Origin of the sequence: Huintestinicola butyrica (assembly GCF_025567215.1) — a bacterium.
GTDB lineage: Bacteria > Bacillota > Clostridia > Oscillospirales > Ruminococcaceae > Huintestinicola > Huintestinicola butyrica.
In genome coordinates this window covers 1-57671 of record NZ_JAOQKB010000015.1, presented here as the reverse complement: position 1 = coordinate 57671, position 57671 = coordinate 1, and the positions used below count along the sequence as shown (strand labels likewise).

General features: G+C 50.0%; 55 protein-coding genes, 1 tRNA gene and 2 pseudogenes (1 of these 58 running past the window's edge). 17 read left to right on the top strand and 41 right to left on the bottom strand.

Going from position 1 to position 57671, the window contains the following annotated elements:
- Positions 1 to 1127 carry the 5' portion of a sodium-dependent transporter gene (locus OCV68_RS13080; protein WP_262573295.1) on the bottom strand. Its footprint begins 223 nt before the window's first position, so only the first 1127 of its 1350 coding nucleotides appear in the window; its start codon is at positions 1125 to 1127; its stop codon lies off the left edge, out of view.
- A 232-nt stretch (positions 1128 to 1359) separates the two neighbouring features.
- On the opposite strand from OCV68_RS13080, the gene OCV68_RS13075 reads away from it, so the two are divergent.
- The 3 genes from OCV68_RS13075 (at position 1360) to OCV68_RS13065 (ending at position 5826) form a co-directional block, all read left to right on the top strand.
- Complete coding sequence (locus OCV68_RS13075; RefSeq protein WP_022474827.1) at positions 1360 to 3738, top strand: ATP-dependent helicase; 2379 nt, start codon at positions 1360 to 1362, stop codon at positions 3736 to 3738.
- 165 nt (positions 3739 to 3903) lie between these two features.
- Complete coding sequence (locus tag OCV68_RS13070; RefSeq protein ID WP_262573292.1) at positions 3904 to 5262, top strand: NCS2 family permease; 1359 nt, start codon at positions 3904 to 3906, stop codon at positions 5260 to 5262.
- A gap of 39 nt (positions 5263 to 5301) precedes the next feature.
- Positions 5302 to 5826, top strand: a complete 525-nt coding sequence (locus OCV68_RS13065) for an adenine phosphoribosyltransferase (RefSeq protein WP_262573289.1) — start codon at positions 5302 to 5304, stop codon at positions 5824 to 5826.
- Between the two features lie 337 nt (positions 5827 to 6163).
- Here the strand turns inward: OCV68_RS13065 and OCV68_RS13060 are convergent, their stop codons facing one another.
- Both OCV68_RS13060 and OCV68_RS13055 read right to left on the bottom strand, forming a co-directional pair.
- A complete protein-coding gene (locus tag OCV68_RS13060) occupies positions 6164 to 8668 on the bottom strand; it encodes a heavy metal translocating P-type ATPase (protein ID WP_262573287.1) in 2505 nt (834 codons plus the stop codon).
- 37 nt (positions 8669 to 8705) lie between these two features.
- On the bottom strand, positions 8706 to 9008 hold the full coding sequence (locus tag OCV68_RS13055) for a metal-sensing transcriptional repressor (RefSeq protein WP_147621868.1): 303 nt from the start codon (positions 9006 to 9008) through the stop codon (positions 8706 to 8708).
- A gap of 315 nt (positions 9009 to 9323) precedes the next feature.
- Between OCV68_RS13055 and OCV68_RS13050 the strand changes: the two genes are divergently transcribed.
- The 7 genes from OCV68_RS13050 (at position 9324) to OCV68_RS13020 (ending at position 15714) form a co-directional block, all read left to right on the top strand.
- Positions 9324 to 10976: a DAK2 domain-containing protein gene (locus tag OCV68_RS13050; protein WP_147621869.1), complete on the top strand. Its 1653-nt coding sequence runs from the start codon at positions 9324 to 9326 to the stop codon at positions 10974 to 10976.
- Positions 10976 to 11641: a hypothetical protein gene (locus OCV68_RS13045; protein WP_022473839.1), complete on the top strand. Its 666-nt coding sequence runs from the start codon at positions 10976 to 10978 to the stop codon at positions 11639 to 11641. The genes OCV68_RS13050 and OCV68_RS13045 overlap by 1 nt, the downstream gene beginning before the upstream one ends.
- A gap of 40 nt (positions 11642 to 11681) precedes the next feature.
- Entirely contained in the window at positions 11682 to 11888 is a 207-nt protein-coding gene (locus OCV68_RS13040) for a 4Fe-4S binding protein (RefSeq protein ID WP_022473840.1), read from the top strand.
- Between the two features lie 38 nt (positions 11889 to 11926).
- Complete coding sequence (locus OCV68_RS13035) at positions 11927 to 12979, top strand: 3-methyl-2-oxobutanoate dehydrogenase subunit VorB (protein WP_262573321.1); 1053 nt, start codon at positions 11927 to 11929, stop codon at positions 12977 to 12979.
- A complete protein-coding gene (locus tag OCV68_RS13030; RefSeq protein ID WP_022473842.1) occupies positions 12979 to 13725 on the top strand; it encodes a thiamine pyrophosphate-dependent enzyme in 747 nt (248 codons plus the stop codon). Before OCV68_RS13035 ends, OCV68_RS13030 begins: the two co-directional genes overlap by 1 nt.
- A gap of 16 nt (positions 13726 to 13741) precedes the next feature.
- On the top strand, positions 13742 to 14278 hold the full coding sequence (locus OCV68_RS13025) for a 2-oxoacid:acceptor oxidoreductase family protein (RefSeq protein ID WP_022473843.1): 537 nt from the start codon (positions 13742 to 13744) through the stop codon (positions 14276 to 14278).
- Between the two features lie 119 nt (positions 14279 to 14397).
- On the top strand, positions 14398 to 15714 hold the full coding sequence (locus OCV68_RS13020) for an MATE family efflux transporter (protein WP_262573283.1): 1317 nt from the start codon (positions 14398 to 14400) through the stop codon (positions 15712 to 15714).
- On the opposite strand, the gene OCV68_RS13015 is transcribed toward OCV68_RS13020, so the two are convergent.
- The 4 genes from OCV68_RS13015 to rimO are packed head-to-tail and all read right to left on the bottom strand — an operon-like array spanning position 15671 to position 19229.
- A complete protein-coding gene (locus tag OCV68_RS13015) occupies positions 15671 to 16351 on the bottom strand; it encodes a M48 family metallopeptidase (protein WP_022473845.1) in 681 nt (226 codons plus the stop codon). The genes OCV68_RS13020 and OCV68_RS13015 overlap by 44 nt on opposite strands.
- Positions 16348 to 17307 carry a DUF6709 family protein gene (locus OCV68_RS13010; protein ID WP_262573281.1) on the bottom strand — a complete coding sequence of 320 codons (960 nt, stop codon included), beginning with the start codon at positions 17305 to 17307 and terminating at the stop codon, positions 16348 to 16350. Before OCV68_RS13010 ends, OCV68_RS13015 begins: the two co-directional genes overlap by 4 nt.
- Positions 17308 to 17326: 19 nt before the next feature.
- Positions 17327 to 17902 (bottom strand): CDP-diacylglycerol--glycerol-3-phosphate 3-phosphatidyltransferase, encoded by a 576-nt coding sequence (pgsA, locus tag OCV68_RS13005; RefSeq protein WP_147621874.1) that lies wholly within the window; start codon positions 17900 to 17902, stop codon positions 17327 to 17329.
- Entirely contained in the window at positions 17886 to 19229 is a 1344-nt protein-coding gene (gene rimO / locus OCV68_RS13000) for a 30S ribosomal protein S12 methylthiotransferase RimO (RefSeq protein WP_147621875.1), read from the bottom strand. Before rimO ends, pgsA begins: the two co-directional genes overlap by 17 nt.
- A gap of 246 nt (positions 19230 to 19475) precedes the next feature.
- On the opposite strand from rimO, the gene OCV68_RS12995 reads away from it, so the two are divergent.
- Positions 19476 to 20294, top strand: a complete 819-nt coding sequence (locus OCV68_RS12995; RefSeq protein ID WP_262573278.1) for an Ig-like domain-containing protein — start codon at positions 19476 to 19478, stop codon at positions 20292 to 20294.
- Positions 20295 to 20426: 132 nt separating this feature from the next.
- Here OCV68_RS12995 and OCV68_RS12990 read toward each other — a convergent pair whose 3' ends face one another.
- The 3 genes from OCV68_RS12990 to OCV68_RS12980 form a co-directional block, all read right to left on the bottom strand.
- A complete protein-coding gene (locus tag OCV68_RS12990) occupies positions 20427 to 20876 on the bottom strand; it encodes a hypothetical protein (protein ID WP_262573276.1) in 450 nt (149 codons plus the stop codon).
- Between the two features lie 47 nt (positions 20877 to 20923).
- Entirely contained in the window at positions 20924 to 21292 is a 369-nt protein-coding gene (locus OCV68_RS12985) for a DUF4186 domain-containing protein (protein WP_262573274.1), read from the bottom strand.
- Between the two features lie 91 nt (positions 21293 to 21383).
- Complete coding sequence (locus OCV68_RS12980) at positions 21384 to 22457, bottom strand: branched-chain amino acid aminotransferase (protein ID WP_147621877.1); 1074 nt, start codon at positions 22455 to 22457, stop codon at positions 21384 to 21386.
- A gap of 305 nt (positions 22458 to 22762) precedes the next feature.
- Here OCV68_RS12980 and OCV68_RS12975 point away from each other — a divergent pair.
- Positions 22763 to 22839: transfer RNA gene (locus OCV68_RS12975), tRNA-Arg, on the top strand.
- Positions 22840 to 23026: 187 nt separating this feature from the next.
- Here the strand turns inward: OCV68_RS12975 and OCV68_RS12970 are convergent.
- The 9 genes from OCV68_RS12970 to OCV68_RS12930 form a co-directional block, all read right to left on the bottom strand.
- Positions 23027 to 24421 (bottom strand): site-specific integrase, encoded by a 1395-nt coding sequence (locus tag OCV68_RS12970; protein WP_262573272.1) that lies wholly within the window; start codon positions 24419 to 24421, stop codon positions 23027 to 23029.
- A gap of 20 nt (positions 24422 to 24441) precedes the next feature.
- Complete coding sequence (locus OCV68_RS12965; RefSeq protein WP_005541444.1) at positions 24442 to 24648, bottom strand: helix-turn-helix domain-containing protein; 207 nt, start codon at positions 24646 to 24648, stop codon at positions 24442 to 24444.
- A gap of 527 nt (positions 24649 to 25175) precedes the next feature.
- On the bottom strand, positions 25176 to 25412 hold the full coding sequence (locus OCV68_RS12960) for a helix-turn-helix domain-containing protein (RefSeq protein ID WP_248834924.1): 237 nt from the start codon (positions 25410 to 25412) through the stop codon (positions 25176 to 25178).
- A gap of 4 nt (positions 25413 to 25416) precedes the next feature.
- Positions 25417 to 25851 carry a sigma-70 family RNA polymerase sigma factor gene (locus tag OCV68_RS12955; protein WP_005541445.1) on the bottom strand — a complete coding sequence of 145 codons (435 nt, stop codon included), beginning with the start codon at positions 25849 to 25851 and terminating at the stop codon, positions 25417 to 25419.
- Positions 25852 to 26524: 673 nt separating this feature from the next.
- Positions 26525 to 29158, bottom strand: a complete 2634-nt coding sequence (locus tag OCV68_RS12950; protein WP_248834923.1) for an ABC transporter permease — start codon at positions 29156 to 29158, stop codon at positions 26525 to 26527.
- Between the two features lie 14 nt (positions 29159 to 29172).
- Positions 29173 to 29838, bottom strand: coding sequence for an ABC transporter ATP-binding protein (locus tag OCV68_RS12945; RefSeq protein WP_040342337.1), 666 nt, complete (start codon positions 29836 to 29838; stop codon positions 29173 to 29175).
- Between the two features lie 143 nt (positions 29839 to 29981).
- Positions 29982 to 31013: a sensor histidine kinase gene (locus OCV68_RS12940; RefSeq protein WP_113999341.1), complete on the bottom strand. Its 1032-nt coding sequence runs from the start codon at positions 31011 to 31013 to the stop codon at positions 29982 to 29984.
- Positions 31010 to 31696 carry a response regulator transcription factor gene (locus tag OCV68_RS12935; RefSeq protein ID WP_113999340.1) on the bottom strand — a complete coding sequence of 229 codons (687 nt, stop codon included), beginning with the start codon at positions 31694 to 31696 and terminating at the stop codon, positions 31010 to 31012. The genes OCV68_RS12940 and OCV68_RS12935 overlap by 4 nt, the downstream gene beginning before the upstream one ends.
- Before the next feature lie 50 nt (positions 31697 to 31746).
- A complete protein-coding gene (locus tag OCV68_RS12930; protein WP_005335797.1) occupies positions 31747 to 31926 on the bottom strand; it encodes a hypothetical protein in 180 nt (59 codons plus the stop codon).
- Positions 31927 to 32067: 141 nt separating this feature from the next.
- On the opposite strand from OCV68_RS12930, the gene OCV68_RS12925 reads away from it, so the two are divergent.
- The 4 genes from OCV68_RS12925 (at position 32068) to OCV68_RS12910 (ending at position 34668) form a co-directional block, all read left to right on the top strand.
- Positions 32068 to 32436, top strand: coding sequence for a helix-turn-helix transcriptional regulator (locus tag OCV68_RS12925; RefSeq protein ID WP_021738115.1), 369 nt, complete (start codon positions 32068 to 32070; stop codon positions 32434 to 32436).
- A gap of 194 nt (positions 32437 to 32630) precedes the next feature.
- Positions 32631 to 32960: a MobC family plasmid mobilization relaxosome protein gene (locus OCV68_RS12920; protein ID WP_113999339.1), complete on the top strand. Its 330-nt coding sequence runs from the start codon at positions 32631 to 32633 to the stop codon at positions 32958 to 32960.
- Positions 32921 to 34264 (top strand): relaxase/mobilization nuclease domain-containing protein, encoded by a 1344-nt coding sequence (locus tag OCV68_RS12915; protein WP_262573260.1) that lies wholly within the window; start codon positions 32921 to 32923, stop codon positions 34262 to 34264. The genes OCV68_RS12920 and OCV68_RS12915 overlap by 40 nt, the downstream gene beginning before the upstream one ends.
- A gap of 71 nt (positions 34265 to 34335) precedes the next feature.
- A complete protein-coding gene (locus OCV68_RS12910) occupies positions 34336 to 34668 on the top strand; it encodes a DUF6050 family protein (protein ID WP_113999337.1) in 333 nt (110 codons plus the stop codon).
- A 649-nt stretch (positions 34669 to 35317) separates the two neighbouring features.
- Here OCV68_RS12910 and OCV68_RS12905 read toward each other — a convergent pair.
- From OCV68_RS12905 to OCV68_RS12880, 6 genes and pseudogenes are all read right to left on the bottom strand, one after another.
- On the bottom strand, positions 35318 to 37144 hold the full coding sequence (locus OCV68_RS12905; RefSeq protein WP_262573257.1) for an antirestriction protein ArdA: 1827 nt from the start codon (positions 37142 to 37144) through the stop codon (positions 35318 to 35320).
- A 12-nt stretch (positions 37145 to 37156) separates the two neighbouring features.
- On the bottom strand, positions 37157 to 37636 hold the full coding sequence (locus OCV68_RS12900) for a hypothetical protein (protein WP_113999334.1): 480 nt from the start codon (positions 37634 to 37636) through the stop codon (positions 37157 to 37159).
- A pseudogene (locus tag OCV68_RS12895) lies at positions 37623 to 38312 on the bottom strand (DNA topoisomerase); the annotation flags it as partial. The gene OCV68_RS12900 and the pseudogene OCV68_RS12895, both read right to left, overlap by 14 nt.
- Before the next feature lie 20 nt (positions 38313 to 38332).
- Entirely contained in the window at positions 38333 to 38524 is a 192-nt protein-coding gene (locus tag OCV68_RS12890) for a transposon-encoded TnpW family protein (RefSeq protein WP_055059682.1), read from the bottom strand.
- Between the two features lie 211 nt (positions 38525 to 38735).
- Positions 38736 to 39212: an IS200/IS605 family transposase gene (tnpA, locus tag OCV68_RS12885; RefSeq protein WP_262573253.1), complete on the bottom strand. Its 477-nt coding sequence runs from the start codon at positions 39210 to 39212 to the stop codon at positions 38736 to 38738.
- 186 nt (positions 39213 to 39398) lie between these two features.
- Complete coding sequence (locus tag OCV68_RS12880) at positions 39399 to 41300, bottom strand: AAA family ATPase (RefSeq protein ID WP_262573251.1); 1902 nt, start codon at positions 41298 to 41300, stop codon at positions 39399 to 39401.
- An 89-nt stretch (positions 41301 to 41389) separates the two neighbouring features.
- Between OCV68_RS12880 and OCV68_RS12875 the strand changes: the two genes are divergently transcribed.
- Complete coding sequence (locus tag OCV68_RS12875; RefSeq protein ID WP_055059684.1) at positions 41390 to 41809, top strand: nuclear transport factor 2 family protein; 420 nt, start codon at positions 41390 to 41392, stop codon at positions 41807 to 41809.
- 76 nt (positions 41810 to 41885) lie between these two features.
- On the opposite strand, the gene mobQ is transcribed toward OCV68_RS12875, so the two are convergent.
- From mobQ to OCV68_RS12795, 16 genes and pseudogenes are all read right to left on the bottom strand, one after another.
- A complete protein-coding gene (gene mobQ, locus OCV68_RS12870; RefSeq protein WP_394803515.1) occupies positions 41886 to 43499 on the bottom strand; it encodes a MobQ family relaxase in 1614 nt (537 codons plus the stop codon).
- 131 nt (positions 43500 to 43630) lie between these two features.
- Entirely contained in the window at positions 43631 to 43927 is a 297-nt protein-coding gene (locus OCV68_RS12865; RefSeq protein WP_195309142.1) for a DUF3847 domain-containing protein, read from the bottom strand.
- A gap of 83 nt (positions 43928 to 44010) precedes the next feature.
- Positions 44011 to 44829 carry a hypothetical protein gene (locus OCV68_RS12860; RefSeq protein ID WP_097769768.1) on the bottom strand — a complete coding sequence of 273 codons (819 nt, stop codon included), beginning with the start codon at positions 44827 to 44829 and terminating at the stop codon, positions 44011 to 44013.
- Positions 44826 to 45386, bottom strand: coding sequence for an RNA polymerase sigma factor (locus tag OCV68_RS12855; protein WP_262573247.1), 561 nt, complete (start codon positions 45384 to 45386; stop codon positions 44826 to 44828). The genes OCV68_RS12860 and OCV68_RS12855 overlap by 4 nt, the downstream gene beginning before the upstream one ends.
- Positions 45387 to 45470: 84 nt before the next feature.
- Positions 45471 to 45785 (bottom strand): hypothetical protein, encoded by a 315-nt coding sequence (locus OCV68_RS12850; RefSeq protein ID WP_097769766.1) that lies wholly within the window; start codon positions 45783 to 45785, stop codon positions 45471 to 45473.
- 186 nt (positions 45786 to 45971) lie between these two features.
- Complete coding sequence (locus OCV68_RS12845; RefSeq protein ID WP_097769765.1) at positions 45972 to 47834, bottom strand: recombinase family protein; 1863 nt, start codon at positions 47832 to 47834, stop codon at positions 45972 to 45974.
- Between the two features lie 14 nt (positions 47835 to 47848).
- A complete protein-coding gene (locus OCV68_RS12840; protein ID WP_449555770.1) occupies positions 47849 to 49303 on the bottom strand; it encodes a DNA topoisomerase in 1455 nt (484 codons plus the stop codon).
- The gene (locus OCV68_RS12835; protein WP_262573242.1) at positions 49296 to 50372 is read right to left on the bottom strand and encodes a CD1107 family mobile element protein; all 1077 of its coding nucleotides are present in this window, start codon (positions 50370 to 50372) and stop codon (positions 49296 to 49298) included. The genes OCV68_RS12840 and OCV68_RS12835 overlap by 8 nt, the downstream gene beginning before the upstream one ends.
- Positions 50362 to 50634, bottom strand: a complete 273-nt coding sequence (locus OCV68_RS12830; RefSeq protein ID WP_113999331.1) for a DUF4315 family protein — start codon at positions 50632 to 50634, stop codon at positions 50362 to 50364. The genes OCV68_RS12835 and OCV68_RS12830 overlap by 11 nt, the downstream gene beginning before the upstream one ends.
- Positions 50635 to 50660: 26 nt before the next feature.
- Positions 50661 to 52640 carry a C40 family peptidase gene (locus OCV68_RS12825; protein ID WP_262573239.1) on the bottom strand — a complete coding sequence of 660 codons (1980 nt, stop codon included), beginning with the start codon at positions 52638 to 52640 and terminating at the stop codon, positions 50661 to 50663.
- A complete protein-coding gene (locus OCV68_RS12820) occupies positions 52637 to 53659 on the bottom strand; it encodes a DNA cytosine methyltransferase (protein WP_113999329.1) in 1023 nt (340 codons plus the stop codon). The genes OCV68_RS12825 and OCV68_RS12820 overlap by 4 nt, the downstream gene beginning before the upstream one ends.
- Positions 53652 to 53825, bottom strand: a complete 174-nt coding sequence (locus OCV68_RS12815; protein WP_199488081.1) for a hypothetical protein — start codon at positions 53823 to 53825, stop codon at positions 53652 to 53654. Before OCV68_RS12815 ends, OCV68_RS12820 begins: the two co-directional genes overlap by 8 nt.
- Positions 53818 to 56247: a VirB4-like conjugal transfer ATPase, CD1110 family gene (locus OCV68_RS12810; protein ID WP_394803514.1), complete on the bottom strand. Its 2430-nt coding sequence runs from the start codon at positions 56245 to 56247 to the stop codon at positions 53818 to 53820. The genes OCV68_RS12815 and OCV68_RS12810 overlap by 8 nt, the downstream gene beginning before the upstream one ends.
- Entirely contained in the window at positions 56165 to 56599 is a 435-nt protein-coding gene (locus OCV68_RS12805; protein WP_113999328.1) for a PrgI family protein, read from the bottom strand. The genes OCV68_RS12810 and OCV68_RS12805 overlap by 83 nt, the downstream gene beginning before the upstream one ends.
- Positions 56600 to 56613: 14 nt before the next feature.
- Positions 56614 to 57483 (bottom strand): VirB6/TrbL-like conjugal transfer protein, CD1112 family, encoded by an 870-nt coding sequence (locus OCV68_RS12800; RefSeq protein WP_113999327.1) that lies wholly within the window; start codon positions 57481 to 57483, stop codon positions 56614 to 56616.
- Positions 57484 to 57503: 20 nt separating this feature from the next.
- Positions 57504 to 57587: pseudogene (locus tag OCV68_RS12795) on the bottom strand (Maff2 family mobile element protein); the annotation flags it as partial.
- Positions 57588 to 57671: the final 84 nt, after the last annotated feature.

Here is a 57671-nt window from a genome sequence, read left to right as displayed (position 1 = left end):
ACCGTCAGCCCGAAGATCCTTACGTCAGACAGCACACCGTAGGAAAGGGAAGCAGGCACGCACAGCAGACCTATTATAATGACAGGTATAACCGTGGCTTTCAGCCGTGAAAGCCCATAACGCTCGGTGAGGAACGAAACTATAGTTTCCAGCAGAGAAATTGAAGAGGTTATCGCCGCAAAAAGCACAAGTGCAAAGAACACCGTTCCCGCAATACGCCCATAGCTCAGTCCACCGAACACCGCCGTCAGGGTGGAGAAGATAAGCCCCGCTCCCTCGTCAGGCTCCAGCCCCATGGCAAACACCGCAGGAAGCACGGTAAGTCCGCTTATCATGGCAATAGCTGTGTCAATGGTGACGATTATCCATGTGCTGCGGCTCAGGTCGTTGTCCTTTTCAAGATAGCTGCCGTAGGTTATAAGAGTGCCCATTCCCAGCGACAATGAGAAAAACACCTGTCCCATGGCTTTAACAACAATGTCAGCCACATCGCCGAAGCTGCTTATCTTTGAAAAGTCAGGCATAAGTAAGAACTTCACGCCCTCCGCCGCCCCGTTCAGGGTCAGGGAATATATCATCAGCCCCACAAGGAACACCAGCAGCAGCGGCAAAAGCACCGACGACACCTTTTCAATGCCCTTTGATACACCGAATACTACTATAATGCCGTTTATCAGCAGAAAAACCGTCTGCCATACAACAGGCTCCGCCGTCATAGTGCTGTATTCTGAGAAGTATGAGGGCAATGGGATATTCCCCGAAGCTGTGCTGAAAAGGTATTTCATCACCCAGCCGCCGACGGTGCAGTAATAGGCAAGCACCGCCGCAGAGCCTGCCACGCCGAAGCCTCCCGCAAAGCCCCAGCCCTTTTTTATCTTTTCGCAGGCATCTACCGCATTGCTTCCGCCGTGCCTGCCCACAGAAAGCTCCGTCAGCAGAATGGGATAGCCCAGCACCAGCACAAAGAAAATATACACAGCAAGGAACAATGCTCCTCCGCCTGTGCCGCAGACATAGGGGAACTTCCAGATATTTCCCAGTCCCACCGCCGAACCTGCGGCGCTCATTATGAAGCCAAAACCCGTTGACCATTTGTCTCTGCCGCTTCCGCTGACATTTTTGCTCATACGATCATTCCTTTGCTGTAACATTCAACAGCTATTTTTCCCCATACATAGCCGTTTATCCATTGTCGTCCGAAAACGTGGCAAAAATAATTATTATAAAAATGTTAAATCTGAATTTTACCTATTCCTATGAAAAACAAAATGTGGTATAATAGTCAAAGCAGCGCCGAAAGAGATAGTAACGGCGTATATCAAACCGCATTTATCATTTATATAGGAGAGCATGAATATAATGGATGATTTCATTAAGGCAAAGAAAGCCGCACTGGAAAAGTATTTTGAAAAAATGAACGATAAGCAGAGGGAAGCTGTTTTCGCCATCAAAGGCCCCGTACTTATCCTTGCAGGCGCAGGAAGCGGAAAGACTACCGTTCTTGTCAACCGTATCGCAAACATGGTCCTGTTCGGAAACGCTTATCAGGACGAGGAAGCATATGCGGCTCTTTCCGATGACGACATTGCGTTTTTGAATAATTATAACGGCGAAAGGGACGAGGCAACCGTTTCAAGACTTGCCGAGATAGTTGCTTCCGACCCCGTAAAGCCATGGAACATACTTGCAATCACCTTTACAAACAAGGCTGCGGGTGAGCTTAAAGAAAGACTTGCAAAGATGCTGGGCGAGGAACAGGGCGGTCAGGTAAACGCCTCCACATTCCACTCTGCCTGCGTGCGCATACTCAGAAGAGAGATCGACAAGCTGGGCTATGCTTCGGGCTTCACAATCTACGACAGCGATGACAGCCAGAGACTTATCAAGACCTGCATGGAAGCTCTTGACATTTCCGATAAGGCATTTCCTCCAAAGGCAGTGGCTGCGGCAATATCCTCCGCAAAGGATAAGCTCATCACTCCCGCCGCTTTTGAAGAAGAGTCCGCCGGAGACTACAGAAAGGTCACTCTCGCAAAGATATACAAGGAATATCAGACCCGTCTTAAAGAGGCAAATGCCCTTGATTTTGACGATATCATCATGCTGACCGTTCAGCTGTTCGAGTCTCAGCCAGATGTGCTGGATCATTACAGAAATCTGTACAAGTACATCATGGTCGATGAGTATCAGGACACCAACACCGCTCAGTACCGCCTTGTTTCCCTGCTTTCGGAGAAGAGCGGAAACCTCTGCGTTGTAGGTGATGATGACCAGTCCATCTACCGTTTCAGAGGCGCTACAATCGAAAATATCCTGTCATTTGAGCAGCAGTTCGAGGGCTGCCACGTTATCAGACTGGAGCAGAACTACCGTTCCACCCAGAATATACTTAACGCCGCAAACTCCGTTATCGCAAACAATATGAGCAGAAAGCCCAAGTCCCTGTGGACAGATCTGGGCGAGGGCGAAAAGATAACAGTTTACAAGGCTTCCGACGAGGCTGCCGAGTCCAAGTTCGTTGCAACTACTATAATGAACGGCGTAAAGGACGGCAGAAAATACAGCGACTTTGCGGTTCTCTACAGAATGAACGCACAGTCAAACTCACTTGAAAAAGCATTTTCCGCACAGTCTATCCCCTACCGTGTTATCGGCGGTATGAGGTTCTATGACCGCAAGGAAATAAAGGATATCGTTGCATATCTCTCCGTTATCAACAACCCCGATGATATGCTCCGCTTCAAGAGAATAGTAAACGAGCCGAAGAGAGGCATCGGCGACAGCACGCTTTCAATGATAGAGCAGATCTCCATTGACCTGAAGCTGTCACCCATTGATGTAATGAAGAACTCCGAGAGCTATGCTCCCCTGAGCAAAAAGTCCGCTTCCCTTGTAAAGGCTTCCGAGATATTCACCCACCTGAAAGAAGCTGCCGACAAGCTCCCTCTTGACAAGCTGTTTGACGCAGTTATCGAGAAAACAGGCTATGCTACCATGCTCAAAGGTCAGGGCGATGAGGGTCTCACCCGTCTCGAAAACATCGAGGAACTTAAATCCAACATTGCCACATATATGCAGGCAAAGTCCGAAGCAGGCGAAGAGGCTACACTTTCCGGATTCCTGGAGGAAATTTCCCTCTACACCGATATCGACAAGCTTTCCGCAGATGATGACGCAGTTTGCCTTATGACCATGCACTCCGCAAAGGGACTGGAGTTCCCCATAGTGTTCATCGTAGGCATGGAGGACGGCATATTCCCTCCTATCCGCACCATGGACAATCCCGAGGAGCTTGAAGAAGAGCGCAGACTGGCATACGTGGGCATCACCCGTGCAAAGGAAAAGCTGTACATCACCCACGCTCAGCAGAGAATGCTGTTCGGTTCCACCCAGCGCAACTTCCAGTCCAAGTTCATCAAGGAGATAGACAAGGACTGCATCGACAGAGTTGACGGAACCGTAAAGACCACAAAGAAAAAGGACGATGACATCATCACCGCTCCCGTTTACACATACACTCTCCAGAGCCAGCTGGCAAACAAGAAAATGGAGTCCGCCAAGAAGGCAGCCGCCGTTGACTACACCGCAGGCGAGAGAGTAAAGCACAACGTTTTCGGCGAGGGAACCGTTATCTCCTCCAAGCCCATGGGCAACGACCATATGCTTGAAATTGCATTTGATTCAGTCGGAACCAAGAAGATCATGGCAAACTTTGCTAAGATAGTAAAGATATCATAAGCGAATATAACAAAAGAGGGCTGCTGCGGTTTAACACTGCGGCAGCCCTCTTTTCGTTCTATACCGCAAATTCCTTGACTTTTAAGGCAAACCATGCTATGATAAAATCAGAATAATGCGGCAGATGTCATGGGGATCTGCCGCAAATATCAAGGAGTGAGGTCAATGTTTGAAAAGCTATTCAAACTAAAGCAAAACAACACCACAGTCAAGACAGAAATTGCGGCAGGCATTACGACTTTCGTTACAATGGCATATATACTTGCGGTCAATCCGAACATTCTCTCCGCAGCGGGCATGGACAGCACGGCGGTGCTTCTTGCCACCTGCCTGGCATCATTCTTCGGAACGCTCATTATGGCGTTTGCGGCAAATCTGCCGTTTGCGCTTTCGGCAGGAATGGGACTGAATGCGTACTTCGCTTACACCGTATGCGGCATTATGGGCTATTCCTGGCAGACCGCACTGCTGGCGGTATTTATAGAGGGAATAATTTTTATCGTTCTCTCGCTGACAAAGGTTCGTGAAAGCATCTTCAACTGTATCCCCTTGGAGCTGAAACGTGCCGTATCGGTGGGAATAGGTCTGTTTATCGCATTTATCGGACTTCAGAATGCAGGACTTGCAGTTGATTCGGCAACGCTTGTATCGCTGGTTGATTTCCGTGAGAACTTCCCGACCTCGGGCATCTGCGCACTGCTTGCAATCATCGGACTGATGATAACAGCTGTCCTTTATATCAAAAAGGTAAAGGGTTCAATACTCATCGGCGTGTTCGGCACATGGATACTGGGCATAATATGCCAGCTGACAGGTATATACGTTCCTGACGGCGAAAGCTATTTCTCGCTGTTCCCCACATTTGCAATGACCGATTTTTCCAAGCTGGGCGAGACCTTCGGTCAGTGCTTCAATGCCGACCTCGGTTCAGTGGGAATATTCAATTTCATTGCCGTTATTTTCTCGTTCCTTTTTGTTGACCTTTTCGATACTCTGGGCACAATCATCGGAGTAAGCACAAAGGCAAATATGCTTGATAAGGACGGCAGACTGCCTGCCATCAAGCCCGCACTTATGGCAGATGCAGTTGCAACATCGGCAGGTGCGGTACTGGGAACATCTACCACCACAACCTTTGTTGAATCCTCGGCAGGCGTTGCGGCAGGAGGAAGAACAGGCCTTACAGCTCTGACAACAGCGGTGCTGTTCCTGCTGTCAATGTTCCTGGCGCCCATCTTTATCGCCATTCCCTCATTTGCCACAGCTCCTGCGCTGATAATCGTAGGCTTCCTTATGTTCTCCACCATCGCCGAACTTAAAGTAGATGAGACAAACTACACCTCTGCTATCCCCGCATATCTTTGCATACTTGCAATGCCCCTTTTCTACAGCATTTCTGAGGGTATCGCCATCGGTATCATTTCCTACGTTGTAATAAACCTCGTATGCGGCAAGGCAAAGCAGATAAATCCGCTTATGTACGTGCTTGCGGTGATGTTCGTGCTGAAATATGTATTTCTTTGATAAAACACGGCACTATACTGATGTATGGGAGGGTCTTACTTGAAAGAGCTTAAAGATTATATAACAAATATTCCCGATTTTCCTCAAAAGGGCATAATTTTCCGTGATGTTACATCTCTGCTGCAGAGCGGCAAGGGCTTTTCGGCGGCAGTTGATGAAATGCTCGGTCAGCTTGATGACATTGAGTTTGATGCTGTGCTGGGACTTGAAGCCAGAGGCTTTCTGTTCGGTGCGCCCATAGCTTACGCACGTAAAAAGAGCTTTGTCCCCGTCCGCAAAAAGGGCAAACTCCCCAGAGCCACAGTCTCTGCGGAATATGACCTTGAGTACGGCAAGGCAGAGATCGAGATACACACCGATTCCCTGAAAAAGGGTGACAAGGTCGTGATAATAGACGACCTTATCGCCACAGGAGGAACTCTTGAAGCGGCAGCAAAGCTTGTTGAGCAGCTGGGCGGAGAGGTGGTAAGGATCGTGTGTCTTATTGAGCTTACCGACCTTAAAGGCAGGGAAAAGCTGAAAAATTACGATGTCCGCTCGATAGTTACCTACGAGGGAGAATGAGTTTATAAAAATCGGAGCTGTCACAGTATTATACTAATCTTTAATCGTTCTATAGACAAAGCCGACAGATGAAATAAGACCAGTCTAGGAAAGCGACTGCAGGCGGGCTTGTCGCCCGGCAAGGGAGCTTGACGAAGAATGGGCTTATTTCAGCCGAGGATTTGTCTATAGGTTGATTGAGGATTAGTATTAAGCTGTGGCAGCTCTTTTTGATGTAATACTAAGCACCAATTAAAAACTATACAAAAAATCGAGCATGATCTTGCATATATGGATTATGCGACGATTTTTTGTCTATAGTTTTATTGGTGATTAGTATTATTATCCCGCAAAAGAATTATTCAATGCCCTTTACAGTGTAATCCTTATCCTCGACTGCCTTTTTAAGAACATCATCGGGAACGTCCTTGCTGAGTGAAACAGCTGCAATGCCCTTTTCGTGGCTGACCTCGTTAACGGTAACGCCGTCAATAGCCTCCAGTGCCTTCTTAACAGCAGCCTCACAATGGCCGCACATCATGCCTTCGATCTTGATAGTCTTAGTCATAGTATTTTTCTCCTTTTTCTTTGATTGCTTGATTTTTTTATCCTTATCGGCATTGTGAATGTCGAAAAAGTTCAGTCTGAGAGCATTTGTTACAACGCAGAAGCTGGAAAGGCTCATTGCCGCAGCCGCAAACATGGGGTTCAGCTGCCAGTGGAACAAAGGTATCCACACACCTGCCGCAAGAGGTATGCCTATTGCATTGTAGAAGAACGCCCAGAACAGGTTCTGGTGAATGTTCCTCAGTGCCGCACGGCTGAGGCGAATCGCAGCGGGAACGTCGCTCAGGCGGCTCTTCATCAGCACCACATCTGCCGCATCTATGGCCACGTCCGTACCTGCGCCTATGGCAATGCCGATATCCGCACGGGTAAGAGCGGGAGCGTCGTTTATTCCGTCGCCAACCATAGCCACCTTGCCCTCGTTCATCAGCTTTCTGATAACGCTTTCCTTGCCGTCGGGAAGCACGCCTGCGATTACCTCGTCAACACCTGCCTGTCTGCCGATAGCGGCAGCGGTCTTTTCATTGTCGCCCGTGAGCATTACCACACGGACGCCCATATTTTTAAGCTCCCTTACCGCCTGAGGGCTGTCCTCCTTGATAACGTCCGCCACGGCTATAACGCCTGCAAAAGCACCGTCACAGGTGAACATAAGGGGAGTTTTGCCCTCCTCCGCAAGAGCTTCGGACTTTTTCTTCATTTCCTCGGAAATATCCGCCTGAGAGCTTATGAACTTCACGCTTCCACCCAGAAGCTTTTTTCCGCCCGATACTGCGGAAAGTCCGTTGCCTGCAAGGGCTGTGAAGTTCTCGGTGCTGTCGGGAATGATATTTCTCTCTGTGCCAAGGTCGATGACCGCCTTTGCCAGAGGGTGCTCGCTGTTCTTTTCAAGGGTGCAGGCAAGCTTTAAGAGAGATGATTCGTCATAGCCCTCGGCGGGGATAATATCCGTTACCTTAGGCTCGCCCATGGTGATAGTACCTGTTTTATCAAGGGCACAAACAGTTACCTTTCCTGTCTGCTCCAGAGAAGCGGCAGTCTTGAAAAGTATGCCGTTCTTTGCGCCCATTCCACTGCCCACCATGATAGCAACGGGAGTTGCCAGACCCAGCGCACAGGGGCAGCTGATCACCAGCACGGAAATACCCCTTGCCAGTGCAAAGCCTACTGTCTGACCCGCCAGCAGCCAGACCAGAGTAGTTACTACTGCAATGGAAATAACCACAGGAACGAAAATTCCCGAGACCTTGTCCGCAGCCTTTGCGATAGGCGCTTTTGTGGCAGCGGCATCGCTTACCATTTTGATTATCTGTGAAAGGGCAGTGTCCTCGCCGACCTTTACGGCACGACACTTGATAAAGCCCGACTGGTTTACTGTTGCGGCAGATACGCTGTCGCCAACTTCCTTATCCGCAGGAACGCTCTCGCCTGTGAGCGCAGACTCGTTCACAGCACTTCTTCCCTCAATAACAACGCCGTCCGCAGGAATGCTCTCGCCGGGGCGCACAAGGAAAATATCGCCGATGACTATCTGTTCTGCGGGAACGGTAACTTCCTTGCCGTCACGCTCAAGAGTAGCAGTCTTGGGAGCAAGCTTCATCAGGCTTTTCAGTGCATCGGTGGTCTTGCCCTTTGAACGGGCTTCAAGCATTTTTCCGAGAGTGATAAGGGTAAGTATCATGGCAGCCGATTCAAAATAGAACTCGTCCATGTACTTCATCACAGCCTCATGGTTGCCTCTCATCACCGCATCTGTCATGGCAAACAGCGCATATGTGCTGTAGATAAATGCAGCCGATGAACCCAGAGCCACCAGAGTATCCATATTGGGCGCACGGTGGATAAGGCCCTTGAAGCCGCTTATAAAGAATTTCTGGTTGATGACCATTATAATAATGGTGAGCAGCATCTGGATAAGACCCATGGCAACGTGGTTATCCTCTATCACCGCAGGAAGAGGCCAGCCCCACATCATATGACCCATGGAGAAATACATAAGTATCACAAGAAAAACCAGTGATACTATAAGGCGCTTTTTCAGCACGGGGGTAGCCTTGTCCGCCAGAGCGTCATCGGAGGGGGCGCTGCTTTTTTCCGCACCCTTTACGGAAGCGCCGTAGCCTGCCGCCTCCACCGCAGCGATTATCCTTTCGGGAGAAGCGCTGCCCTCAACTCCCATTGAATTTGTAAGCAGGCTCACCGAGCAGGAGGTAACGCCCTCAACTGCCGATACAGCCTTTTCCACACGGGTGCTGCACGCCGCACAGCTCATACCCGTAACATTGTACTGTTCCATACTTTTCCTTTCTTTCAGATAGATTTCCCATACCGACTTATTTCATCAGCTTTTGCAGGGTACAGACAAGCTCGTCTATTACCTCGTCCTTGCCGTCACGTATATCCTGCGCCACACAGGTGCGGATATGCTCCGCCAGAAGCTCCTTATTAAATGAGTTGACAGCGGCGCTCACCGCAGCAGACTGCACCAGTATATCAACACAGTAAGCGTTGCGCTCCACCATGCCCTTTATGCCTCTTATCTGCCCCTCGATACGGTTAAGGCGGTTTATAAGTCTCTTGTATTCATCATCTGAGCGCTCCTTTGTCTTATGACAGCAGCATTTTTCTTCACTCATATTATCACCTCGTAATGGTGTGCTGTTCAACGTTCCGTTTTTGTTACCTCACACTTACAGGAATAGTATATACCCCCATGGGGTATTTTTTCAAGAGTATATCTCAAACAAAATTATTATTTTAAATGAACATATGATACAATATAGTCTCACTGCACTGTTTTTAACTGCCATTTTAAGTAAAATTAGTAAATGTTTCCTTGGCGGTGTATTATTATTCATTATTTGCTGTGGAAATTTATATATATTTGTGATATAATAAATTTTAATTGGATTTTGCACAGACATTACTTTAAAATATGGAGGATGATTTCGTTGATAAGCGGCAAAATGCTAAAAGACGCACTTATTTCAGCTGCCCTTACTCTTTCCGATATGAAAAAACAGGTGGACGAGCTTAACGTATATCCCGTTCCCGACGGAGACACAGGAACAAATATGTCTCTTACACTTACAAATGCCATGAACGCTCTCCAGAACCTGGACGATGGGGCTGCTGTTTCTGAGGTGGCTTCCGTTGCCGCTTCCGCAATGCTTAGAGGCGCAAGAGGAAACTCGGGCGTTATCACCTCTCTGCTTTTCAGAGGCTTCTCAAAGGGTCTTGCGGATAAAAAAGAAGCTGACTGCGATGATATGGCAAACGCCCTTGAAATAGGCGTTGACGCAGCTTACAAGGCTGTTATGAAGCCCGCAGAGGGCACTATCCTCACCGTTGCAAGAGTCAGCGCAGAAAAGGCAAGGGAATCCTCCTTTATCACAAACGACCCTCTGGTACAGTGGTCGGACGTGTGTGCTGCCGCAAGGGATGCTCTGGATAAAACTCCCGAGCAGCTCCCAATACTTAAAAAAGCCGGCGTTGTTGACGCAGGCGGAAAGGGTCTCGTTATCATCTTTGAGGAGATGTTCCGTGCCTTTAAGGGCGAGCCAAGAACCGTTGTAAACCAGCCCAAGATAATCTCCGACAGCAAGATGTCCTTCACCGTTCAGGACGATGAGACACAGGAGATAACCTTCGGCTACTGTACCGAGTTTATTGTAAACGTCACCGATTTCAAGAAAAAGCCTGCGGACCTGAGAAAATATCTGGAATCCATCGGCGACTGCGTTGTTGTAGTCGATGATGAGGACATCATAAAGGTACACGTTCACACCGACCACCCCGGTCAGGCTATAGAGAGAGGTCTTACCTACGGCGCTCTCTGCAATATGAAGATAGACAATATGCGTCTCCAGCGTGAAAAGAAGGCTGCCGCAAAGAAAAAGCTCAATGAAAAGCCCGTTCCCGCAAAGCCCGAAAAGCGTTTCGGCTTTGTTGCCGTGGCAAACGGAAGCGGCGTTGAGTCCATGTTCACCGACCTTGGTGCGGACTGCATCGTCAAGGGAGGACAGACCATGAACCCCTCTGCGGACGATATCCTCCGTGCGGTATATTCCGTTCCCGCCGAGATCGTGTTCATTCTCCCCAACAACAAAAACATCATCATGGCAGCGGAGCAGGCTATGAAGCTCTCCGAAAAGACAATGTGCGTCCTCAGGACCACATCTGTTCCCCAGGGAATGTCTGCAATGATGAGCTTTGACCCCGATTCCGATTTCGATACCAACAGAATGAATATGTCTCTGGCAGCGGAAAAGGTGCAGTCGGGTCTTATAACCTTTGCAGCCCGTGATTCAAGCTTCAGCGGTCACGAGATAAAGTCAGGCGATATCCTTGCCCTTGAAAACGGCAGGCTCTCATTTATCGACCGTGATGTTACCAGAGCCGCTTACAAGCTCACAAGAAAGCTTGTGAAGAACCTTAAGGGCAGCGCAGGATATGTTACCGTGCTTTACGGCTCGGACGTTTCCGACGATAAGGCAAGCGAGCTTGAAAATATCATGAAGAGCAAGCTCAGCAGCCTTGACATAAACTTTGTAAAGGGCGGTCAGCCCGTATATTACTACATTATCTCAGTGGAGTCAGAGTGATGAAAAAGATCACCGTTATTACGGGACACTACGGCAGCGGCAAATCCACATTTGCCGCAAACTATGCAATAAAATGCGCAGAACAGGGCGAGCAGGTCACTGTGGTGGATATGGATACTGTAAATCCATATTACCGCACTGCCGACCTGGGCGAGCTTTTTGCCCGGAAGGGCGTAAAGCTCTGCGCACCAATGTATGCGGGAACGAACCTTGACGTTCCCATACTCAATTTTGATATTCCCGCAATTTACGCAGAAGGCAGAAAGCTTGTTATAGATATGGGCGGCGATGACGCAGGCACATATCCTTTAGGCAAGTTCAGGAGCTTTCTGGAAGCTAATAAGGAGGAAACGGAAATTCTCTACGTGGTGAATTTCTGCCGATACCTTACCCGCACTCCCGAAGAAGCTGAGGAGATACTCCGTGAGATAGAAGCTGCCTGCGGTCTTAAAGCGACCGCCATGGTCAACAACTCAAACCTTGGTTTTGAGACTGACAGTGATGTTATCGCTGCGGGAATAAAGCAGGCTGAAATGATATCAAAACAGGCAGAGCTTCCCATCTTCTGCCACACCGTTCCCGTTCTTGAAAACAGAACAGTGAGCGCCGAAAGCACCGCCGACATTTTCCCTGTGGAAATTTACATCAAAAACGTGTGGAACTGACAAAGTCTCCGCAAAATCATATGAAAGGAAGTCAATATCTATGGCGAAAATGACCGTCAATACTGACAGATGCAAGGGCTGTTCCCTGTGCGTATCCGTCTGTCCCAAGAAAATCATCACGATACGCAAGGATATAAGAACACCCAAGGGCTACTGCCCCGCAGAATGCACTGACCAGACCAAGTGTACAGGCTGCGCAATGTGCTATACCATGTGCCCCGACTGCGCTATAACAGTCGAGAGATAATTTTCGGAAAGGACTGAACCACATTGGCAAATGAAAGAATGCTTATGAAGGGCAACGAAGCCCTTGCAGAGGCTGCCGTCCGTGCAGGCTGCAAATGCTACTTCGGCTACCCTATCACCCCTCAGACTGAGATCGCTGCTTATATGTCAAAGCGTATGCCCAAGTGCGGCGGCGTGTTCTTACAGGCAGAGAGCGAGATCGCTGCTATAAATATGGTCTATGGCGCAGCCGCAACAGGCGTGCGTGCTATGACCTCTTCATCTTCCCCCGGAATCTCCCTTAAATCAGAGGGTATCTCCTATGCCGCAGGCTGCGACCTTCCCTGCGTCATCGTAAACGTTCAGAGAGGCGGCCCCGGTCTCGGCGGTATCCAGCCCGCACAGTCCGACTATTATCTTGCAACCAAGGCAGGCGGCCACGGCGACTTCTTCATTCCCGTATATGCTCCCTGCTCCGTTCAGGAAATGGCTACATATGCCGTAAAGGCTTTCGATATGGCCGATAAGTTCCGCACCCCCGTAATGATCCTTTCCGATGGTCTTCTCGGTCAGATGATGGAACCCGTTGAGTTCCCCGACATCACCGACAATGAGCCAGCAAAGGACTGGGCTTGCGTAGGCCACGGCAACAAGAGGCATCACAACATCATCAATTCCCTTTACCTCAAGCCCGAAGAGCTTGAAGAGTCCAACAGACAGCGTTTCAAGAAGTACGATATCGAAAAGCAGGAGCTTCCCGAGGTTGAAAACTATCTCACCGAGGACGCTGACATTATCGTAACAGGCTACGGCGCTTCCGCAAGAATCGTCCGCTCCGCTGTCAATGCCGCAAGAGCAGAGGGCATCAAGGCAGGCATGATAAGACCTATCACCCTTTGGCCCTTCCCCGAAAAGGCTTATGCCGACACTGTTGAGACCGCCAAGGCTTACCTTGTTGTTGAGCTTTCGATGGGTCAGATGGTCGATGACGTAAGACTTGCCACAAGCTGCCGCAGACCCGTCCGCTTCTTCGGAAGAACAGGCGGAGTTATCCACACTCCCGCCGAGATCCTTGCTCAGATAAAGCTTATCGCTAAGGAGGAACTGAAATAATGGCTATATATCAGAAGCCTCACGCTCTTGAGGATATCAGTATGCACTTCTGCCCCGGCTGTACCCACGGTATCGTTCACAGACTGGTTGCCGAGGTAATAGATGAAATGGGCATTGAGGGCGACACTATCGGAATCTGCCCCGTAGGATGTTCCGTTGTTTCCTACGATTATTTTGCCTGCGATATGATCGAAGCAGCTCACGGACGTGCTCCCGCAGTTGCAACAGGCGTAAAGCGTTCAAGACCCGACAAGTTCGTATTCACATATCAGGGTGACGGCGACCTTGCCGCTATCGGAACCTGCGAAACAGTTCACGCAGCTACCAGAGGCGAAAACATCACCATAATCTTTATCAACAACACCATTTACGGCATGACAGGCGGTCAGATGGCTCCCACCACGCTTCCCGGTCAGGTAACACAGACCACTCCTTTCGGCAGAGACCCCAAGGTTGCAGGATACCCCGTAATGGTATGCGAAATGCTTTCTCAGCTCACAGGCACAGCCTATGCGGAAAGAGTTTCCGTTGACTCCCCCGCTCACATCAATGCAGCCAAAAAGGCGATCCGCAAGGGCTTTGAGGTGCAGAAGAACAAGCAGGGCTTCTCCATCATCGAGGTGCTTTCCACCTGTCCCACCAACTGGGGCATGACTCCTTTGGAGGCAATGGAAAGAGTAAGAACGGAAATGATACCCTACTATCCTCTCGGTGTTTACAAGGATATCACCGCTGAAAACAAGTGAGAAAGGAGCAGATAATATGACCAGTGAAATTCAGCTTGCGGGCTTTGGCGGACAGGGTATCCTGTTTGCGGGAAAAGTCCTTGCATACTGCGGAATGCTCGCCGACAGAGAGGTTTCATGGCTTCCCTGCTACGGCCCCGAAATGAGAGGCGGAACCTGCAACTGCTCCGTATGTCTCTCCGACGAGCCTATCGGCTCTCCCGTTGTAAACGAACCCGATCTTCTTATCGCAATGAACGAGCCTTCCTACACCAAGTTCATCGGTGCGGTAAAGGCAGGCGGATACGCATTTGTTGACAGCACTCTGGTTGACTCGGCAAATGTCCGCAGCGATATCCACGAATTCAGAGTTCCCGCTACAAGACTTGCAGACGAAAACGAGCTTAAAGGCGGAGCAAACATCATTCTTATCGGCAAGCTCATCAAGGAGTCGGGAGTTATCTCCATGGACGATATTGAGGCTGCTATAAGAAAGATAGTTCCCCCGAAAAAGGCTCAGCTTATCGAAAATAACCTGAAGGCTATCCAGATAGGCTACAACTACAGCGAATAAATATGGACTTGATTCCTGCCGCCGGGTAGGTCATGCGCCGCAGCCTGTGTCATAAGGCCATTGAAGACACAGGTTACGGCGCTTTTTTATATAATAAAAAAGGAGTATGAAGAAACGCGATGAATAATCAGACAAGATCATTTGCAAAATACGCCTCTCTCAGCGTTATAGGAATGATAGGGCTTTCCTGCTATATCCTTGCGGACACATTTTTCGTGGCGCAGGGACTTGGCACAAACGGACTTGCCGCCCTTAACCTTGCTATTCCGATCTACAGTGCCATCACGGGAATGGGCATGATGACAGGCATGGGAGCCGCCACTTGCTACTCCATAATGCGCAGCCGTGGGGATGAAAAGGCGGACAAGGTGTTCACAAACGCCCTTTTCATCGCAGCATTCTTCACGCTCATATTCGAGATATGTGGCATATTTTTCTCAGGCAGTATATCAAGACTGCTGGGCGCAGAGGGCGATACCTATGAAATGTGCCGTGTCTATCTCAGAACGCTGCTCATATTCTCCCCATTTTTCCTGCTCAATAACATTTCCATATGCTTTCTCAGAAACGACAATGCCCCTCATCGCTCAATGGCAGGAATGCTTGCAGGAAGCTTTTCAAACATCGTGCTGGATTACATCTTTATCTTTCCGTTTAAAATGGGAATGTTCGGCGCAGTCCTGGCAACCTGCTTTGCACCCCTTATCAGCCTTGGAGTAATGTCAGGCTTTTACCTAAAAAAGCGCAACACATTCCACCTTACAAAAACTGCCCCCGATATGAAGCTCATCTCCCGAATAGCCGCAACAGGCGTTCCCGCTCTTGTTACGGAGCTGTCCTCGGGCATAGTTATTATTGTGTTCAATATGATAATAATGTCGCTGGCTGGAAATGTGGGCGTGGCAGCCTATGGCATCGCAGCAAATATATTTATCGTGGTAGTGTCCATATACAACGGCATTGCTCAGGGAATGCAGCCGCTGGCTAGCAAATCATCGGGCGAGGGCGACAGCGCAGCTTCACACAGCTATCTCAGGCTGGCGCTTATCTCGGGCGCTGTGGTGTCGGTTATAGTATATATCTGCATTTTCTTTTTTGCTGACCCCATTGCAGGCATTTTCAACAGCGAAAAAGACCCCGCATTGCAGGAAATTGCAATACAGGGTCTGAGACTTTATTTTATCGGCTGCTTTTTTGCAGGCTTCAACGTTATAAAAGCAGCGTATCTTTCAGCTGTGGGAATATCCGCTCCCGCAAACCTTATATCCATATTGAGAGGCTTTGCGGTGATAATTCCCGCCGCTCTGGCAATGTCGGCACTGTGGGGAGTTGACGGACTGTGGCTCTCCTTTGCGGCAAGCGAGTTCATCGTCTCCATAGTGAGCCTTTGCATCAATCCAGACCGAACTCGGAAAGCACCTTCTGAACGTCCTTGAGAGCCTCACGCCGCTCCTTGTAGTCGGGAATGACCATTCTCACGTTCTCCCAGAACGCCTCGGAGTGGTTCATCTGACGGGTGTGGCAAAGCTCGTGAACTATAACATAATCTATAAGACTGATGTCGGCAGCTACCAGCTTCCATGAAAGGTTTATCACCTTCTGAGCTGAACAGCTGCCCCATCTTGTTTTAGCGGAATTTACCTTTACATCGGCTATCTCGATGCCCATTCGGTCGGCAGTGAGACGTGTGCGTGCAATAAGCGTGCCCTTGGCAATGGTGCTGTAGAGCCTGCGCAGATATGGCAGCAGCTCTTCAAGAGCCACACCCTCGGGAAGATGGAATTTTCCGCCTGTGTAGCCGTAGGGCTGTACATTATCCACAGGACACATACCGCCAAAAAGCGGCAGCTCCATGGGCGGCTTTGAGAGCCTTGCGCTGCGCTCCCCCACTCTTGCACGAGCTGTGCGGGAGTATTTTTCTATCCAGTCGGATTTTTCGCTTACAAACTTCTCTATCCTGTCATCAGGGAGACTAAGAGGGGCACGGACAATAACATTGCCCTCCCTGTCAACGGTTATTGAAAGGGTCTGCCGCTTGCTGCGGATAACTTTATAATCAGGCGTATTTCTCACTTCCTTGTATCGTTTTTGCCTGCAAGCTCATAGGGCGAGGGCATTACCGCTCCCACAGCAGCTTCAAGAAATCCGGCAGGATCCTTGGCATATAATTTCCACAGATCATCGCTCCAGCCTGCAAGCACTCTGGTGTCGTTATGGTGGACCTCATCAATGATAAGGATACCGCCCTCCTCGGAACAGCTGTATGTAAATATCCTGCCGCCCGATGTGCAGAAGTTTATGAAAAACTGCTTTGTTTTTCCCGTATATACCCCGTTGTAATAGTTGTACTGGAACTTCTGATTCATGAACATCCATACAACGCTGCTCATAGGAATGACTGTTGTTTTAAGTCCCATTCTGCCGAAAATATAGTTTCTGCCAACGCAGACCATATCGGTGCTTCTGAAAACAGCACCCTCGGCAAACTCCCTTTCGGCTTCCTCTTCCGAGCCTCCCACAGCTTTAAATGCGGCAAGCGCCCTTTTGTAGTCCTTGCCTGTAAGGGAGTATATGAAGAAAATCAATGCGCCTATGGCTGCCGCTGCCGTGAGAACAACATACATCAGCGTGCTTTCCATCAGCATCACAAACAGGAAAAACAGCGTCAGAACAAACACAAAAGCCGCTATCTTGACAGTCCGATAATACAGCTCACCCTTAAAGCCCTTGTGAGCATGAGCCTTTTGTGCCGCTCTCTGAATTTTCTTTTCAAGCCCCTTGCGGTATGATACGCTCTGAGGACTGTTTTCGTCTTTAAGTGCTTCCTCAAGGCGCTTTTCAGATCTTTTCCTTAGGATAAAGAACGCACCCAAACCTATAAGAAGCAGCGCTATTGCAAAGGACACCCATGTAATGTTTACAATCAGTATCCACAGCGCAATTATTATCATGATAACTCCTGCTATCACGCTTGATACCGCACTGTCCTTTTCATAATCCTCTGTTGTTTTCTCTCTGCGCTTTTTCATATTAACCCCTTGTAACTGATTATTTGTCAGTGTTTATGTATTCCTTGTAGCCGTTAAGATAGATCGCACCGGATATTACGGTGAGAATAGTGGATATCCAGATAAGCACCTGCTCGGTAATGTTTACCCATGCCGCATAGCCTGTGCTGTCCTTGCCGAAAAGCACTGCAAAGAACAGGATAATAACTATTGCTACCATTGTAAATGCTGTTTTGAGCTTGCCCCAGATACCTGCGGCAACAACAACGCCCTCGTTTGCGGTAACAAGCCTGAGACCCGATACCATAAACTCTCTTGCGATGATGATGATTACGGGAACCGCTCCCACAAGCCCCATCTGAATAAAGCATACAAGTGCGGATATGACCAGCACCTTGTCAGCCAGAGGGTCAAGGAACTTGCCGAAGTTGGTCACAAGATTTCTGCTGCGGGCAATATGTCCGTCCAGCGCATCGGTTACAGATGCGGCTATGAACACAACAAGCGCCAGTATGCTGCTTGCCTGACTGCCGAAAGGCACGTCGCAAAGCAGGAAGAAAATGAAAAAGGGAACGAGGATAACTCTCATTACCGTAAGCTTATTGGGCAGATTCATCAACAACATCTCCTATCAGGTCGTAGTCCATAACTTCATTGATATGTACGTGAACGAACATTCCGGGAACAAGCTTTCTCTTCTTGGAGTTGAAGAATATCTTGCCATCGATCTCGGGAGCATCGGCAGCGCTTCTGCCGAAATAGCACTCGCCGTAACGGTCATAGCCCTCAACCAGCGTTTCGATAACAGTGTCACGGAGAAGCTGATTTTTCGCACCCATTATCATCATTTGCTGCTCCATGATAATATCCGCACGGTGCTGCTTGGTCTCTTCATCAAGCTGACCGTCCATCTTGGCAGCCTTAGTACCCTCCTCAGCGGAGTATGGGAAGCAGCCCAGGCGGTCAAATTCCATGTCTCGGACAAAATCAGCCAGGCGGTCAAACTGCTCGACTGTCTCTGTGGGGAAGCCTGTGATAAGGGTAGTTCTCAGGATAATTCCGGGAACCTTTTCACGTATCTTCTTAATAAGCGCCCTGAGAGTCTCCTCATCGCCGGGACGGTTCATCTTTTTCAGTATATCTGCATCGCAGTGCTGAATGGGCATATCTATGTACTTTACGATCTTGTCCTCTCGTGCCATAACGTCCAGCAGCTCGTCGGAAATGCGCTCGGGATAGCAGTACAGCACTCTTATCCACTTGAGCTGAGGAATGGTGCAGAGCTTTTCAAGCAGCTCGGGAAGTGAGGGCTTGCCGTAAATATCCTCGCCGTAGCGTGTGGAGTCCTGAGCAATGAGAATAAGCTCTCTTACGCCGTTGACAGCAAGCTCGGTAGCCTCCGCAAAAAGCTGCTCCATGGGAACGCTGCGGTTTCTGCCTCTGATAGAGGGAATAGCGCAGAAAGAACAGCAGTTGCTGCAGCCGTCGGCAATTTTAAGATACGAGTAGAAAGACAATGTTGTCTGGATACGTCCGCCTGTAAGGCCCAGATTAAGCTTGCTGTCAAAGGCAGTGAAATGGTCGCCCTCCAGTACTTTTTCGATAACGTCGCATATCTTGTCATTGCAGCCGATACCAACAACAGCGTCAGCCTCGGGTATCTCGGAAGCAACTTCGTCCTTGTAGCGCTCTGCAAGACACCCTGTAATGATTATCTTCTTGATGCGTCCCTCTTTTTTAAGCTCTGCAAATTCAAGTATAGTCTCAATAGCTTCCTGCTTTGCAGACTCTATAAATCCGCAGGTATTTATGATAGCCACATCAGCCAGAGCAGCGTCGCCAACCAGCTCATAGCCCTTTTCATTTATCTTGTATAACATTCTTTCGGCGTCAACCTGATTTTTTGAACATCCGAGAGAAACCATTCCAACTCTTATGGGCATTTATAACTCATCCTTTTAATTTTATTATATATCTGTATGCGCACATATACATTTTAAATTATACTACATCAAGGGCTTATTTTCAAGGGGATTTTTATGAATTGTAAAAATTATTTTTCAACTAAAATCAAAGGTGTAAACCAATCCTGATTACTGATATAATATGTTGACAAATTTATTTTTTTGATGTATAATATTAAAAAAATTACTGTTCGTACACTGAATTAAAGAAAGGATCTGATTATTTTGAAAAACAGAAGTATCAAAAAAATTACAGCGTTTTGTGCAGCAACTGTAATCACATTCTCTATGGCAAGTACCTGCTTTGCGGGTGAATGGAAAGATACAAAAGGCGGAAAAATGTTCATAGATAACGGACAGGCTGTCACAGGCATGGCAGAAATAGACGGAGATACATACTATTTCAATAGCAAAGGGATCATGAAAACAGGCTGGCTGAAAACAAAATCAGGCTCCAAATACTATTTTGGAAGCGATGGCATTATGAAAACTGGCTGGCTGAAAGTAAAATCAAATAAGTATTATTTAAAAAAGGATGGCACTGCTGTCACCGGTGTGAAAAAGATAAACGGCAGTTATTACTGCTTTGACAAGGACGGCGTAATGCTTTCAGGCTGGCAGAAAGACAAAAGCGGACACTCATATTATTACTGTACCAACGGCAAGCGAGCTGTCAGTCAAACAATCACTATTAACGGAAAACGTGTAAAATTTGACAGCAAAGGCAATGGCAAGGTAATAAAAAAGCCTGATAAAACAAATACAGAAACCAACTCAGCTAAAAAAGAAGTATATCCTACTAAGATAACTGTAATTGAAGATGAAATACCAATGAACCTGAATACAACCGCTTATGTAGTATTCAGCTTCAAACCCATCAACACTACTTATAAAGATGTCAAATATAGTTCCTCCAATACAAGTATTGTTTCCATAGATAAAAACGGAAAAATGACCGCCCACAAAGCAGGAACCTGCTATATAACCATAACCTCAACATATAATGACAGTATTTCAGTTCAAGTCAAAGTAACAGTTTCATAAGCTTCAGCTCTTTTTCAAAGCACAACTTTATACTAATAAAAAATGCGTTTCAAATTTCTGAGTTGAAACGCATTTTATTTTTATCTATCAATCATAAATATAAAGCCGCCCTGTCAGAGCGGCATAAGATATTCAGATTCTGTGCAGACTTTTCAGCTCGTCCAGCACCTCATTGATTTCCAGACTGTCGCTGATATTTCTTACCTTGTCGTCCAATTTTATAAACCGCTTTGAGTGGTCGAGGAGCATTTCAAGAGCCACCTTGTTAGAGGGAACAAGGTCATTTTCGATATCAAGCTTTATACCCCTGACATCGCCTTTCAGGTCGGAGACATCATTTTTAAGCCCCGCAATATCACCCTTCATTACAGTTATCTCGCTCTTTATGCCTGACATCTCAGTTTTCATAGCAGCCATGTCATTTTTCAAGCCCGATACTTCCTGCTTCATGACTGCCATATCGCTTTTCAAGCCAGATACATCGTCTTTCATAACTGCCATGTCACTTTTAAGTCCTGCAACATCAGTCTGAACCTCGTTTAGCTTGCCTAATATCTGCATAAGCATTTCATCTGTTGTCATTCCGATCACCTCTTTTATAATGATTATACCCTACTCAAATACGCTTGTCAAGGGGATTTTTCTGATGACATCTCCCTCTCAATCCACCTCATCAGGAGATTCACAATCCTGCGCTGTTCATCGGCAGAAAGCTCACGTCCCTTGGGAACACGGTACCATTTTTCAAGGCAGCCCCTACAGCAGCAGGCACAGGCGTGCTGGGCGATGAATATGGGGTGCCCACGCATGGGAGTCTGCTTGCCGTCATTGGGTATCGCAGCAGGAGCAAGGCGCTTGGCGATAAAATCTTCTCCATGGCTGTGGATAACGTCCATGCCCTTTTCCCGCACATATTCCCTGTCCTTTTGGGACAGATGAAATTTTCGCCTGAAAGCCGACTTTTGCAGCTTGTCAAGAGCTTCATCTACAGTCTGCATTTATTTATATGACCTCTTATGAAAAAGCCCGCAGTAACCGCAATACAGCGGAAAATGCGGGCTTTATTGTTTTAACGTATGTTATGCGCTATTATTCAACAACGGGAACAGTCCAGCCGAAGGTGTCTTCGGTCTTGCCCCACTGAATGCCTGTAAGGGTCTCGTAAAGCATATGAGAAACAGGACCGATCTCGCCGTTGTTAAGGGTCATGATCTTGTCGCCGTACTTCAGCTCGCCGATGGGAGAGATAACTGCGGCTGTACCTGTACCGAATGCCTCGTCGAACTTGCCCTCGTCATAAGCCTTGGTAAGCTCGTCGATCTCAATGTTTCTCTCGGAAACTCTGTAGCCCTTGCTTCTGAGTATTTCCAGGCAGGACTTTCTTGTGATACCGCCGAGGATAGACTTTCTTTCAAGGCTGGGAGTAAGAACTTCGCCGTCAATTACGAAGAATACGTTCATAGCGCCTACTTCCTCTATGTACTTGCGGTGAACGCCGTCAAGCCAGAGAACCTGCTCGTAGCCTACCTTGTCAGCCTCTTCCTGAGCCTTCAGGGAGATAGCGTAGTTAGCAGCAGCCTTTGTGAAGCCTGTACCGCCTGTTACTGCACGTACATAGTTCTGCTCAACGTAGATCTTTACGGGAGCAAGGCCTGCCTCGTAGTATGCGCCTACAGGAGAGCAGATGATGCAGAAAAGCAGATGCTTTGCAGGGTGAACGCCAAGCATGGGGTCAACTGCGAAAATAAAAGGACGAATGTAAAGAGAAGTGCCGTAATTATGGGGAACCCAGTCCTGGTCGATCTCCACGAGCTTCTTGATAGCTTCAACGCCGAATGCCTCATCGATCTGAGGAATGCAGAGACGGTCGTTGGAAACGTTCATTCTTGCCATGTTCTGCTCGGGACGGAACAGCTGTATCCTGCCGCTTTCGGTTCTGTAAGCCTTCATACCCTCAAAATCAGCCTGACCGTAGTGGAGGCACATTGCGGAAGGCTCAAGAGGAATAGGGCCGTAAGGAACTATTCTTGCATCATGCCAGCCCTGACCCTCATCATAGTTCATAAGGAACATATGGTCGGTGAAAATTTTACCGAATCCCAGCTTGGATTCATCAGCAGGCTTTGCCTTAGGCGATGTTGTTTTTGTGATTTTGATCTCCATAATTAAAATCTCCTTTTTACTAATCTTCAAGAAGCAGCCCTAAAGCCGCCAGATGTTATCAGTATTTATGTACGGAAGAAGAAACTTCCGCGTAATTTATATAATTATACCATACACAATTATATTTTTCAAGTCAAAGTTATATAAATTCCTCTTGATTTTTTTTATTTTATATGATATAATGGACAAGTCACCTGATATAAGGTGAATTTGTCTCCGTAGCTCAGCAGGATAGAGCGTTCGCCTCCTAAGCGGCAGATGGTTCGATTCCTTTGAGCCTTGAAAATTGCATAAAACTTATAAATGTCTCAGTAGCTCAGCTGGATAGAGCACACGCCTCCTAAGCGTGGGGTCGGAGGTTCAAATCCTCTCTGGGACGCCAGAAAGCACCGCTGCAAGCCTTTTTTCGGGGTTTGCAGCGTTTTTTTGTTCCTCCTTCTCCCGGTAATTTCACTTCCGTTACCGGGAGATTTTTATGCGCCGCATGATGTATATTTGCTAATTGGACTCGAACGCTTTTCAGAAATTTGCTAAGAAAATTCTGCGTTTTGCTAATTCGATTTTTCGGATCACTTTGCCGGGGCTTGCGCCGCTATCAGGGCTGCGAGCGCACTTGCAAGCTCCGGCGACTTCTGAAGCTGCTCCACAAGACTTTCAAGGTTCAGGGTCGCAGGTTCCGATTTTGCCGGTTCCTCCGGCGGACGGACATTGCGAAGATCAGGCTTGGCATAGAAGGCTGTCTCAAATTTCTGAGCATTGACCTTTCTATCCTCGTCCAGAATGTGAGCATAGATACTGGTTATCATGTCGATCTCGGCATGACCCGTATCGCCCTGAGTGGCTTTCAGATCGCCGTGGTTCAGTTTCAGTTTGTAGGTGGTACTGGAATGACGGAGAGAATGAAAGACCACCTTCGGCAGCCCTGCGTCCTCACGGAGCTTTGCAAACTCTTTGAGGATGATTCGATCCTCGCAGGGCCGTCCATTGGGAAGTGCCACCACCAGATCGAAGTCCTGATACTCGTCGCCCAGGAAACCTTTCAGCTCGTCCTGGGATTTCTTCCACTCCCGCAGAATGTAGGCCAGCGTTTTCGGCAGCCACACCTTACGGATGCTGGAATCGGTTTTCGGCTTTTTCAGAATAATTCTTGTGCTGGTGTTCGGCATAAGCGGAGTGAAGATGTAATAGATATCCTTCTCACCCAGCGTTTCAATCGCCCGTTTGGAAGCCCTCGTCACCTCCTTGTCGATGTAGACATAGGCATTATCCGCCGCAATATCTTCATCGGAAATATGGACGTTCTCCCAGGTCAGCCCCAGGATTTCACCCATGCGCAGAGAGCAGGCAAAGGAAAGGTTCATTGCTACATAGAGCTTGCTGTCCGTGCATTTGTCCAGGGCAAGACGGATCATATCCGCTGTCCAGATATCCCGTTTCGCATACTCCGTTTTCGGGAGGATCACATTGTCAAAGGGATTTCTTGCAATGATTTCCCATCGTACCGCCTGCTTAAACGCACACCGCAGGAGCTTGATGATCTTTTCAATGGTCTTGTCGCTGACATAGGTGGTAACAGCCTTTCGGGTCTTGGTAGACACCGACTTGGTTTTCTGCAAGGTCTGGATATAACCGTCAACCGCACGGGGAGTAACCGCCTGTACCTCCATATCACCGATGATCGGATTGATATAGTTGGCAATCAGCGCCGTTTGGCTGTCATACATAGACACGCCCCATTTCTTTTCTCCGTAAAGAGATACGAAGTCATAAAGGAACTCGGTGATCGTCTGATTGCTTGGCGGGAGAAAAGTTCCCGTGTGCTGCTGATTTTCGATTTCCGCCTTGCGCTTTAAGGCCTCTTTGTGGGTATGCCAGGTTTCCCACTTCTGTTTGGTTTCTCCGTTTTCGTCCACATAGTTGTAAACAACGGAATAGTTTTTCTTTCGCTTGATTATAGATGCCATATCGTTCTTCCTTTCTTGGATCACAGGTCGAGGGAGTCAAGCCACTCGTCAAATGACCGCTTGGAAATGCGTATGGCGTTACCAATTCGCACGATTTTGAAGTGCCCTTCTTTTACAAGGATATATGCGGAAGTTCTTCCGATGCCCAGAATTTGAGCAATATCGTCAACCGTATATGTCCTTCTTTCAGGGGTTTCTTTCTTCGTGCCGTTCCATGTTTGAGACATGAGACCCTCCTTTCAGTTATGAAAAGGAACAGCACGAATATGTGTGGATAATATAACTTCCACCATCATTTTACCGTGCTGCTCCGTGTTTGTCTGCTGCTAATTGAAAAGTTTACGATCTATCCATAAACTTTCAAAAAAGAAAAGTAGGCTTACGGACGGCTGCTGGCACAGCTCCACGGGAGTCTAACCCCGGCCCATGCTGATGGGTGCGGCGCACAATGCTTTGTGGGCGTTCAATGCGCGAGTATCTTTGACCCTGCCCGTGTGTCATCGCCCGCAAGCAGCCACGCTTACTTTGCGGTCTGGTGCTGTTCGCTCGCCCGTTACAGTGGTCCCGTCCTGCGGACTTGAAACGAGGTCATGGCGCACCGGCCGTATGGCTCGGCACAAACAGGAATGTATCCGTTTGCCTTATACTGCGGCGTTGGCCTCCCAACGGGCTTTCTTTGTCAAGGTGCTGCCTTCGGCCACGAAAGAGAGAAACAGGGAAAGGGTAAGCTGTTTTCGCTTTCAGACCGGGCTTGTCAGCTCATGCTGACAATGGAATGAATGAGCTTGATCTCCAATCGGCGCTTCATGTACTCGTCCACCCGAACATGGGGCTGACCGTCAGGATCGTAAAGCGTCCGGGTGCAGAGCTTATTGATATAGCCCTCATAATACCGGAGTACCTGATCCACAGCCTGAGCGTCCCCGTCACGGGCGGCGTCAATCACCGAAAGAGGAAGAAGCTCCTTGCCCTTGTAAGTGGGTTTCTTCATACCTTCAACCTCCCTTCGGCATGAGTGCGGCCAACTTGATCCGCAGCTCGGTCAATGATTTTGCCCTTCGCCGCTGCACGGCGCTGCGGGACATTCCCACAAGGCGGCCGACCTCCTGATCTGGCAGGTCCAGAACAAAATGCAGGATCAAAATACTCTGCTCCTGAACGGACAAACCGGCGAAGGCATCAGCCACAAGCTCATTTTCAATATGTAGGTCATACCCGTGGGACGAGAATGTAAATCTGTCACTGGGGTAATGATCTACAACGCAGAGCTTGTCCATCTCCATTTGCGGAAGGTCGCTGAATGACAGTTCCCTGTCACGGCGCCTTTGCATTTCCCGGAGGTAGTCGATTGCCTCATGGTAGAGTACCAGCTTGCAGTAAGCATCGAACTGGCACCGCTCGCCATAGTCATTGCGGGGGATCATATCCATCTTTTCACCCCCTTTCCTGGGGGAATGAGGTGGGTTTCTCCCTTTCCGCTAACAAGGCGAACGCAAAGCCGCTCGCTACCCGCTAAAAGCCTCCTTTTTGAAAATTTCTTAAAAAATTTTTTCGAGGCGGGCTTGTCATCGGAAAACAGCAAAAAGCGCCCAGCAAGTCGCAACGGACCTGCAGGGCGCAGAAATGTTTTATGAAGAAGATTGCTTACATGGTATAGTTCATATCCAAAGCCGGACTGCTCCGATGGAGGGGCTATGCTTTTTTTAGCTGGTGCAGATCATGGATACTGCGAAAAAGAGAAAAGGACACGGCAAAATAACCTCCAATCGGCTACCGCGTCCCTGCAAGTCGTTATAGGTTTGTGTAAACGCAAAGAAACGGCGGCTCTGATTTCTCAAAGCCACCGTTACAAAGTGCATAACAATATAGTCGCTGTACGATGGCTTTTTTTCTTTTGCTATCGTGCGGCAACTTTTTCACTTTTCTTTTATCTTAACAGGCAATCCTCACAGAAATGTCACGGACATACGCCATTTCGACAAAATAACAAGCTGAAATCTCACCAATCTGTGAGATTTCAAATTTTTTGAGGAAAGCCGAGAGGAAATGCCTCCTCCCGGCTTTCAATAGGTTTATGATTATTTATTGTAGCAATCTCTGCCGTTACTCCGAAGTCCTCAGCCGTTCCACCACAGTTCCCTTGTTAAAGAAGTGGAGAACAATCAGCGGAATGACCGCAGCCAGCAGCAGATAAAGCACACCAATGACCAGAACAGGAACCAATGTAATGTTCAGGGTAAAGAACCACATGGAGGGGCCATTTAATGCGCTCTTTAGCACCGTGACTGCCAGGATCGCTGCGGCTGCTCCGCCAATAATGTCTGCGCCGGCGGCATAATAGATGCCCTCATAGACCATCAGGCGGCGAAGCTGCTTGCCGGTCATACCGATGCTTTGCATGGTAGCGAACTCATGGCGGCGGGTGATGATGTTGGTAATAATCATGTTGGTAAAGTTGATCAGTCCCGCAAAGGCCATGATGCAGCCAATCAAACCGCCGATAACCAGAATCATGCTGCGGACCGAATCAAGTTGCTCTTTCAACAGCTTGGTGGAAGTATAGGCAACCGAAGTATTTTCGCTCACATAGCTGCTCAGGAATTCTTCCATCTGCGGCTGCAAGGCTTCCTCCACATTGAATCCATAAGTCAGAAGCGTGGGAGCGTCATAGATTTCCTTGAATACAGTGTCCGGCAGATATACAAAAGGAGCATCACCGGCGATGTGTGCCTGAGCGGTAGTGCCTGTGGGCGTTTCTGTTTCTGTTCCCACGAGAATCGCTTTTGCAAGGATGGTGCTGGTTTTGACCAGTTCCCCATCCTTGTAGAAGGAAATGCTCTCCCCGACCTGTAACTGATCGGTCAGCGGAGTGTTATTTGGTTCCTCTGTCAATTTGTCGATGGGGCAACCAATAATGACATATTCTCCGGTAGCCATTTTCTGCGTTAAGGTTTCGGCATCTTTTTCGCCTTCAAAAATACGCATATCCGCCCAGAAATTCTCGGAGGCTCCCATCACATTACCAAAATAGCGCCTTTCGGTATCAGAACTTGTGTACAGGCTATATCCCTGATAGCTTTGATTTACGACGCCTTCTTCCTCATGGAATAGCTCTATGCCGCTTAAATCTTCAAACCCATAGTCAACCAACACATTTCTATCGTCTTTTGTATTTCGGTAAAGATAGCGTTCATCCTCAACTCCGGGCTGTCCGGCAATCAGATCCACCGCCTGCTGTGAGAGCGTATCTTCATGGTGCTGAACGCTTTCCATTACATTAAATGCGGCGGAGTTATAGACATTAAAATCTGTTCTGGTAACACGGTTTACCCACTTTTCTTCATCAAGACTTTGCGTCACAATGATGATAGAATTAAACAGGACGATGCACAGAAGCAGGGAAATAATGATAAACGCTGAACGCCTGCGGTTGCGCCCTAAGTTGGAAAAGGCCATACGGGACAGCTTTACCCCATTGGTTTGTTTGGCACTTCTCTTTTTATAGGCGTTCTGCTCGGTGTAGCGGATCGCCTCCAGAGGAGAAATCTTTGCCGCTTTTTTTGCAGGCTTCCGGGTGCTGATAAACACGGTCAGGATTGTAAAGAGGGCAGCGATAACAAAGATCAGAGGCGAAGTAGATACGGATGTACCCACCATAGAGTATTCAAGGTTAATGATCTCTGTCACGATAGGAAGCAGCACCCAACCGGCAAAGAAACCGGCAATCAGACCAATAGGCAGTCCGATCAGCGTGAGCCAGACCGCCTGACGGTTCACAATGCTCTTGATCTGCCGTGTGGAAGTTCCAATCGTCCGCAGCAGACCGTATTGACGAACATCCTGCATCACGGAAATATCAAAGATATTGTAGATCAGCAGGTATCCGCACACGACAAACATCAGGATAAATACAACAGCAGGCACGATGGACTCTGATGAAGTCAATCCCTGGGACATTTGATTTTCGGAGGCGAGAATGAAATTGTCTGCGCCCATATCCTCTGGATTGCCGCCAATGGAGTAAACGAACTCATTCAACTGCTGCTGAACATTTGCTTTATTCTTCAGCACGACATCGGAAAAAGTAACGCCGGACATTACATGGTCTACCGCATAAGTGTTCTGAACCACATCGGGATTTTCTTTTATAAACTGCTCTGAAACAGTCGCAACGCTCACAGAGTCATTGCTTGCTTCCCACCAGCCGGAAAGCACCATATCGTAATGATAAGTTTTCCCCCGCAGTTCAAATTCTAACGGAACCTCTGCGCCGATCTCAGGTTCTACACCCAGCGCCTTCAGCGCCAAATCCGTAGTAGCGATCTCATTCGCTTTCTCCGGTGCAGCTCCGTGGGTAGGCACACAGAAGGTCAGTTCCTGCTGCACACTATCTTCATAATTGATTTCAATGGAATGGCTGGAAGTGTTGCTTGCATAGCCAATGATACGCCGGTGTCCTGCCTGGTCCACAAAATCGCTGTTTACAAGCTGCTCGTACTGTTTCTCCGTCATATACCCCAAAGTGCCATCCGCCTTGCTGCCTTTCTGCATTTGCAGAGAGAGTTGGATGGAGGACGCCATATTGAACGCCAGGGAAGTGATAGAGGTAAACAGGAAAGCAGTCAGGATAATTGCCAGCAGTGCAGCCAGATTGCGTACCTTATTCTTCTTGAAATAGCGTTTGGATAGCTTGGTAATTACTTTGGAATTATTGTTGCCAAATAGAATGTCATTCATAGTCCCGCCCCCCTTTACTGCACGATCTTACCATCCTCGATCCGAATAATGCGGTCGGCAAGCTGGGCGATCTCACTGTTATGGGTAATCATTACGAGGGTCTGGTGGAATTTCTGGCTGGTAGTTTTCAGAAGCCCCAGCACATCGGCGCTGGTCTTGCTGTCCAGGTTGCCGGTGGGTTCATCAGCCAAGACAATAGCGGGCTTTGACACCAAGGCGCGGGCAATGGCTACGCGCTGCTGCTGGCCGCCGGAGAGGTTATTGGGCATATTGTTCAGCTTATCCTCAAGCCCCAGCATCTGCACTACTTCGTTCATAAACTTCTTGTCTACCTTGTTTCCGTCCAGCTCCACAGGCAACACAATATTTTCAAAGACATTCAGCACCGGTACCAGATTGTAGTTCTGGAAGATAAAGCCGATCTTTCTTCTGCGGAAAACGGTCAGTTCCTCGTCTTTGAGTTTGGACAGCTCCTTGCCATCCACGACCACCTGGCCGGAGGTGGGCACATCCAATCCGCCGATCATGTTCAGCAGCGTGGATTTACCACTGCCGGAGGTTCCTACGATAGCTACAAATTCTCCTTTTTCAATAGAGAGGGTCACACCATCCAAGGCTCTGGTAATGTTCGGCTCTGCGCCATAATATTTTTTCAGTTCAGTCGTTTGCAAAATGCTCATAGAGAACACCATCCTTTCTTTTTGATAAACCCATTGTAACGACCAAACCTCACAGAAATGTCACGAGCCACAAAAAATTTCCGCTAAATTCAGCCCCAAATGTCACGAATCTGTGACATTTCAATTTTCGGGGTGTGCTTACTCTACTTTCGGAGCAGGAAAACAGAAAAGGTTGAGCCTTTCCCAACCTCAGACGCTACCCGGATATAACCGCCCTGCAAGGTCACAATCTCACGGGCCAGATACAGACCGATTCCAATACCGTCCACATCATGCACCACATCTTCCCGATAAAACCGCTTGAAAATCGTCCCCTGGTGCTGCTCTGAAATGCCGATGCCGGTATCGGCAATGTCGATCTTCACATACATTTCCCAGCCTTCCACCGACACACGGATCTGCCCGCCTGCCGGGGTGTATTTCACAGCATTATCCAGAATGTTGAACAGGGCTTCGCTTGTCCATTTTCTATCATGGCGTGCATCCAAATGCTCCGGGCATTCCACCTGCACATCTATCTTTTTCTTTTCGGCATTGAGCAAAATCCCGCCTAGGGCAGCGGCAAGGGTATCGTAAATCGGCTGCTGTCTCTGCTCCAGCGAAATGACTCCCGTTTCCAGTCGGGAGGTTTTAATCATGGCTTGCATGAGGAAGTCCAGCTTATCAAGCTGGCTGGCCTGGGCTGTCAGAAATTCCTTTTGCTTCTGCGGAGGAACCTCATTTTCAAGCAGCGTGTTGTTGATCATTTTCAAGTTGGCAATCGGGGTCTTGACCTGATGAGAGATGTCAGAGATCAGCTCTTGCAGGTCAGTCCGTTCCTTTGCGATGCTGTTTTTATTTTCCTGCATGACTTCATATAGCCGCCCCAGCCGATAGTTGATTTTGTAGAACAGGCTTTCTTCGCAGGTCGTCTGCTTCGGCTGCATATTTTCGGAGAGCATATCATCCATCTGACCACAAAAGGCATCGGAGAACTGAACCAGCTTCCAGCGGATCAGCGCCACAAAGAAGATGACGCAGAGCAGCACAAAGAGGCTGAACAGGAACACACACCGGACAGCGATTATATTCCGGGTCAGTAGATAAACAGTGGTGCAGACTGCGCCCACTGCCAGCAGCAAAAGCGTTCCCAAAAGAACGCAGGCTTTATTGATGGAGAGTTTTCGCATATTCATTTGAGCGCCCCTCCGATCCACATATAGCCCATGCCGTACACCGTCTTGATGTACTGGCGTCCATCCGTTTCAATTTTATTCCGCACCCGGCTGATAGCCGCGGTCAGGGCGTGTTCATCCACAAAGTTCCCATCGGCATCCCACAGCTTTTCAAGCAGCACCTGCCTTGTCAAAACATTCTGCGGATTTTTGGTCAGGATTTTCAACAGCCGGTATTCCAGCGGAGTGAACACCAGCGCCTTACCGGACAGGGAAGCCGTCATCTCCGAGAAATTGATGGACAGCGCACCGTCCTCATAGCTATCACCGCCGCCAGACTGTTTCGCCAGCCGCCCCAGCACTACGGACAGCTTTTTTTGAAAGACGCTCATAGGAAATGGCTTGGTCACATAGTCCTCTGCGCCCAGCTCATAGCCTTTGAGCATATCGCTCTCCATATCATTTGCGGTCAGGAAGATTACCGCCGTATCCGGCCGGCGTTCTTTTACCTCACGGCAGAAATCAAAGCCGTTCCCATCCGGCAGGTTTACATCCAGCACGATCAGATCATAGTCCTGCTTGGTCAGAAAATCACTGGCTGCTGATTTTGTCAGGGCAGAGTCCACAACATAGCCCGCAGTATTCAAGTTATAGCATAAAGTATTATTCAAAAGCCGATCATCCTCGACTACTAAAATTCGCATGGTATCACACTCCTTCAATTTCAGTGTAGCACCCAAATGTCACAGAAACCTCACTGAGATTTGTTTTCTTTTCTCCGCCTGTCTACTGGCTTCTCTGCATTTTTAGGAATAAGCCAAATCGTCGCCATTTTTACAGCACCGGGGATGCGCCCAGATGTACACAAATAATTTATCTGGCGCGGCGTAACATTCCATTTTTGGCTTGCCTCTTTTAATGTTATATAGTCCATTTTGCACCTCCTAAAATATTATATTTCGTCTGCTCGAAGAATACAAGGTTAAAGATATGAATTATAAAATGTAGTCAGAATGGATATCACATCATTCCACGCGCAAACTATGAAATATAGAATGTATGTGGGTGATGTTGAATGGCAAAAGTGAAAGACTGCCCTGGCTTTGAAACCTTCGGTGCAGATGTAAAAGAAGCACGGAAGGCGAAGAACCTTGCACGAAAAGATTTAGCCGAAAAGGTGAATATTGATACCAGGTATCTTGCCAACATTGAAAACGAGGGCACGATCCCCAGCCTGCCGGTCATCATACAGCTTGTAAAAATCTGCGGCCTGCCGATGGAGAGATATTTCAATCCAGAGGTCATGCGAGAGGAAAGCGAGCTGCGCCAGCGGGTCGGACAGAAGTTAAAGCTCTGCCCGGAACAGTATTTGCCTATCGTGGAGGGTGCCATTGACGGGGCCTTAAAAATTGAAAAGCCGAATGAAGAAACGGAGGGTGTCTGAACATCCTCTGTTTTTCTTATTTTGCGGGCATTTTGAGGTTTCCGAAACGCTTTATAAGTAGGGATAAGATACGGTAGCAAGCACAGCAAGCGAGTACCCGCTTGCGAATTTTGAGATTTTCAGGTCCCTTACCCGGAAATTCAAAATTGCTTGTTGGGATAGTCCCAAACCCTTATGAAGAACGGAGGCGGCGAATGGCAAACCGAAAGCGGAATATTCAAATGAAATTCTATGTCACGGAGGATGAAAAACGGCTCATAGACGAAAAAATGAGCCAGTTACCGACACGCAGATATGGCGCCTACCTCCGAAAGATGGCGATTGACGGGTATATCATCTACACCGACACCACGGAGATCAAAGCGTTTACCTCGGAACTGTCCGCCATCGGCAGGAACATCAACCAGATAGCCAAGCGGATCAACGCCGGAGGTCCTGCGTATCAGGCCGATATGGACGAGATACGGGAAAGGCTGGACGAGATATGGCAGTTACAAAGACACATCCTATCAAATCAACGCTGAAAGCAGCCATTGACTATATCTGCAACCCGGAAAAGACGGACGGAAAGCTGCTTGTTTCTTCCTATGGCTGTGCCGCCGAAACTGCGGATATCGAATTTTCCTGGACCCGCTGCCATGCCATCGACAAGGGAACGAACCTGGGCCGTCACCTGATCCAAGCCTTTCAGCCTGGGGAGGTTACGCCGGAACAAGCCCATGAGATCGGCATGGAGCTTGCAAAAGAAATCCTGGGCGGCAAGTATGAATTTGTACTTACCACCCATATAGACAAAGATCATGTTCATAACCACCTGATTTTCAATGCGGTCAGCTTTGCGGATCATAAACACTATCATTCCAACAAGCGAAGCTATCACGATATCCGCCGCACCTCCGACCGGCTTTGCAAGGAACATGGTCTGTCTGTCATTATTCCTGGACAGGACAAGGGCAAGAGCTATATTGAACATCAGGCTACGCAGAACGGCACCAGCTATAAGGCAAAGCTGAAAGCGGCCATCGACCGGCTCCTGCCAGCCTGTTCCAACCTGGAAGAACTGCTTCGCCGCCTGCAGAGAGAAGGTTATGAGATCAAGCGCGGCAAGTATATCTCTGCCAGAGCACCGGATCAGGAACGGTTCACCCGTCTGAAAACGCTGGGGGTTGACTACACCGAAGAAGCCCTTGCCGCCCGAATCGCCGGACGATCCAGACCTTCCCACCAGCCAAAACAGCGGAACGGAAAGATCAGTCTACTCATTGATATCCAGAACAACATCAAGGCACAGCAGAGTGCAGGCTTCACCCATTGGGCGAAGCTGAACAATCTGAAACAGGCCGCCAAGACCATGAATTTCCTGACGGAACACGGGATAAGCAGTTATGGAGAACTGGAAAGCAAATTGAACGCAGTATCCGCACGCAGGGATACCGCTCATGCAGAAATCAAGCGGATAGAAAGTAGAAGTGCCGAACTTGCCCTTGTGATGAAGCACGCTGAAACTTACCGTCAGCTAAAGCCGCTTTATGACCGATACCGTAAATCGAATGATAAAGAAAAGCTCCTGCGGGGGCATGAGAGCGAGATCATCCTTTTTGAAGCGGCCGCCAGAGAATTGAAACGGCTGGGGGCTGTACCGCTGCCGACAACAGAAAGCATGAAAACGGAGCTTGCCACTCTCAGCGCAGAAAAGGAACGCCTTCTTGCGGAGTACAAAACCGCAAGAACCGAAGCCCAGGAATACGATACTGTTAAACAGAATGTAGATGCACTACTGACCGTTCCAAAGGAACAGGAACAACAGCGGCGACATGAACTTGAATAATTTTCTCTGAAAGACGCTGGGCGCAGCTCCCGGCATCCTGTATAATGGAGCTGCGAAAGAAGGTTTTACCGATGACAAGAAGCGAAGCAATCAAAGCATTTTTCTTCAAAAGCGTATTGCCCGTGACCGTGGCACTGATCCTGTATTGTATCTTCAAATCTGCCTGCGTGAAGAACGGAGAGGTTGACTATGTATGGCTCTGGATACTCTGCGGGCTGCCGTTTGGCCTCCATCGGATGTGCCTCTGGATCGTGCCGGGCGGCGGCTCCCTGGGTGGAGGGATCGCCTTGTTTGCATTGAACTTTATTATCGGCGGTGTAATCGGCGGTTTCGTTCTGGCCTGGCGGCTTATTGTGGCGGTGTGGTATGTGCCGCTGACGGTGTACCGGCTGATCGTTGGATGATTTTCTTGCGTCATGGAAATATGGAAAACTGCCGCTCGTGCCGATGGAAAAGCCATTCACAACCTGATGGAAAAAGACAAGCCTTTTCCCACAAGTCTGCAAACAGCTTTCCCACAGCCTCACAATTCTGGCAGTTTACACACATTCCCACAACGCCTACTGCGGCGGCTATCCATCCTTTCCTATCCAATCCTAATGAGAAAATACTATGGAAATTCCTTTTCAACGGAGGTACAATTTGTACCCCTGTTCAAACAACAGAACCGTGTTAAAGTAATTTGATGATAGCAAAAAGAAAAAGCGGGAGTACAGCCAATCGGATGAACCGAAAAGCTGTACTCCCGTTTTGCGTGACAGAAAGTGTCTGAAATCAAGCCTTTTTCTTCATGTGCCAGCAAGCAGACCGACACATGAAAAATCATAAAGGCTCCCTTTGAAAATACGGATACAGGGAATTATTCTGTGTTTTTTCCACCCATATCCTCACAGATTTTAGACCGTTTGGAACTGTAATGCGGACAAGCGACCAGACACGCCCGGAAACTCTGCTTGCAGCCGTGAACACATTTTTTACAGATATGGTTATACTGCCGCCTGCCGTTGTCACCCAGGAAGAACGCCCATTCCAGCCGCCATTTCTTGCTTCGGCTCATAGGCAGTCATGCTCCGGCACATCACGGCCGGGCTTCTTGCCCTCCGGTGGCTTATGCTCGGCACACTCCCGTTTGGCGTCCTCTAACCGCTCACGGATGGAAGGCTTCTCCGGCTTCGTCTGCTCCGCGTGTTCCTGCGCCTTCTCCAGTTCCTCGCCGCGTCTGCCGTTGTTGATAACGCCGTCGATCATGCCGTAGTCATCCTCCAGCGTCATTTCTGCCGTGCGGAGAGGATTGTCCTTTTCCGGCTGCTCCGCTGCCACGGCAAAGGCCCGTGTGCCGTTTCCCATGATAAGGTACTTTCTATCATCGGAAATATGGTGGACACCGTAACCGGCTGCCTCCATCTGCTCCCGGCTCATAGCCGTCACCTGAAAGCTGCCCCTCGGTGTCTGCACACGTTCGCCAGTTTCAAAACGGTCTGGAAGAAAAGCGAGGTCTTGTTTCTCTGCCGGGACAGGGAGAACGACGATATTGCCATTGATCTGCATAAATCGTTCCGGCGTTTTGAACTGTTCCGTGTATTTCTGAATCAGTTCCGGGGACAGGGACGCAAAATCTTCCTCACCAAGTCCAACCACCAGGAAAGTCCCTGCTACGATATCATAAATTTCTCCATTTTCATCCCGCAGCCCACGGTTCAGATCAAGCCCGATGAGCTTTCCTTCATCATTGCAAACCAGCGCCACCGGGTCAGAATAGGGATAAGTTGCGCCAATGTCTCCGCCGACCTCCGCCTGCAGGGAATGAAGATCGGGGTCGATCTCCTTCACATAGGGTTCCTTCATAGGCTCCACTACAAGCACAGTCATCTTTTCCGAGGCAACCTTCTCCGCAGCGGCCAGCATTTCATCCGCATGGGACTTCTCCGGCTTATCCAAAGCGGCTTTGACCTCCGCTGGGTCAAAATCAAGAAATTCCTCATAGCCCGTGGCATCCTTGAACTTTTCAATCTCCGAAGGAAGATAGTCCTCCTGCGTCTGCCCCAGTGCCGCCAGCTTTTCATCCAGAGCGGAAATGCGCCCTGCCATCAGGTTTTCGTAAAGTTCTTCCTTTGCGGCGTGTGCCTCCGGGTGCTCCGCTGCATACTGCGGATCGTTCTGACGGAAAAACTCGTCCATGTCAAAGGCTATATCCATAGCCCACTCGGATTTTTCTTCTTCGGGAAGATCGTCCTGAAAGGTCATCACCCGGTACTCGTCGGGGATACTGCCGCGCTCACCGTCGTAATACTCATGGAAACTGTCACCCGTATCACGCACATAGCCCTGATTCGTGAAGGTGCCGTTTTCCTCCAACGCAACGTCCCGGCCGTAGGCCTCATAGTCGATGTAATTCTGCAAATGCTCTGGCACCTGCATAACGTCCAGTTCTTCGATGTAATAGCGGCCCAGATCGTCATAGTCATGGATATCGGGGTAAACCTCATAGCAATCCAGATTCTCGGTGAGGTTGATGATCTCCTGCAGGCTGCCGCAATGGTCGCCCATTTCCATACCGGCCTGAAACTGTGCGTATTCGCTTTCGCTCATTTCATCCAGCTTCGATGCCAGATAATTCAGCTCGTCCAGATTTTCATATTCACCCAGCTTACTGTAAAGACCGTCCACATAGCAATCATAGTCCGTGATGAACCATTCCTCATAGGGCTGGCCGAAGTCATCCTTCTGGCCAATCCCGATACGCTTAAACACTTCTTTCAATTCCTCGGCGGTGGTGGGAAACTTCACCCACTCGCCCACAAGCTCGCCCTCATTGTACTTCCCAAGATTGGTGATAAAGGCGGCAAAGGGATAATCCTTGTCGTGATCGTAATATGGCATATCAGCACCTCCTTACAGCTCCGGCGCAGATTTTTCCTTATGGGGCTGCGCCTTGTTTTTCTCCGCACATTCCTTCTTGCCCTGTTCCAGCCGTTCCCGGATGGAAGGCTTTTTCTCCGGCTCCGCAGGGCGTTCATGGTTCCACTCGTCACCGGAGAGAGAAATGTATCCGTGTTCCGTAAAATGGCCCTGTTCCTCCTGCATGGCGTACTTGCCAAAAGGAACAGGGTCGATCGCTTTCAGAAGTTCTGGGGGCAGCAGCATATCCATGTGCTGCGCCAGATACCGCCACCCCAGATCATTCAGATCGTGGATATTGGGCTCAAATACGAAATAGTCGATGTTGTCCGCAAACTCCTTGAACTGCTCCGGTGCTGTCAGCTTGAAGGGCGAGGCCTGCACCGCCGCCAGCAGCTCCCGGTCCTCCGGGGAGAGGGCAGCCACCGCCGCCCTCACTTCGGGCAAATGTTCAAAAGTCTTATTTTCTGCCATTGACACCTTCCTTTCTTTTCGGAAATTCCAGTTTGAAGTTGATGTATTTGCCACCCGTGTCATCCAAGATCACCGCAGCGTCATAAGCAGCCTGTTTCTTTTCAGACCACATACCCTTGACATTGGTGCGGCCTTTTTTCAGAAGGTCCGCCGCCATCTTCTTTGTCAGCTCCTTCTTGCGGCTCGTCCAGAAGCGGTCATTTTTCCAGAGGACGAAACCGCAGGACCGATCCGAACACGCAAAGTTCTTCTTGCCCTCATAAACCGGCTGGCCGCAGCGGGGGCAGGTACCGATCCCTTCCTTCTCCGGGGCAAACAGCTTTTTGCCATCCTCGGAAATGCAGGAATAGGTGGACACGATCTCTTGAACCATCGTGCGAATACCGCCCATGAAGGTATCCGGGTCAGCATTGCCCTTTGCGATCTCCGTCAATTTCTGTTCCCATTCCGCTGTCAGTATGGGAGAGGTCAGCGGCTCCGGCAGGACCGTGACAAGGTTGATACCGGCTTTTGTGGGGATCAGGCTCTTGCCCTTGCGCTCCACAAATCCGGCTGCCACCAGCTTTTCGATGATAGCCGCCCTGGTCGCGGGCGTGCCAAGCCCTTTTCGCTCCGCTTCGTCGGGAATGTCGTCCTTGCCTGCATTCTCCATAGCGGACAGGAGGGTATCTTCTGATACATTTTGTCAAGGTGGTTTTAAGAAATTTTCCCGCAATCGTTCATAATAAGCCGCTTGATTTTATCGCTCATAGTTTCCTTGCTGGTGGTGCTGAAGTGGATTTTCACCCGATAGGTCGTGTTTCCGATTTTCTTCACAATATCGGGCTGTTCTGCTTCCTTTACGGTCAGAGGGGAAGCGTTTGCGGGGGTGCTGGCTTTATTGCTCATAGGCTCTCCTTTCCATGAAAAAAGCCCTCATGCTACGGCGCACAAGGGCTTATAGTCATTCTTCTATAACTCTGAAAGTCAAAACCGCCGGCTAAGCCGGCGGCTTGAATAAGCCCTAGAAGGGCTTGGTACAGACGCAGCCCCTGAAGGGGCGCCGAAGGGGTTTGCCGACCGCATTCCTTCCTCCGGCCGCCCCTAAAGGGGCTTTGTTTTATGCCTTCTTGTTCACGCTACCCGTAAACGGGTCTACGAACTCTTTCAATTCGACCTGATCCGCTATCTGATCCTCGGTTAGCTGGTTCTTTATGTACTCCTGTATTTGCTTTTTATTTCTTCCTACCGTATCCACATAATATCCTCGCGCCCAGAAATGTCGGTTCCCATACTTGTACTTGAGGTTTGCGTGCCTGTCGAATATCATCAGACTACTCTTCCCTTTGAGATACCCCATGATTTGCGATACGCTGTACTTCGGCGGAATACTGATGAGCATATGCACGTGGTCTCTGCACAGCTCCGCTTCGATGATTTCGATTCCTTTTTGCTGGCATAGTTGTCTCAATATCTTTCCTATATCTACCTTGATTTCCCCGTATATCGCCATTCTCCGATATTTCGGCGCGAATACTATGTGGTATTGACATCTCCATGTCGTATGATCTAAACTGTTTATGTCTTTTTCTTTCACGTGAAAGACCTCCCTGTTTTGATTGTTGTGTGGTCGGCAAACCACTTCTAATCTAACAGGGAGCTTTTTTCTTGTCTACTCTACTCCTCGCTATAAGCTATTTTTTTACCCCCGGCATAGCCGGGGGTTGCCTTTGGTACAACCAGTGCGAAAGTGCAAAGCGCAAAGGGTCTGCGTTTTGCACTTTCAGCTTGCGGGTTCGGGTGGCTGCTTCTTCTTGATGAAGTTGTACCATTGACCGCCGACACGCCTTGCGCCTAAAATGCCGCCCATGTTGCGCTTGGCGTTCTGTACCGTCCTTTTGGATATTCCGGCTTCGGCTGCGGCTTTTACAATGTCCTCGCTGGCAAGCTCTTTCCCGTCTGCCAGTAAATCCAGTATCAGCCGTTCCGCCTGTTCGGTCTTGGTGGCGGTGTTCCCGCCCGCGCCGGACAGCAGCTCGTCGGCGGTTATATCATATTCGCCTATCCACGAAAAGCCCGTTTCCGGGTCAAGGCAAAAGGCAACGGGCTTGCCCTCCGGCGCAAGGGAAGATTTGTCATGGACGATAACGCGCACATTCGGTTCTCGCTTCACGCGCCCGATCAGCAGGACGCTCCTTGCTGCGGCGCGGAAGTCGATAGAACCTAATCCCCGGTATGCGCTCTGCCCTCCGGCAGCTTTGTTGAGATGTCCGATAAGGATAACGGCGCACCCGGTACGCTCGGCAACATCGGCAAGGCGGCGGAACATGGGGCGCACTTCGTTTGCCCGGTTCATGTCGGTCTTTTCGCCCATATACGCCTGTATGGGGTCAAGGATAATCAGCCGCGCCCCGTTCTGCGTGATTGCCCTTTCTATGCGCTCGTCGGAGAGGGTAAGCTCCCGCTTGGCTTCATCAATCACAAGTACGCGGTCAAGGTCGGCTTCTGCTTCTATCAAGCGGGGCTTGACAGTATCGCCCAGCCCGTCCTCGGCGGTCTGGTAAATCGCATTGAACGGCGGCAGGGGCTTCATTCCCGGCAACGTTCCCCCGGTGGTGCAGGCGGCGGCAAGGCGTAGGGCAAAGGTGGTCTTTCCCTCGCCGGGATTGCCTTGCACAATGGTTACTTTCCCAAAGGGAATATACGGCTCCCATAGCCATTCAACGGTTTGCGTGTCAACCTCGCTCATGCGGATAATCTCAACGGTTTCTTCCTGCGGCGGCTCTTTCAAGCCGTAAATCGCTTCCCGGATATACTTCCCGTCCGCGATTTCTGCCCGGTGCTGCAATACCTCGTTCCAGTCCTTGTAAAGCGGCACAAGGCGGTGGACGGTCAAGCCCTCTGGCACAAGCTCCGCAAGGCGGCTGCAAGCATCGTTTCCGGCGTTGTCGTTGTCAAGGCAGAGGTAAACGGTCTTGATGTTCGGACGGTCAGAAAGGAAACGCAAAAGGGCTTTTTCGCCCACGCCGCCCAGTGCAAGGTAGCTTTGCTTCTGCCATTCCTTTTTGAACAGGCAGAGGAAAGATAAGAGGTCTATCGGGGCTTCAAAGACAAACAACCTTTCGCCCTCGCCACGGTAGCAGAAGTTAAAGGCTTTGTCGCTGCCTTTCACATCAAGCCGAAAACTCCCGGCTGTGCCGCGCTGATGGGCGTATCGCGGTATGCCGCTTTCATCTCTGCCGATGAATACGGCGTTATGGTGGGCGGCTTCCTCGTAAATATCCCCGGTGGAAAAGAAAAAGCCCGTCACATCTTCATCAATGCGGCGGGCTGCTGTGAGGTAGTTCCTCGCTATGCGGTTGTCGGTGCTGCGGGGTGGCAGTCGGAAGTCGGATAGGGGCGCGGGGCTTGGTCTGTCCGGCGGCGGGGCTGCGCCTTTTTCTCCTGTCAGCATTTCAACGGCTTCGGTAAAGCTCTTTCCGTAAAACTCCATGACAAAATCAATGGGTGCGCCGCCCTTGCTCTGGCTGTGCCTGTACCACTTGTTTCCCCGGATTGTCAGGCTGTCATGCCGCTTCCAGCGGTACTCCTGTCCGGCGCGGGTAAGCTGCTCGCCCTGTGATTGCAGGAAAGAAACAAGGTCGGCTTGGTTGGCGTGGTCTATCTGTTCTTGGGTGTAATACATGGCTGATACCTCTCTTTCTGTGGTTGAATTGTTCATAGTTTTGATGTAAAATGAAACCGAAAAATCGGAAGTTAGTGAGGTGCTGGATTGTGAATGAAAGAGAAAAAAATATTCACTTATGGTTTGAAATGTGGCTTACAAAACAGGATTTAGGTATTGATAATATTTTTGCAGAAGATGTAATTTATACTGAAAGTTGGGGTCCAAAATATAATAACCGTCAAATCGTAAAACACTGGTTTCAGGAATGGAATACTCGTGGCAAAGTCGTTGCTTGGGAAATCAAACAATTTTTCCACAAAGGAAATCAGACGATTGTGGAGTGGTATTTCAAAAATGAAATGAACAATGGGAGCATAGAGGAATTTGATGGAATTTCCCTGGTTGAATGGACAAAGGATAATAAAATAAAATCATTGAAAGAGTTTGGCTGCAATTTGAATAATTATAATCCTTATGAGCATAGTGACCTGCCCGAATTTAGGGACGAAAGAGCAAGTTGGTTTTAATATTAGGAATCAATAGCGTCCATTTTATCGGAAAACATTTAGGACGGACAGGCAAAGTAGCTTGCCCGTCCTTTTCTTATCGCTCCTGTTCATGCCGCTTGGTGCGGCTCTGCGTCTGCTCCGGTTGGTCGGCGCGGAGTGCAATATCCACGCATTTGCGGATTTTTTGAAGCTCTGAAACATTGGTGCGGGTATCTTTCAGTTTGGTATAATCGCTGTCCCTCTGTGTTTTGAGGTCAGCATATTCCTGTTCCCATTCCGCAATAGGCAAGGTCTTTGTTCCTTTCGGCAGATTTGCATGGAGATAGCGACTTGCTGCGTTCCATAGGGTCAGCTCGGCGCGGTGGGCTTCCTCGTACTTGTCGCGCTTGTTTGTCCAGCCGTTTTGCAGCTTTTTCAGTTCATCGTGAATGGGCTTGTACTCTGTGTAGTTCTTCCCGTATTCAATTAGCTTTTGTAGCTTCTTCATGCGTTCCTCGGCGGTTTTCATTCCTGCCCGGATTGAATAGGCTCTATCACTGACAGAGGAAAGAGAAGCGTCCAGCTCGTCAAGATTAGAGATGCCATGCTCGGAGAGATAGTTGACCGCTGCCGCTATGGTTTTCAGTTCATCGGCTGTGTGCTGTTGTTGCCAACGCTGCGAATACTTCCGGCTCTTTTCTCTCTGAACGCTCAAATACTTCATCAACAGATTTGCAAGGTTGGGAGATTGCGGCGGCTGCTTCGGGGCGGTTTCCCACACTTTGAACAGGTCGGCTATCCATTCTTTGAGCTTGCTAACCTGCGCCCGGATTTCCCGTATAAGGCGGTTTGTCTTTTGAATACTGCGGTTCAGTTCGCCTTTCTCGGTGGCGATACCTTTCTTCTCCATCTGGCAAGCCGCCACGCCCATGTGGACGGTGGGTATCTCGTCAATTCCTCTCTCGGCGTTGCTGCGGTGGTCGATACGCTCCGGGCTTCCGTTCCTCTCCAAAAAGTCGTTGGTATAGTCAGCCCACGCCTTGCGCCACAAAAGGGTGTTGTCCTTGTCGTTCCAGCCTGTAAGGTCAACTTTGTGCGTCTTATATCTGCCGCTTGGCAAGCGGATACGCTCGCCGTTTTCGTCAAGGTCATATTCCTTTTTGGATTTCGCCGCCCATGCTCCGCGCTCGTCAAGTGGTCGCATAGTCAGCATGATATGACAATGGGGGTTGCCGCTGTCGGTGTCATGGATAGCAAAATCCACACACATTCCTCTGGAAACAAATTGAGAGGAACAGTATTCCCGGACAAGCCGGATCTGTTCCTCTCTGGATAATTCTATGGGGAGTGCCGCGTCAATCTCTCTGGCAAGCTGGGCGTTCCCGGCTTTCTCGTAAAGCTCCACGCTGTTCCACAAGGTTGAACGGTCAGAAAATGAGGGTGGCGCGTGGGGCGGCAGCATGATTTCCGTATGGACAACGCCGCCTTTGCGAGTGTAGTCATGGGTCATTCCGTCCCATTCGCTTGTCAGCTTTTCGCCACTTCGGTAGGCGGCTGCGGCAACGGCTGATTTGCCTTTTCCTCGGCTCACAATGCCGATGTTCCAATGGTAAATGGCTATGGGTATCACCTCCCGGATAGGATAATAAAACCCGCAAAAATGGTACAGACGCCAACGGCGGGTGTACTGTTTTTGTGGGTGTGCAGGGATAGCCGCGAAGCGGCGCAAGGGGTGCAGCCCCTTGTTGCGGCAAAGCCGCCAATCGGAGCGCGGGGAAATCTCCCTGTGCGGAGATAAGCCCTCGGCAGAGCGCACACGCCCGCAAGGGTGTATAAGTGCGCCCTTTGTTCCAAAGGGATTTATTCGGCGTTCCCGCTTTCGGCTCGTTTTTTCAGATATTCCCGCGCTGGTTCACTCGTCAATGCAAGCCGGAGAAGTGCTGCGGCTTCCTCGTCGGTCATGTTCTTTGCTTCCGGCACAATGCTTTCAAAGACCGCGCCCCGGACGATAAGGCGGTGGCTGCGTGTCCGGCGTTCCTCTTTGGATAACTTCTGACGCAACATCTTTTCCCGGTTCTCAAACTGCCGGATTTTCTTCTTTCCGTCCTCAATCTCGGCAGTCAATTCCTCGCGGGTTTTCTCTCTCGGTTTCGTCATAGCTGGCCGCTCCTTTCTGCCTGTCGGCATAGAAAAAGGACAGTCGATTTTCTCGGCTGCCCTTTCGATATGAGATAGATTATTCAGTTTGCGGCGGGGTCTTGTTCTGATACTTCTTCATCAGAAGTCTGGCTGTCAGGAAGCGGGTCATATCCGTCTGGGTTTCCGTCAAGCTTCATACCTGTTTCGTCACTAAAAGAAGTTAAGTCCAAATTCCCGTTTTCTGTCAGCTTCTGGATAACTTCTGCCAACTGATTTTTTATTGTTTCGCTATCATCTTTCATGCCGCCATTTTCCAGATATACCTTGCAATCGCCAATCTCAAAGGTCGCATAGTAAATAGCATTTTGCTCGCCTCGGCTGTTCGGGTCTGTTACAAAATATCCTGCGACTATGGTTATACCGTTGATTTCAGAGACTTTCTCCGTTCCAACAATTACAGTATCAAGCAACTGCACATCTGATGTTGAAATGATTACTTTCACATTTCCGACTTGTCCCTCAAATCCAATCAGTTCTTGTGAACCGCCTGCGTCTATATCGCTATTTAGAAAAATTGCATTGGCTGTAACAGGTAAATCCGAAAATAAAGCTAAGGTTTCATCTTCTGTAAGTGGCTTTGTAGTTACATCTACATCTAAAGCCAAAGAACCGCCAACATTATCAGACTTCACAAAAACAATTTTTTCCCCGTTATTCAATGTGGCTATATCGGTATGACTGCCAAATAATCCACTTTGAAACAATCCCACACCTAAGACGGTTACAGCTACAAAACAGGCTGCAATAGCTCCCCATTTAGCCCAAACTGGCTTTTTTGCTTTCTTCTTGTAGCTGATAGCTTCATCAACATACTTGCTGTCAAGCTCGCTCATGGCTTCGGAAAACTTCTTTGAGTTCATACGAATACCTCTCTTTCTGCTAAATAGCTTTTCATTTTTTGTCGGATACGGGTCAGCCGGACGGAGATATTTTTCTCCGAAAGCCCTACAAACTCGGCTATGTCTTTACAGCTATCGGAAAACCAATAGCGGTGCATGAAGATAACGCGGTTCTCGACGGTCAGCGTGTCCAGAAAACTTTCAATGATACGGGCTAACTCTCTGGCTTCAATCTCGGCTTCCACTGTGTTCGGGTCTGCTATACAGGCTTCGATTTCCTCCATAGCAATCGTGTAAGTGCTGTTTCGCTTGGCTGCTTCCTTTCTGTAATAGATTTTCAGTGAAATGTTCCGAACGATTTTACAGATATAGGTCAGAAGCGGGTGGGGGTTCGCCGGGGGGATTGCGTTCCATGCTCCTAAGTAAGCGTCGTTGACACATTCCTCCGCGTCCTGCCTGCTGTTAACAATGTTATACGATAACTTGTGGCAGACTTTACCGTATTTTATATCCAGCTCCCGTATGCCTTGCTCTGAACGCTCAAAAAACATTTCAATGATTTTCTCATCTTCTATCATCACACCGCCTCCTTTCCGGCTTCACCTATATACTACGGTTTCAGCGGCGAATACTACATCTAATCCGAAACTTTTTCAAAAAAATTATAGCACATCTTTTTGAATAGGGTGTGTCAAGTTGCCGGAATGTTTCTTTGCCGCTTTGCTGGCGGCGTTCCTCCGTTCCTCACTGTATGGGGCGGTCAGACGGAAAGAGAAACGCCCCTTTGCAATATCAAACTCCATGCAGCCCGTTTCGGGGTCTGCGTCGGTCTGGCAGCACTGGTCGGGGTACTGTCCGGCGTAGGCGGCAAGCCGCTTCTTTAAGTCGGTGTTGTGGGTGCGGATATGGATAAGGGGGTCTTTCTCGTCAAACCAAATATCGGTGGTCTTTTCCTGCTTCGTAAGCCCTGTTCTCATAAACTCTCCTTTCTGCGCCCCTGTTACGCAATAGGGGCATTTTTCGGGTGTTTTTCCCGGCTCTTGACTTGGGGAAAATGAGGATTTTCAAATAGAAACCGCCCCGGTGAACCATTCCTCGTCCGGGAGGTTCCTATCGCAAGATTTCTGTTTTTTCCGGCTCTTGACCGTCAAACATAAATTAGCTCATGCTATGTGTTCTCCTTTCTGTTCGGCGGCAAGGGGCAGTTGCTCGGCTTGCTCCTGCTCCTGCTGCTCTTTCCATTGCCTGCGTTTCTTTTCCATATAGCGTCGATTGTACTCTGCTTTTTTCGCTCGGCGGCGTTCCTGTTCCGCTAACGCGGCCTTTTCTTCCTCGGTCAGTTCCACTTCCTTGTGAGGGATGTCCACCTTACCAACAAAATTAAAGAAAATTTCAATTTCCTGTATTCTGCTTGCTCCTTTGCCCTGGGCTTGGTGGACGAGGATTTTTTCTACAAACTCATTTATCATGGCAGGGGTCAACTCGGAAAAGTCTGTATATTTTCTGACAAGGGAAAGAAACTTTTCGGCGTTGATGGTTTCCCTGCTTATGCGTTCAAGTTCCTGTTGGTCTTGGGAAACGATTTCTGTCAAATCGCTTAGCTCGGCCTCGAAATCTCTGAGCATTTGTTCAAAAAGGGTATCGGAAAGTCGGCCACTTACATTGTCCTCATAGAGCTTTCGGATTAGGCGGGTCAGTTCATCGGTACGCTTCTCGTTGCGCTGCTTCCGCTGGCGAATGGATCTTGCAGCTTTTTCCTGCCTGTCCTCGGAAGCGGAGCAGACCTGTGCCATAAACTCAGCTTCATTGTTCAACGCATAGTCACAAACGCCCTTGATGGCTTCCAACAAAAGCTCGTTTACAACAGCAGTACGAATAAGGTGCGTCGTGCAGTATTTATCATAATGCTGGTTGCCCAAATCATAACGGGAACAGTTGTACTCGTCACGATCCGGACGCTTTTTCCCGTTGGGTCTGCCCGCCCAGTCACGCGCGTTTCCGGCCTTGCCCCTGTGGTTATACATCTTTGCACCGCAATCCGCGCAAAACATCAAGCCGGTTAGTGGATTGGCCTTTCCTATGCTGTCTGTCCGGCGAATGGTTTTCCGTAGAGTTTGTACGCGTTCCCATGTTTCCTTGTCGATGATAGCTTCTTGTGTGTTCTCAAAAATGACTAAATCCTCTTTGGGGGTCATTTTGACGCGCTTATCTTTATAGCTCTCCTTATAAGTCCGAAAGTTTACCGTATGCCCCATATATTCCTGCTTGGAGAGTATGTCGGCAACTGTACCGCCGCGCCATGTGTAGGGGTCTGCGGCATTGTAGTTTGATTGATGGTTTCCCATACCGCGCTGTGCAAGATAGTAAGAGGGGCGCTCAACCTTTTCCGTTGCCAATATGCGGGCAATTTCATACGGGCCTTTTCCCTCAATGGCCATGCGATAAATCCGGCGTACTACTTCGGCAGCTTCCTCGTCGATAATCCAATGGTCTTTGTCGTTGGGGTCTTTCTTGTAACCGTAGATACAGTGGTTGCTTGTGTGCTTGCCGGACATACCTCTTGCCCGTAAAACAGAGGTTATCTTACGGCTGCAATCACGAATATACCATTCGTTCATAATGTTCAAAAAGGGTGCAAACTCGCTGCTTTCCCGTTTGTCGCTATCTACTCCGTTGGTAATGGCAACAAACCGCACACCTTTCTCTCTGAACATCACTTCGGTGTAAAAGCCCACCTGTAAATAATCTCTACCGACGCGGCTCAAATCTTTAACAAGGACAGCAGCGATTTCGCCTTTTCCAATGCCCTCAATCATGCGCTTCCAACTTGGGCGGTCAAAACTTCCACCAGACCAACCATCATCTGTGAAGTGGACGCAATTCGTAAAACCGTTGGCTTTCGCATAGTCCTCCAGCATTTTCTTTTGATTGATAATGCTGTTACTATCACCTGTGAGGTCATCGTCACGGCTCAATCTCTCATAAAGGGCGGTGATTTTACCGTTGCCTAATTTCTTGGGTTTCATGGGAACGCTCCTTTCTATGGGTGATTTCTTATCCCCCTTTCACAGCATATATCTTCGGTGTAGGGCTTCGGCGGCTGGGTGAAATGCTCGGTGACAGCAACCTCTGCGCCGTCAAAAGTCTGCCCTTCGGTGAAGTCCGGGAGCGTGCCGCCGTCCCCATCCGCAGGCTTTTCCTTCAAGAAGGCACGGAAAATGCGGTCGATCTCCCGCCAGCCTTCGGAGAGGTTTCGCTTGCCCTTTGCGGTGAAGGAATGGCCACCGCAGTCAAAGGCAGCCGTGACCTCCTCATACACATACGGCTCCGCCGACGCACACAGCAGCTTGCAGCAGACCAACAGCAGAAGGTTTCGTTCACCAACGGGGAGCAATTTCAAATCCGCTTTTTCAATCTCCATAGTCGGGATGATAGCATGGTGGTCAGATACATCCTTGTCGGAGATCATGGTCTCCACCAGCGGGAAGAAGTTTGTGCAGCCATCAAAAGGTGGCAGTTTCGCCGCCAGGTGGATCACGCAGGAAGCCGTTTCTACCATGTCGGAGGTCAGATACCGGCTGTCCGTGCGGGGATAGGTCAGCAGCTTCTTTTCGTAGAGGCTCTGTGCGTAATCTAAGGTCTGCTTTGCCGTGTATCCGAACAGGCGGTTTGCCTCCCTCTGCAAGGTGGTGAGATCATAGAGCTTCGGCGGCTGTTCTTTCTTCTGTTCCTTCGTGACAGAGGTACAGGTGACGGCCGCACCCTTGCACATGACCGCTGCCTGTTCCGCCTCCGTTGGATCGGTGAACTTTTCCGACACCGCCTCGGTTCCATCCAGCGTCAGACGCAGCAAATGATATTTTTCCTTGTGAAACAGCGTGATCTTTGCGTCACGCTCCGCCAGCATTGCCAGTGTGGGGGTCTGAACACGGCCCACATTCAAGGTGCGGTGATAGAGAACGGAGAAAAGGCGCGTGGCGTTGATCCCCACCAGCCAATCCGCTTTCTGGCGGCAGAGGGCAGATTGATACAGGGCTTCATAATCGGCGCCGGGGCGCAGGTCAGAAAAGCCCTCCCGGATAGCGCTGTCCTCCATCGAGGAAATCCAAAGACGGAGGACCGGCTTGCGGCAACCAGCCATTTCATACATCAGACGGAAGATCAGCTCGCCTTCACGCCCAGCGTCACAGGCATTGACGATGGTATCCACATCGGAGCGGTCCATCAGGGCACGGAGATTTTCAAAAGCATCCTCCTTGCCCGGTGCCAGCACATAGCGGAACGGCTCCGGCAGAATGGGAAAATCGTCATAACGCCATTTCTTGAAACGCTCGTCATAGCCGCCCGCATCCATCGGGGATACCAAGTGCCCCACGCACCAAGATACAAGAAGGCCATTGCCCTCATAAAAGCCGTCGGCCCTGGATGAAGCACCCAGGGCCGATGCGATAGATTTTGCCACACTCGGTTTTTCTGCGATAATCAGTTTACTCATTCTTTTCCTCCGTTTCCTCGTCCTCGGTCAAATATTCTTCTTCATCCCCCAGGTCGAAATCATCCAGATCAGCGGGAACTTTCTTTCCCTGCTTCGGTTTCAGCACCAGGAAATAGACTGCCGCGCCGCCTCCGGCTGCAAGAATCAGCAGCACCGCCAGGATTGCCCCGGCATTGCTTTTCTTTTCGGGTTCCGGATTCTCCGGTTCGGTGGGCTCCGCAGCTTTCTGTTCCGTGCCAACACATTCACTAAGGTTCTTTACGCAGACCGGGCAAGCGGTATTGACCGCTCCGGCCTGGCACTTCTCCGTACAGGTGCAGACAATAGGTGTTTCCGCCTTTTCTCCATCCTCCGTAAGCGCCATGAGGTCGGCTTCATCCACCTGGTTCAGAAAATGCACGGTTTCCTCGCCCTCATCGTCACGGTCGATAATGAGATAGAACACATTGCCGTTCTTCGTTTCCACTGTAATAAACTGCTTGCCGCTGGCGGTCGGGCTGCCAATATCGTCAATCAGCGAAAGGTTCCCGTCCGGAGTCAAGGCGACACCGCCATTCAAACCGCCGCCCAGCATCCCCAGCAGATTTTCCAGCGTTTCCGTGTCCAGAGAGAAAGAACCTTCCCCGGAACCAGCCTCGCCGTCACTTACCGTCATGTAGCCGGAATAGACATAGCCGACCTTTTCCGGCAGGATGACTTTCAGCCAGTCGCCATCCGTTCCGATCACCTTCACGGTCGTTCCGTTGGGAATCTGGGTGAAGGCGGTATAATCCATTCCCGCACCCGTGCGGACATTCAGATTGCCGCCGCCCGTGGTGACGGTGCCGGTCTGCCCAGAGTCATTTTCGCCGGAACTGAACTGGATACCATCCTCGGTGACGGATACCGTGACCTGGCTGCCTGCCAGAGCGGAAAGCAGATCAGAAACATCCCCGACCGTTTCCTGTTCGGTCACGGATTCCGTGCTTTCCTCGCCGCCGCTGGCAAAGGCGGTGATAGAAAAAGCGGCAGTGCTGAGCACCACCGCCAAAAGAGCCGATACCATTTTTGTCATAAAGTTATGCTTCATCCTCGTATCCCTCCGTTTCCTCATTCTCGGTGTTGCCCTCCTGCAGCATACCTTCCGGCAGGGAGATCATACCGCTGGCATAGGCTTTCAGGAAGGCGGTCAGTTCCTTGTTATCCATCTTCACGGCTTTCACCATGCGGACGATTTCCAGATTTTCTTCCTCCGCAAGCTGGGCCTCCAGCGTACGAAGGCGTTTCTGCTGCTCCGCGATCTTTTCTTTGGTTTTCGCAATGTCATTGCGGATCTTCTGTGTCGTTGCCATAAATCAAATTACCTCCATATCGTTTTTTAGTTGTAGGGTGGTCGCCCGAAAGCGTAAAAGTGGGATTGCCAGTAGCTTGTGTTGATATCTGCATACTGGATGGGGTCGCCGCAGTGCAGCATTTTTCCACCGCCCACATAGATACCCACATGGGAAACGCCCGGTGTATCGTAAGTACCGACGAAAAAGATCAGGTCGCCGGGTCTTGCGTTGGCAGAGGATACCGGGGTGGAAATATTGTAAAGTCCTTGCGCCCCAAGCCGTCCTGTATTGCAGACGCCGCTTTGCGTCAGCGCCCAGGATACGAAGCCGGAGCAATCAAAAGAAGTGTTCGGATTGCTGCCGCCCCAGACATAGGGATAGCCGATGTACTTCTCCGCCTCGGTAATGAGCGCTGCAAAGGTTTCATCTTCCAGTGCGGAAGGCGGGATATCATAGGTGGTGGGTGGTTTGGTGTACTTGTCTACATAGCCGGAGCCTGGGAACAAATCTTCCCGGTTTCCCAGCGTTGCCATATAGACCGCGTACAAGGAAAGTGTTTCCTCGTCCATGATGTAGACCGGCACATGGGAAAGGTCGAAGTTTTCCAGCCTCACCTTGCAGATATAGTAGTTGTACGGTACTTCCACGTCATAGTCATTTCCCTCGCTGTCTGTCCGTGTCTCCGTCCGATAGCGTACCTCCACTTCCACGGTCTGCGTCAGGATGTACTGCTTTTCAAAGAGCATTTGCAGTTCCTCCTGAACCTCATCGATGGTAAACACCCCTTCATGGAACGCCGTGAGAATGGAGATCAGCACATAAGGGTCATGCTCGATCTCATCCAGATCAAAACGGTATTCGTCATATCCGGGGTGCAGAGTCTCATAGTGGTCCAGCTCATATTGAAGCTCCTGCTCCAGTTCACAGTAGGCCGCCTCTGCAGCCAGCATATCCGCATCCTCGGAGAGATAAGAAGAAGTAAATACACCGCCCACACCGGAGCCTGCCATCATGGAACAGGAAGATACCCCGCCAAACAGCAGGGCAACACAGGCGCCAATGCCGATCACCAACAGCACCGCCCGGCTATGGTGTTTGATGTAGAGGAATGTTTCCTTGAAGGCGTCCTTTGCTTTCTGCGCCGCACTTTTCGCCGTGGCCGCTGTGTTCTTTGCGGTTTTCTCCGCCTGTCGCAGCTCCTTTGCATAGTTCCGCTTGATCCGCTGTTTCTGCAGAAAGCGGGATACCGGGTTAGAAGCCGCCAATGCAGGATCATCATGCAAAGCCTTTTGATAAAGGTACTCGGCGTTTGCCTTGACCGAAGCCTGCTCTGCCTTTGCCGCGTCACGCCAGGGCTTTGTGCGGTGATGGTGGATGGCGGCACGGACTTTACCTTTTCCGTAGGCAAACCCGCGTTCCGTCAACACCTCGCCTTTGTGTCCGGCCTCAACACCCACATTTTCCTGCTCTACTTCATGCACCTTCGCATGGGCGGCGTGGACGATCTCATGGATCGGTCGGGAAAGCGGATTGTGCCGCAGGCGTCCATTGGGGCGTTTCTCCACTTCTTCAAAGTGAAGCTGCGTTTTGCCTTTTCCGGCTGTCTCGTCAAAAACACGCTCGGTACGGAGAACTTTCTTTGTGGGGATAGCGGTCTTTGCCGCGTCCAGCCTGTCCGCCGCACGGTCGGAACGGTCGATGTACTTTCCAAGTACGGGATCGGCACGTTCTTCCTCGGTAAATTGCAGGCGGGAGGACGGGCGCTGCCTTGCGGCAGAACCATCCCGCACCGCCTGGGTGTCAGCCTTTTCCGCCTTTCGTGCGCTTTTCTTCTCATGGTGTTCCGCCGCACGCAGGGCAAGGTCAGCCGCAGCGCCAGCGGATTCTTCCGAAGAAGCGGACAGCTCCGTTTCCGGCTCCCGGCTGCTAATATGTTTCACCTCGCCTGTGGCAAGGTTTTCCGATACCGCACCGTCACGGGTCATTTTCTGCGTGATCTTATCGGTTGTTTTCAGTTCCCTCATAGGCAGTCACCTTCCTTTCCATAGGGGCAGAAGTCACCGCAGGTGCCATTCTCGATCATGGCGATATAGCGGAAAATGGGATATGCCTGGGGCGGGCAGACCGCATTTCCCAAGGTTTTCAACCGCAGCGCCCGGTCATCCATGCGCTCGGTCATGCGGGGGATTCCTTCCGGCTCGGCGGCCCAGAGGATACGTCCGTCCATCCTTTCGGGAAGCCCATGAGCCATTCCACCCAATCCGGGTTCAGTGCTGCCGTTTCGGACACCGGCCGCTCCTGGGAGATGATCTGCGCCGACAGGTTCCCGTCCTTCTTCGTCGGATCGAAGGCCGATGGCTTCAAGGTCGAGCGGAAACCGTCCGACGCCACCGGGGTCAGATAGAATACCGCCGCCGACAGGCTGAGGCTCCAGATCGCCCCGTTTCGGTTCCTCTTGCGGAATATCCCATTGTCCGACAGGAACACATCCAGGCTTGCCGCGTCCCTGGCGGTGTTGTTGTCGGAGGCAAGGGGTGTGGGAAACATCAGCCGCGACGATAAAAGTTCGCTGGCGCTCATGCCATGCGCCGACGCCGCAAGCCGGAAATACGAATGGGAGAACAGCGTATCCCGCTTTTGCCAGGTCAAAGATCGTTTTGTCGAGCCCCATATTGATGAAGCCAGCAACATTTTCCCCAAGCACCCAACGGGGCCGCAGCTCGGTAATAACGCGGCACATTTCCGGCCACAGGTAGCGTTCATCCGCAAAGCCCTTCCGTTTTCCGGCGGTGGAGAAGGGCTGACAGGGAAAGCCGCCTGAGATAACGGTAACTGTTTCAAGTCCTGTTTTTTCAAAAAACGCCTCCTTCGTGAAAGTAGTAATATCCCGGAACCTGGGAACATCCGGCCATCGTGCGGAGAGGACGGAGTGCGGAAAATCCGCCCACTCACACTGGCAGACGGTTTCAAACCCGGCAGCCTCCGCCGCCAGGTCCAGACCGCCAATGCCGGAAAACAGGCTCACATGGGTCAGTTTATTCATGGTTCTTCGGCGCACGGAACGGTTCGATCTCACTTTCCAGCTCCGCAAGGACCGCCTCCATATCCGCCGTGACCGCCTTGCTTCTGGCAATCAGCCGGTTCATCACATCAAAGAAGGTTTCACCTTCCTGCTTTTCTTCCGTATGCAAATAGCGGGGATCATTCATGTTCGTTTTCTCCTTTCCCGGTTTCACCAAGTTTTGTTGTCATAATGCTGTAAAGCTCGTTGTCCTTCGGGAAGTCATCCACAAAAGGCAGGATCACATTGCCGAAGAAGATCAGCCCCTCGCCGGGGCCTGCGTTGCTGATATGCGCCGCCTGCTGGTTGGAGATATTCAGGCGCTCGCAGAGGATTTTCCTGTCTCCGCTGGCCTGGTTCAGAAGGTACACAAAATCGCTGTTTTCAAAGATGTTCTCGATCTCCGGGGAGGAAAGCAGGTCCTTAATGTTCTGCGTGATCCCCGTGGGGATACCGCCCCATTTGCGAAAGCGTTTCCAAATCTCTACACTCCAGGAACCAACCTCGCCCCGCAGCAGAAGGTGGAACTCGTCCACGAAGTACCAGGTGGATTTGCCCTGATCCCGGTTTTGGGAAACACGGTTCCACACCTGATCCTGGATCACCAGCATACCCAGGCTTTTGAGCTGCTTTCCCAGCTCCTTGATATCGAAGCAGACAATACGGTTGTTGATATCCACATTGGTACGGTGGTTAAAAACATTCAGACTGCCATGCACATACAGTTCCAGTGCCGCCGCGATCCGCTGTGCCTCCGGCTCCGGCTGCCGCTTGATCTCGTCATACAAATCTTCCAACAGCGGCATATTCTCCGGGCGGGGGTCTGCGATATAGGGGCGATATACGATCCGCACGGCACGGTCAATGACCGTCTTTTCCACCGGGTCCAGACCGTTCCGGCCACCTGCCGCCAGTTCGCAGAACGACAAGATAAAGTCAGATTTCAACGCCAGCGGGTTATCATCCTCGCTGTAATTGAGGTTGATATCCATAGGGTTCACATACTGTGTACTGGTAGGTGAGATTTTGATGACCTGGCCTTCCAGACGGTTCACCAGCGGAAAATATTCTGCCTCCGGGTCGCAGATCAAGATATCGTCCTTTGTATTCAGGAACACACCCACGATGGAACGCTTTGCTGAAAAACTCTTGCCGCTGCCGGGCGTACCTAAGATCATGCCGTTGGGCGTTTTCAGCTTTTTGCGGTCAGCAAGGATCATGTTGCCGGAAGTGGCATTGAGCCCGTAGTAGAGAGCTTCGCCGCCGTGGAAAATCTCCTGCGTGGTGAAAGGAACGAACACCGCCACCGCCGAAGTGGTAAGCCCACGCTGTATCTTAATGCGGTTGACACCCAGGGGCAGAGCCGACACGAAGCCGTCCTCCTGCTGGAAGTCCAGCCGCACCAGGGAGCAGTTATATTTCTGCGCCACGCTTGCCGCACGGAGAAGGTCATTCTCCAGCTTTTGCTTGCTGTCCGCAAAGTTCACCACCAGGAAGGTCATCAGGAACATTCGCTCATTTCTGCTTTGCAGATCACGGAGTATATTCTTTGCCTCGCCTGCGTAGGTGGCAAGGTCAGTGGGGATGATATCCATATCGAAACCTTCCCACACCGCCTTTTTCTGTGCGTCGATCTTCATACTGTCAATGTCGGTGATCTTCCGCTTGACCGTTTTGATTGCCTCGTTCTGATCCATGCTGCGGATATGGAGGCTGACAAGCAGCCCGTTGTCCGTATCCAGCAGTTCGGTGAGCATACGGTCATCCATTTCCGGTGTGCTGATCTGCAGAAAGGACACGGCACAGAATTTATCCGCCATCGTGAACTTCCTTGCTTCACCGAAGCGGAAAGAAGAAGGTGCGATAAAATCCTGGACCGACAGGCCGGAAGGGGCAAGCCAGCTCCATTCAAAGGCAAACCGTTCCCCGTCCGGGTGCAGGATGCCGTGGAGCATTTCCAGCCACTCCTTGCCGCCAAGCTCCTTTGCCAGAGCACCCATGACCTTGAAATGGTTGAGGGCGTCCATGACGATCCGGGAAAGTCGTGCCCGTGCGGTTTTGCTGTCCCGTGCCTCGATGGTGAGGGTCAGGTACTTTGTTTTGATAAGACCGTTGTTGCCCCGTTCAAGCTGCTTGCGGAGCATTTGCGTGTAAAGCTCACGGATATGGTCGAAGTGATCTCCCTGCGCCGCGATCTCGATACGCTTTACAAAATCCTCCCGGTTCATGCGGCGGCTCACAAGGGAGAGCTGCATCCCGATAGAAGCGTCATGGGCGTTATACATATCGCAGAGGGCTTCAAAAATCGCTGTTTGATCGTCAGGTTTCGCAAGCTGATAATTCACATCCTCGAACTCGATACACTTCGACCAGGTGTGATCGTCCAGCTTGCACAGGCCGTCCGGGTACATCTGGCGGAACGGTAAGGTGTCCTGTGCAGAATGTACCTTGCCGTCGCCTCTGGCAGTTTCCAAGATACGGCTGATCTCACGCTTTTCTGCGGCGGTCAGCTTTACCGTGGGTTTTGCCGCCTGTCGTGCCTGCGGCTTTGGCTTTCGCTTTCTGAACAATGGCTTTCACCTCCTTTTCCGCCTGGGCCTGCCGCTCCAGGGCTACATAGAAATTGTTTGTCTGGTAAGGCCGCTCTTTCGTCCGCAGGAACATACAGCGGATGACCTGTCCGGCCACCACCTCCAGGGGTTGGCCGTGCCGCTCATACATGGCGAGCAGAAAGAACGGGAGCATGACGATAATCATGCAGAACGCGGCGGCGCTGTTGCTGGCCGTGCGTCTGAGCAAAAAGAAAAGCGGTACTCCGATGAGTGCCGCCGCTCCGAAACATATAAGCTGCCGTTTGGTAAGCCCAAACAGCACTTTGGATTTTACTTTTGTCAAATCCTTTGGAATGGTTACATACGCCAATTTATCAAGCCTCCTTAATGCGCTCCGAACAGGCTCTTAGAGAGGCTGCCGGTCTTGAACAGGGCGAAGCACAGCAGGACCGTGTAGCCCATGCAGGCCCATATCGCGCTTGAGATATTTCCGTCCGTGGCGATACTCTGTACCAAAACAGAGTAGATTCCCACGCACACCATGATTAGAAATGCCTGGAACGCCAATGCAAACAGGGATTTCAAGTAGTTCTGTCCTGTATGGCTCCAATCCCGGTTTGTCATAGTGGCAAGCGGAATCGGTCCAACGGAAGTTGTCAAATACACCTCGATCATGCGGCCGTAGATGACAAGCATGATACAGATGGAAAGGGCGTTCATGGTAAGTCCCACAAAAAGGGACTGGAACCACAGCCCGAACAGTTCTCCCGTGCCCAGGGCTTCAAGCTGCGCCTCCATATCCGTGATGACGCTGCTGATATCAATGGAGGTATTCCCGATGATGACGCCTGCGCTGCTGTTCACAACGCTTTGCCCGACATCGAAGATACCCATGACGATATTCCATGTGTTCGTCACAATGAGAACGGCACAGAAGGTCTTGAAAATCCACTTGAAGAACATCCAGGTGTCTACATCGTGCAGATTATTTTTCTCTGTCACAAGCTGGATCAGCTCATAACACATTACGAATGTCAGGATAACTCCGGCGATTGGAACGATCACCGTTTCAGAGAGGTTTCGGATCATAGAAAAGACGCCGCTGTTCCATGCCAGCGGCGTCTGTCCCACTTCACCGGCGATCTCGCCTACTTTGGTATTGACCGTATCGAACATGCCCGACAGGTTTCCCGTGATTCCCTCGATGAGCAGCCCTCGGAGCCATTCATCGAGTTTGTCGAGTATGCCGCCCATAAGCGATCACCGCCGGACGATCAACCGAACAGGCCGGAGAGCAGAGGGACAAGTGTGATGCCGATGAGGGCGACACCGCCGCCAGCCATCAACTGTTTTATCCCCAATTAGGTGTAAAACTCTGCTCGATGGCGGGCGGCGGCGTACAAAAATCTATATGGTGTTGTTAAGAGAACCGTCCCGGCGGG

Excerpts from the sequence above, each read along its gene's own strand:
- OCV68_RS12925 (WP_021738115.1), top strand. The coding sequence starts at position 32,068 with ATGGCAAAAGTGAAAGACTGCCCTGGCTTTGAAACCTTCGGTGCAGAT.
- OCV68_RS12930 (WP_005335797.1), bottom strand. The coding sequence starts at position 31,926 with ATGGACTATATAACATTAAAAGAGGCAAGCCAAAAATGGAATGTTACG.
- OCV68_RS12865 (WP_195309142.1), bottom strand. The coding sequence starts at position 43,927 with ATGACGAAACCGAGAGAGAAAACCCGCGAGGAATTGACTGCCGAGATT.
- OCV68_RS13070 (WP_262573292.1), top strand. The coding sequence starts at position 3,904 with ATGTTTGAAAAGCTATTCAAACTAAAGCAAAACAACACCACAGTCAAG.
- OCV68_RS12965 (WP_005541444.1), bottom strand. The coding sequence starts at position 24,648 with ATGTCTCAAACATGGAACGGCACGAAGAAAGAAACCCCTGAAAGAAGG.
- OCV68_RS12800 (WP_113999327.1), bottom strand. The coding sequence starts at position 57,483 with ATGGGCGGCATACTCGACAAACTCGATGAATGGCTCCGAGGGCTGCTC.
- OCV68_RS13055 (WP_147621868.1), bottom strand. The coding sequence starts at position 9,008 with ATGAGTGAAGAAAAATGCTGCTGTCATAAGACAAAGGAGCGCTCAGAT.
- OCV68_RS12915 (WP_262573260.1), top strand. The coding sequence starts at position 32,921 with ATGGCAGTTACAAAGACACATCCTATCAAATCAACGCTGAAAGCAGCC.
- OCV68_RS13010 (WP_262573281.1), bottom strand. The coding sequence starts at position 17,307 with ATGAAAAAGCGCAGAGAGAAAACAACAGAGGATTATGAAAAGGACAGT.
- OCV68_RS12835 (WP_262573242.1), bottom strand. The coding sequence starts at position 50,372 with ATGAAGCATAACTTTATGACAAAAATGGTATCGGCTCTTTTGGCGGTG.
- OCV68_RS12850 (WP_097769766.1), bottom strand. The coding sequence starts at position 45,785 with ATGAGAACAGGGCTTACGAAGCAGGAAAAGACCACCGATATTTGGTTT.
- OCV68_RS12945 (WP_040342337.1), bottom strand. The coding sequence starts at position 29,838 with ATGAGCATTTTGCAAACGACTGAACTGAAAAAATATTATGGCGCAGAG.
- OCV68_RS12825 (WP_262573239.1), bottom strand. The coding sequence starts at position 52,640 with ATGAGGGAACTGAAAACAACCGATAAGATCACGCAGAAAATGACCCGT.
- OCV68_RS12905 (WP_262573257.1), bottom strand. The coding sequence starts at position 37,144 with ATGCCATATTACGATCACGACAAGGATTATCCCTTTGCCGCCTTTATC.
- OCV68_RS13045 (WP_022473839.1), top strand. The coding sequence starts at position 10,976 with ATGAAAAAGATCACCGTTATTACGGGACACTACGGCAGCGGCAAATCC.
- OCV68_RS12980 (WP_147621877.1), bottom strand. The coding sequence starts at position 22,457 with ATGGAGATCAAAATCACAAAAACAACATCGCCTAAGGCAAAGCCTGCT.
- OCV68_RS13025 (WP_022473843.1), top strand. The coding sequence starts at position 13,742 with ATGACCAGTGAAATTCAGCTTGCGGGCTTTGGCGGACAGGGTATCCTG.
- OCV68_RS12950 (WP_248834923.1), bottom strand. The coding sequence starts at position 29,158 with ATGAATGACATTCTATTTGGCAACAATAATTCCAAAGTAATTACCAAG.
- OCV68_RS13060 (WP_262573287.1), bottom strand. The coding sequence starts at position 8,668 with ATGGAACAGTACAATGTTACGGGTATGAGCTGTGCGGCGTGCAGCACC.
- OCV68_RS12815 (WP_199488081.1), bottom strand. The coding sequence starts at position 53,825 with ATGAATGATCCCCGCTATTTGCATACGGAAGAAAAGCAGGAAGGTGAA.
- OCV68_RS12880 (WP_262573251.1), bottom strand. The coding sequence starts at position 41,300 with ATGTATTACACCCAAGAACAGATAGACCACGCCAACCAAGCCGACCTT.
- OCV68_RS12830 (WP_113999331.1), bottom strand. The coding sequence starts at position 50,634 with ATGGCAACGACACAGAAGATCCGCAATGACATTGCGAAAACCAAAGAA.
- OCV68_RS13075 (WP_022474827.1), top strand. The coding sequence starts at position 1,360 with ATGGATGATTTCATTAAGGCAAAGAAAGCCGCACTGGAAAAGTATTTT.
- OCV68_RS12920 (WP_113999339.1), top strand. The coding sequence starts at position 32,631 with ATGGCAAACCGAAAGCGGAATATTCAAATGAAATTCTATGTCACGGAG.
- OCV68_RS13030 (WP_022473842.1), top strand. The coding sequence starts at position 12,979 with ATGGCTATATATCAGAAGCCTCACGCTCTTGAGGATATCAGTATGCAC.
- OCV68_RS12845 (WP_097769765.1), bottom strand. The coding sequence starts at position 47,834 with ATGAAACCCAAGAAATTAGGCAACGGTAAAATCACCGCCCTTTATGAG.
- OCV68_RS12900 (WP_113999334.1), bottom strand. The coding sequence starts at position 37,636 with ATGGCAGAAAATAAGACTTTTGAACATTTGCCCGAAGTGAGGGCGGCG.
- OCV68_RS12820 (WP_113999329.1), bottom strand. The coding sequence starts at position 53,659 with ATGAATAAACTGACCCATGTGAGCCTGTTTTCCGGCATTGGCGGTCTG.
- OCV68_RS12910 (WP_113999337.1), top strand. The coding sequence starts at position 34,336 with ATGACAAGAAGCGAAGCAATCAAAGCATTTTTCTTCAAAAGCGTATTG.
- OCV68_RS12860 (WP_097769768.1), bottom strand. The coding sequence starts at position 44,829 with ATGAACTCAAAGAAGTTTTCCGAAGCCATGAGCGAGCTTGACAGCAAG.
- OCV68_RS12855 (WP_262573247.1), bottom strand. The coding sequence starts at position 45,386 with ATGATAGAAGATGAGAAAATCATTGAAATGTTTTTTGAGCGTTCAGAG.
- OCV68_RS13020 (WP_262573283.1), top strand. The coding sequence starts at position 14,398 with ATGAATAATCAGACAAGATCATTTGCAAAATACGCCTCTCTCAGCGTT.
- OCV68_RS12960 (WP_248834924.1), bottom strand. The coding sequence starts at position 25,412 with ATGAAGAAACCCACTTACAAGGGCAAGGAGCTTCTTCCTCTTTCGGTG.
- OCV68_RS12935 (WP_113999340.1), bottom strand. The coding sequence starts at position 31,696 with ATGCGAATTTTAGTAGTCGAGGATGATCGGCTTTTGAATAATACTTTA.
- OCV68_RS12840 (WP_449555770.1), bottom strand. The coding sequence starts at position 49,303 with ATGAGTAAACTGATTATCGCAGAAAAACCGAGTGTGGCAAAATCTATC.
- pgsA (WP_147621874.1), bottom strand. The coding sequence starts at position 17,902 with ATGAATCTGCCCAATAAGCTTACGGTAATGAGAGTTATCCTCGTTCCC.
- OCV68_RS12970 (WP_262573272.1), bottom strand. The coding sequence starts at position 24,421 with ATGGCATCTATAATCAAGCGAAAGAAAAACTATTCCGTTGTTTACAAC.
- OCV68_RS13040 (WP_022473840.1), top strand. The coding sequence starts at position 11,682 with ATGGCGAAAATGACCGTCAATACTGACAGATGCAAGGGCTGTTCCCTG.
- OCV68_RS12990 (WP_262573276.1), bottom strand. The coding sequence starts at position 20,876 with ATGACAACAGATGAAATGCTTATGCAGATATTAGGCAAGCTAAACGAG.
- OCV68_RS13035 (WP_262573321.1), top strand. The coding sequence starts at position 11,927 with ATGCTTATGAAGGGCAACGAAGCCCTTGCAGAGGCTGCCGTCCGTGCA.
- OCV68_RS12940 (WP_113999341.1), bottom strand. The coding sequence starts at position 31,013 with ATGAATATGCGAAAACTCTCCATCAATAAAGCCTGCGTTCTTTTGGGA.
- OCV68_RS12985 (WP_262573274.1), bottom strand. The coding sequence starts at position 21,292 with ATGCAGACTGTAGATGAAGCTCTTGACAAGCTGCAAAAGTCGGCTTTC.
- OCV68_RS12955 (WP_005541445.1), bottom strand. The coding sequence starts at position 25,851 with ATGGATATGATCCCCCGCAATGACTATGGCGAGCGGTGCCAGTTCGAT.
- OCV68_RS12890 (WP_055059682.1), bottom strand. The coding sequence starts at position 38,524 with ATGAGCAATAAAGCCAGCACCCCCGCAAACGCTTCCCCTCTGACCGTA.
- rimO (WP_147621875.1), bottom strand. The coding sequence starts at position 19,229 with ATGCCCATAAGAGTTGGAATGGTTTCTCTCGGATGTTCAAAAAATCAG.